The sequence below is a fragment of the Eubacteriaceae bacterium Marseille-Q4139 genome (assembly GCA_018223415.1).
Lineage (GTDB): Bacteria > Bacillota > Clostridia > Lachnospirales > Lachnospiraceae > CABSIM01.
This window is the reverse complement of record JAGTTQ010000001.1, coordinates 459,853-516,657: the sequence shown is the minus strand read 5'-3', so window position 1 is coordinate 516,657 and position 56,805 is coordinate 459,853. Positions and strand designations below refer to the sequence as shown.

The 56,805-nt window shown below is 52.7% G+C and carries 56 protein-coding genes, 4 tRNA genes, 2 pseudogenes and 1 riboswitch (2 of these 63 cut by a window edge); of the genes and pseudogenes, 51 read left to right on the top strand and 11 right to left on the bottom strand.

The window, feature by feature from the left end; translation table 11 throughout:
• From KE531_02525 to KE531_02475, 11 genes are all read left to right on the top strand, one after another.
• Window positions 1-312 carry the 3' portion of a hydroxyacid dehydrogenase gene (locus tag KE531_02525; GenBank protein MBR9952503.1) on the top strand. The gene continues 717 nt to the left of window position 1, outside the view, so 312 of the gene's 1,029 nt are visible here — the last part of the coding sequence; its start codon lies off the left edge, out of view; it ends in the stop codon at window positions 310-312.
• A 286-nt stretch (window positions 313-598) separates the two neighbouring features.
• Window positions 599-1,123 (top strand): hypothetical protein, encoded by a 525-nt coding sequence (locus KE531_02520; GenBank protein ID MBR9952502.1) that lies wholly within the window; start codon window positions 599-601, stop codon window positions 1,121-1,123.
• Window positions 1,124-1,137: 14 nt separating this feature from the next.
• Complete coding sequence (locus KE531_02515; protein MBR9952501.1) at window positions 1,138-1,518, top strand: hypothetical protein; 381 nt, start codon at window positions 1,138-1,140, stop codon at window positions 1,516-1,518.
• Between the two features lie 126 nt (window positions 1,519-1,644).
• Window positions 1,645-1,845, top strand: a riboswitch (cobalamin riboswitch).
• A gap of 267 nt (window positions 1,846-2,112) precedes the next feature.
• On the top strand, window positions 2,113-3,159 hold the full coding sequence (locus tag KE531_02510) for a sirohydrochlorin cobaltochelatase (GenBank protein ID MBR9952500.1): 1,047 nt from the start codon (window positions 2,113-2,115) through the stop codon (window positions 3,157-3,159).
• 892 nt (window positions 3,160-4,051) lie between these two features.
• Window positions 4,052-5,188: an ABC transporter substrate-binding protein gene (locus tag KE531_02505; protein MBR9952499.1), complete on the top strand. Its 1,137-nt coding sequence runs from the start codon at window positions 4,052-4,054 to the stop codon at window positions 5,186-5,188.
• An 11-nt stretch (window positions 5,189-5,199) separates the two neighbouring features.
• Window positions 5,200-6,219 (top strand): iron ABC transporter permease, encoded by a 1,020-nt coding sequence (locus KE531_02500; protein ID MBR9952498.1) that lies wholly within the window; start codon window positions 5,200-5,202, stop codon window positions 6,217-6,219.
• 12 nt (window positions 6,220-6,231) lie between these two features.
• On the top strand, window positions 6,232-7,380 hold the full coding sequence (locus KE531_02495; GenBank protein ID MBR9952497.1) for an ABC transporter ATP-binding protein: 1,149 nt from the start codon (window positions 6,232-6,234) through the stop codon (window positions 7,378-7,380).
• 9 nt (window positions 7,381-7,389) lie between these two features.
• Window positions 7,390-7,463 (top strand) — tRNA-Pro (locus KE531_02490).
• Between the two features lie 11 nt (window positions 7,464-7,474).
• Window positions 7,475-7,546: transfer RNA gene (locus KE531_02485), tRNA-Glu, on the top strand.
• Between the two features lie 123 nt (window positions 7,547-7,669).
• Window positions 7,670-7,742, top strand: a tRNA-Ala gene (locus tag KE531_02480).
• Window positions 7,743-7,835: 93 nt separating this feature from the next.
• On the top strand, window positions 7,836-8,009 hold the full coding sequence (locus tag KE531_02475) for a DUF1540 domain-containing protein (GenBank protein MBR9952496.1): 174 nt from the start codon (window positions 7,836-7,838) through the stop codon (window positions 8,007-8,009).
• A 113-nt stretch (window positions 8,010-8,122) separates the two neighbouring features.
• Here KE531_02475 and KE531_02470 read toward each other — a convergent pair whose 3' ends face one another.
• Window positions 8,123-9,019: a LysR family transcriptional regulator gene (locus KE531_02470; protein ID MBR9952495.1), complete on the bottom strand. Its 897-nt coding sequence runs from the start codon at window positions 9,017-9,019 to the stop codon at window positions 8,123-8,125.
• 108 nt (window positions 9,020-9,127) lie between these two features.
• Between KE531_02470 and KE531_02465 the strand changes: the two genes are divergently transcribed.
• Window positions 9,128-9,727, top strand: coding sequence for a chromate transporter (locus KE531_02465; protein ID MBR9952494.1), 600 nt, complete (start codon window positions 9,128-9,130; stop codon window positions 9,725-9,727).
• Window positions 9,727-10,290, top strand: coding sequence for a chromate transporter (locus KE531_02460; protein ID MBR9952493.1), 564 nt, complete (start codon window positions 9,727-9,729; stop codon window positions 10,288-10,290). The genes KE531_02465 and KE531_02460 overlap by 1 nt, the downstream gene beginning before the upstream one ends.
• Here KE531_02460 and KE531_02455 read toward each other — a convergent pair.
• Genes KE531_02455 through KE531_02445 form a run of 3 tightly spaced genes read right to left on the bottom strand, consistent with a single transcriptional unit; the run spans window position 10,287 to window position 13,111 of the window.
• Window positions 10,287-11,108: a DUF368 domain-containing protein gene (locus KE531_02455; protein MBR9952492.1), complete on the bottom strand. Its 822-nt coding sequence runs from the start codon at window positions 11,106-11,108 to the stop codon at window positions 10,287-10,289. The two genes, KE531_02460 and KE531_02455, sit on opposite strands and share 4 nt — an antisense overlap.
• Before the next feature lie 18 nt (window positions 11,109-11,126).
• Entirely contained in the window at window positions 11,127-11,792 is a 666-nt protein-coding gene (locus KE531_02450) for a TrkA family potassium uptake protein (GenBank protein ID MBR9952491.1), read from the bottom strand.
• A gap of 14 nt (window positions 11,793-11,806) precedes the next feature.
• A complete protein-coding gene (locus KE531_02445; protein MBR9952490.1) occupies window positions 11,807-13,111 on the bottom strand; it encodes a H(+)-transporting ATPase in 1,305 nt (434 codons plus the stop codon).
• A gap of 357 nt (window positions 13,112-13,468) precedes the next feature.
• Between KE531_02445 and KE531_02440 the strand changes: the two genes are divergently transcribed.
• The 7 genes and pseudogenes from KE531_02440 (at window position 13,469) to KE531_02410 (ending at window position 17,127) form a co-directional block, all read left to right on the top strand.
• Window positions 13,469-13,936 (top strand): hypothetical protein, encoded by a 468-nt coding sequence (locus KE531_02440; GenBank protein ID MBR9952489.1) that lies wholly within the window; start codon window positions 13,469-13,471, stop codon window positions 13,934-13,936.
• 66 nt (window positions 13,937-14,002) lie between these two features.
• Window positions 14,003-14,786, top strand: a pseudogene (locus KE531_02435) (helix-turn-helix transcriptional regulator).
• A gap of 54 nt (window positions 14,787-14,840) precedes the next feature.
• Complete coding sequence (locus KE531_02430) at window positions 14,841-15,275, top strand: hypothetical protein (GenBank protein MBR9952488.1); 435 nt, start codon at window positions 14,841-14,843, stop codon at window positions 15,273-15,275.
• 156 nt (window positions 15,276-15,431) lie between these two features.
• Complete coding sequence (locus tag KE531_02425) at window positions 15,432-16,175, top strand: hypothetical protein (protein MBR9952487.1); 744 nt, start codon at window positions 15,432-15,434, stop codon at window positions 16,173-16,175.
• A 201-nt stretch (window positions 16,176-16,376) separates the two neighbouring features.
• Window positions 16,377-16,586, top strand: coding sequence for an antitoxin (locus KE531_02420; protein MBR9952486.1), 210 nt, complete (start codon window positions 16,377-16,379; stop codon window positions 16,584-16,586).
• A pseudogene (locus KE531_02415) lies at window positions 16,583-16,903 on the top strand (DUF4258 domain-containing protein). Before KE531_02420 ends, KE531_02415 begins: the two are co-directional and overlap by 4 nt.
• The gene (locus tag KE531_02410) at window positions 16,900-17,127 is read left to right on the top strand and encodes a type II toxin-antitoxin system MqsA family antitoxin (protein ID MBR9952485.1); all 228 of its coding nucleotides are present in this window, start codon (window positions 16,900-16,902) and stop codon (window positions 17,125-17,127) included. Before KE531_02415 ends, KE531_02410 begins: the two are co-directional and overlap by 4 nt.
• Window positions 17,128-17,269: 142 nt before the next feature.
• Here KE531_02410 and KE531_02405 read toward each other — a convergent pair whose 3' ends face one another.
• Both KE531_02405 and KE531_02400 read right to left on the bottom strand, forming a co-directional pair.
• Window positions 17,270-18,460 carry an IS256 family transposase gene (locus tag KE531_02405; GenBank protein ID MBR9952484.1) on the bottom strand — a complete coding sequence of 397 codons (1,191 nt, stop codon included), beginning with the start codon at window positions 18,458-18,460 and terminating at the stop codon, window positions 17,270-17,272.
• Between the two features lie 362 nt (window positions 18,461-18,822).
• A tRNA-Pro gene (locus KE531_02400) sits at window positions 18,823-18,896 on the bottom strand.
• Window positions 18,897-19,008: 112 nt separating this feature from the next.
• Here KE531_02400 and KE531_02395 point away from each other — a divergent pair.
• From KE531_02395 to KE531_02290, 22 genes are all read left to right on the top strand, one after another.
• Window positions 19,009-19,458, top strand: coding sequence for a DUF3783 domain-containing protein (locus KE531_02395; protein ID MBR9952483.1), 450 nt, complete (start codon window positions 19,009-19,011; stop codon window positions 19,456-19,458).
• 24 nt (window positions 19,459-19,482) lie between these two features.
• Window positions 19,483-20,595, top strand: coding sequence for an aldo/keto reductase (locus KE531_02390; protein MBR9952482.1), 1,113 nt, complete (start codon window positions 19,483-19,485; stop codon window positions 20,593-20,595).
• 69 nt (window positions 20,596-20,664) lie between these two features.
• Window positions 20,665-22,176, top strand: a complete 1,512-nt coding sequence (gene pap / locus KE531_02385; protein ID MBR9952481.1) for a polyphosphate:AMP phosphotransferase — start codon at window positions 20,665-20,667, stop codon at window positions 22,174-22,176.
• A complete protein-coding gene (locus KE531_02380) occupies window positions 22,169-23,404 on the top strand; it encodes an NAD(P)/FAD-dependent oxidoreductase (GenBank protein MBR9952480.1) in 1,236 nt (411 codons plus the stop codon). The genes pap and KE531_02380 overlap by 8 nt, the downstream gene beginning before the upstream one ends.
• A gap of 101 nt (window positions 23,405-23,505) precedes the next feature.
• Window positions 23,506-25,791, top strand: a complete 2,286-nt coding sequence (locus KE531_02375; protein MBR9952479.1) for a GGDEF domain-containing protein — start codon at window positions 23,506-23,508, stop codon at window positions 25,789-25,791.
• A 281-nt stretch (window positions 25,792-26,072) separates the two neighbouring features.
• Complete coding sequence (locus KE531_02370) at window positions 26,073-28,106, top strand: GGDEF domain-containing protein (GenBank protein MBR9952478.1); 2,034 nt, start codon at window positions 26,073-26,075, stop codon at window positions 28,104-28,106.
• A 3-nt stretch (window positions 28,107-28,109) separates the two neighbouring features.
• Window positions 28,110-29,033: a LysR family transcriptional regulator gene (locus tag KE531_02365; GenBank protein MBR9952477.1), complete on the top strand. Its 924-nt coding sequence runs from the start codon at window positions 28,110-28,112 to the stop codon at window positions 29,031-29,033.
• 293 nt (window positions 29,034-29,326) lie between these two features.
• Complete coding sequence (locus tag KE531_02360) at window positions 29,327-31,018, top strand: peptide ABC transporter substrate-binding protein (GenBank protein ID MBR9952476.1); 1,692 nt, start codon at window positions 29,327-29,329, stop codon at window positions 31,016-31,018.
• 14 nt (window positions 31,019-31,032) lie between these two features.
• The gene (locus KE531_02355) at window positions 31,033-33,003 is read left to right on the top strand and encodes a S9 family peptidase (protein MBR9952475.1); all 1,971 of its coding nucleotides are present in this window, start codon (window positions 31,033-31,035) and stop codon (window positions 33,001-33,003) included.
• An 18-nt stretch (window positions 33,004-33,021) separates the two neighbouring features.
• Complete coding sequence (locus tag KE531_02350; protein MBR9952474.1) at window positions 33,022-33,945, top strand: ABC transporter permease; 924 nt, start codon at window positions 33,022-33,024, stop codon at window positions 33,943-33,945.
• Between the two features lie 13 nt (window positions 33,946-33,958).
• A complete protein-coding gene (locus tag KE531_02345) occupies window positions 33,959-34,885 on the top strand; it encodes an ABC transporter permease (protein ID MBR9952473.1) in 927 nt (308 codons plus the stop codon).
• Between the two features lie 10 nt (window positions 34,886-34,895).
• The gene (locus tag KE531_02340) at window positions 34,896-35,903 is read left to right on the top strand and encodes an ABC transporter ATP-binding protein (protein MBR9952472.1); all 1,008 of its coding nucleotides are present in this window, start codon (window positions 34,896-34,898) and stop codon (window positions 35,901-35,903) included.
• 1 nt (window position 35,904) lies between these two features.
• The gene (locus tag KE531_02335) at window positions 35,905-36,918 is read left to right on the top strand and encodes a dipeptide ABC transporter ATP-binding protein (GenBank protein MBR9952471.1); all 1,014 of its coding nucleotides are present in this window, start codon (window positions 35,905-35,907) and stop codon (window positions 36,916-36,918) included.
• A gap of 184 nt (window positions 36,919-37,102) precedes the next feature.
• Window positions 37,103-37,444: a helix-turn-helix transcriptional regulator gene (locus KE531_02330; protein MBR9952470.1), complete on the top strand. Its 342-nt coding sequence runs from the start codon at window positions 37,103-37,105 to the stop codon at window positions 37,442-37,444.
• A 113-nt stretch (window positions 37,445-37,557) separates the two neighbouring features.
• A complete protein-coding gene (locus KE531_02325; GenBank protein MBR9952469.1) occupies window positions 37,558-37,938 on the top strand; it encodes a GNAT family N-acetyltransferase in 381 nt (126 codons plus the stop codon).
• Between the two features lie 305 nt (window positions 37,939-38,243).
• The gene (locus KE531_02320; protein MBR9952468.1) at window positions 38,244-38,984 is read left to right on the top strand and encodes a carboxymuconolactone decarboxylase family protein; all 741 of its coding nucleotides are present in this window, start codon (window positions 38,244-38,246) and stop codon (window positions 38,982-38,984) included.
• Window positions 38,985-39,224: 240 nt separating this feature from the next.
• On the top strand, window positions 39,225-39,548 hold the full coding sequence (locus KE531_02315; GenBank protein MBR9952467.1) for a helix-turn-helix transcriptional regulator: 324 nt from the start codon (window positions 39,225-39,227) through the stop codon (window positions 39,546-39,548).
• On the top strand, window positions 39,545-40,903 hold the full coding sequence (locus tag KE531_02310) for a DUF2812 domain-containing protein (GenBank protein ID MBR9952466.1): 1,359 nt from the start codon (window positions 39,545-39,547) through the stop codon (window positions 40,901-40,903). Before KE531_02315 ends, KE531_02310 begins: the two co-directional genes overlap by 4 nt.
• A gap of 88 nt (window positions 40,904-40,991) precedes the next feature.
• Window positions 40,992-41,423 (top strand): hypothetical protein, encoded by a 432-nt coding sequence (locus tag KE531_02305; GenBank protein MBR9952465.1) that lies wholly within the window; start codon window positions 40,992-40,994, stop codon window positions 41,421-41,423.
• Window positions 41,424-41,481: 58 nt separating this feature from the next.
• On the top strand, window positions 41,482-42,189 hold the full coding sequence (gene tsaA / locus KE531_02300; protein MBR9952464.1) for a tRNA (N6-threonylcarbamoyladenosine(37)-N6)-methyltransferase TrmO: 708 nt from the start codon (window positions 41,482-41,484) through the stop codon (window positions 42,187-42,189).
• Window positions 42,190-42,323: 134 nt separating this feature from the next.
• A complete protein-coding gene (locus KE531_02295) occupies window positions 42,324-43,847 on the top strand; it encodes a 4Fe-4S dicluster domain-containing protein (protein ID MBR9952463.1) in 1,524 nt (507 codons plus the stop codon).
• A gap of 82 nt (window positions 43,848-43,929) precedes the next feature.
• Window positions 43,930-45,156 carry a DUF1266 domain-containing protein gene (locus KE531_02290; protein ID MBR9952462.1) on the top strand — a complete coding sequence of 409 codons (1,227 nt, stop codon included), beginning with the start codon at window positions 43,930-43,932 and terminating at the stop codon, window positions 45,154-45,156.
• A gap of 62 nt (window positions 45,157-45,218) precedes the next feature.
• Here the strand turns inward: KE531_02290 and pdaA are convergent, their stop codons facing one another.
• Window positions 45,219-46,034 carry a delta-lactam-biosynthetic de-N-acetylase gene (gene pdaA / locus KE531_02285; protein MBR9952461.1) on the bottom strand — a complete coding sequence of 272 codons (816 nt, stop codon included), beginning with the start codon at window positions 46,032-46,034 and terminating at the stop codon, window positions 45,219-45,221.
• A gap of 128 nt (window positions 46,035-46,162) precedes the next feature.
• Between pdaA and KE531_02280 the strand changes: the two genes are divergently transcribed.
• From KE531_02280 to KE531_02260, 5 genes are all read left to right on the top strand, one after another.
• Entirely contained in the window at window positions 46,163-46,951 is a 789-nt protein-coding gene (locus KE531_02280; protein MBR9952460.1) for an EcsC family protein, read from the top strand.
• A 46-nt stretch (window positions 46,952-46,997) separates the two neighbouring features.
• A complete protein-coding gene (locus KE531_02275; protein MBR9952459.1) occupies window positions 46,998-47,615 on the top strand; it encodes a CPBP family intramembrane metalloprotease in 618 nt (205 codons plus the stop codon).
• Between the two features lie 93 nt (window positions 47,616-47,708).
• The gene (locus KE531_02270) at window positions 47,709-49,373 is read left to right on the top strand and encodes a Tat pathway signal protein (protein MBR9952458.1); all 1,665 of its coding nucleotides are present in this window, start codon (window positions 47,709-47,711) and stop codon (window positions 49,371-49,373) included.
• A 227-nt stretch (window positions 49,374-49,600) separates the two neighbouring features.
• On the top strand, window positions 49,601-49,951 hold the full coding sequence (locus KE531_02265; protein ID MBR9952457.1) for a hypothetical protein: 351 nt from the start codon (window positions 49,601-49,603) through the stop codon (window positions 49,949-49,951).
• 88 nt (window positions 49,952-50,039) lie between these two features.
• Entirely contained in the window at window positions 50,040-50,327 is a 288-nt protein-coding gene (locus tag KE531_02260; GenBank protein MBR9952456.1) for a GIY-YIG nuclease family protein, read from the top strand.
• Here the strand turns inward: KE531_02260 and KE531_02255 are convergent.
• The gene (locus KE531_02255) at window positions 50,296-50,847 is read right to left on the bottom strand and encodes a hypothetical protein (GenBank protein ID MBR9952455.1); all 552 of its coding nucleotides are present in this window, start codon (window positions 50,845-50,847) and stop codon (window positions 50,296-50,298) included. The two genes, KE531_02260 and KE531_02255, sit on opposite strands and share 32 nt — an antisense overlap.
• A gap of 122 nt (window positions 50,848-50,969) precedes the next feature.
• On the opposite strand from KE531_02255, the gene KE531_02250 reads away from it, so the two are divergent.
• A complete protein-coding gene (locus tag KE531_02250; GenBank protein ID MBR9952454.1) occupies window positions 50,970-52,379 on the top strand; it encodes an RsmB/NOP family class I SAM-dependent RNA methyltransferase in 1,410 nt (469 codons plus the stop codon).
• On the opposite strand, the gene KE531_02245 is transcribed toward KE531_02250, so the two are convergent.
• Window positions 52,352-53,275 (bottom strand): RluA family pseudouridine synthase, encoded by a 924-nt coding sequence (locus tag KE531_02245; protein ID MBR9952453.1) that lies wholly within the window; start codon window positions 53,273-53,275, stop codon window positions 52,352-52,354. The genes KE531_02250 and KE531_02245 overlap by 28 nt on opposite strands.
• 93 nt (window positions 53,276-53,368) lie before the next feature.
• Here KE531_02245 and KE531_02240 point away from each other — a divergent pair, with 93 nt between their 5' ends.
• Both KE531_02240 and KE531_02235 read left to right on the top strand, forming a co-directional pair.
• Window positions 53,369-54,568, top strand: a complete 1,200-nt coding sequence (locus KE531_02240; GenBank protein ID MBR9952452.1) for a D-alanyl-D-alanine carboxypeptidase — start codon at window positions 53,369-53,371, stop codon at window positions 54,566-54,568.
• Between the two features lie 84 nt (window positions 54,569-54,652).
• Window positions 54,653-55,249: an HD domain-containing protein gene (locus KE531_02235; GenBank protein MBR9952451.1), complete on the top strand. Its 597-nt coding sequence runs from the start codon at window positions 54,653-54,655 to the stop codon at window positions 55,247-55,249.
• A 6-nt stretch (window positions 55,250-55,255) separates the two neighbouring features.
• On the opposite strand, the gene KE531_02230 is transcribed toward KE531_02235, so the two are convergent.
• Together KE531_02230 and KE531_02225 are read right to left on the bottom strand one after the other, a co-directional pair.
• Complete coding sequence (locus KE531_02230; GenBank protein ID MBR9952450.1) at window positions 55,256-55,618, bottom strand: NusG domain II-containing protein; 363 nt, start codon at window positions 55,616-55,618, stop codon at window positions 55,256-55,258.
• Between the two features lie 11 nt (window positions 55,619-55,629).
• Window positions 55,630-56,592 (bottom strand): FAD:protein FMN transferase, encoded by a 963-nt coding sequence (locus KE531_02225; GenBank protein ID MBR9952449.1) that lies wholly within the window; start codon window positions 56,590-56,592, stop codon window positions 55,630-55,632.
• A gap of 187 nt (window positions 56,593-56,779) precedes the next feature.
• Between KE531_02225 and KE531_02220 the strand changes: the two genes are divergently transcribed.
• Window positions 56,780-56,805 carry the 5' end (the start) of a Gx transporter family protein gene (locus tag KE531_02220; GenBank protein ID MBR9952448.1) on the top strand. 511 nt of this gene lie beyond the right edge of the window, so the window shows 26 of its 537 coding nt (coding positions 1-26); the start codon lies at window positions 56,780-56,782; the stop codon falls past the right edge of the window.

Genomic DNA, 56,805 nt, shown 5'->3' with positions numbered 1-56,805 from the left:
GAAGAGGATCTCTATGAGGCATGCAAAAACGGCGTGATCGCAGGCGCCGGATTGGATGCCATCCGCAAAGAGCCGGTGGATCCGAAGAACCCGCTTCTTACGCTCGACAATGTCATCATCTATCCGCACATCGGCGGAAACACCGTGGAGGCGGCCCACCGGGCATCGTATTTCGCGGCCATGGGCGTGGAAGAGGTCTATGAAGGAAAGACGCCCACCTGGCCAATTCATGACGTGGATTATGAGCATGCCGTCACGTATGATGATGTGAAAAAGCCGGACAGGAAGCCGGCGGGGATGTTTGATTTTTAATACTGCAAAGGAACAAAAAATGATCGGGCAGGAGGCCATACGGCCGCTTACCCGGTCATTTTGCGTTATTACGGCATCTCCGGTTTCAGGGACGCGCTGACGGAGACGCAGCACTCCTTCAAGGCGCCGGAAAAACAAGGAGAAAACCGGATTTTTCCGGAGAAAAAGATTGACAAATGAGTTAAGGGGGGGGGGTAAAATCAGAAAAGGAGGGGATGCTGCCCTTGCCCGTTCTGTATGGAATGGGAAAATAACTGCGATTAAGAAACATAAAAAGGAGGAGAAGATGATGAAAAAGAAGGTACTTGCATTTGCTGCTGCGGCTGTATTCACATTATCCGTGTCCGGATGTGCCGGAGGGGAAGCGGCAGGCAATGGCGGAGGCAGCACTGCGGGACAGGAAGAAAGCCAGACCGTTTCGGTGATGGATAAGGACACCTATCTTGCGGAGATAGACGGGTTAAATTCGGCGGCGTATGAGTTTATGCAGATCATGACGGCTCTTACGGAAGATCTTGATTGGGAAACCGCAATTACAGAGATTCGGGAGTGCAAGACGCCGTTTATCGAGTTCAGTGAGATTGATAATCCTCCGGAAGGATATGAAGAAGCCCATGCAGAGATGGCTGCGGCAAGCAAACGGGTCGGGGAGTTTTTAGATGACTACGCTGATTTTTTCCAGGACGTACAGGATGGAATTATTGATACGGATGAAGAATATACGGAAAAATCAGAAACCCTGCTGGCTGAAATGGAAGCAAGCTTTGCCGAGCTTGGCGAGAAAATGGGAGAAGTGCAGGAAATCCAATAGACGGAGGTGCGGAAATGAATGAAGCAAAACTTCAAGAGCAGAAGAACAAGCTTGTAAAAAACAAATATATGGAGGAAAGTGACCATTTGCTTGACTATGCACAGGGCAATACCTGGGAGCGGCTTCTCGGCCCATGGGGAAGGTGGAGGCCGGGCTGGATTTATTTTACGGAGAAAAAAATTATTTGCTTCTGGGGCTTTGCGGGATCGTTAGTCATCCCTTACGATACCGTTTCAGAGCTTGGAACGTGCAGCCAGATGTTTTTGCCGTTTGGAATCACAATCACGCATACGGACAAAGACGGAAAGGTTGTAAAAGACAAAATATCCGTACAAAAGCGGAATGAGAGACTAAAGCTCATTTCTGAAAAAAGCGGCATGGCGGTTTCCGGGTAATCACCTCCCTTTCGGGGCTGCCCGCAGACGGAGAATCCTGCGAAAGCGGGATTCTTTTCATGATTTCTCCCATTCCGTGTTTTTCACGGTTGCCTTTTTACTCCATAGATGCTAAGATATCCCCATATCGAGTTAAGAGCAGACGGTGCCGCGCCCCAAAGCGCGGTTAAAAGGGAAACAGGTGAGAGACCTGTGCGAGCTCGTCACTGTAAGCCGGGAGCGCATGTCCATTGCCGGAAGGCAGGTCACTGACCCGAAAGGGTTGGGAAGGCGGTCATGCGTTAGGATCGGCAAGCCAGGAAACCTGCCGTCTGTTGGTACAGGAATACACTTCCAAAATCACGAGAAATTGGTTGTGCCGGTTCATGGGCTTTCTGGCCTGTGAATTTCTGACTCAGACGGGGTGGAAAAATTCTGTCCATTTGCGGCTTCCAAAAAAAGGAGGCCGTCAGTCTGAGCACCGGCCATGGGCCGGTGTTTTTGTGTCCTGTGAGACGAACGCCAGGCGGGGAAACGATGGCCGCCCGCCGTGTCACGGGAAACTCTGTACCTTCTGAAGTCGAGAAATACTACGTATTACAGGAGGAAAACGAGATGAAACTGAAAAAATTGGTGGTTTTAGGCATGACGGCAGCCGTGGCAGCGGCAGTGACGGGCTGCTCTTCAAGCGGCGATACGGCCACGAATGCAGCGGCCGAGGTGACGACGGCAGGCGAGACCGGGGAGACAACAGCCGAAGAGACGGAAGTCGCGGAAACCGAAGCAGCCGGGGAAGAAGAGGCGGAGGACGAGGAAAACTACGATACGGGCGACGCCTCCTTAGACAATCCGAGAAATCAGGATGAAATCGGGGAGAGCGAACTTCTTGTGGCAAGCTTCGGAACCAGCTACAACGACAACCGCCGCCTGACAATCGGCGCCATCGAGGAAGCCATGGAAGCGGCGTTTCCGGATTATTCGGTGAGAAGAGGCTTTACGAGCCAGATTATCATCGACCATGTGAAAGACCGGGACGGCGAAGTCATTGACAACATGACGGAAGCCTTCAACCGCGCCATCGACAACGGCGTGAAAACCCTCGTGATCCAGCCGACGCACCTTATGGACGGTCTGGAGTACAACGACGTGGTAAACGAGGCTGCCGAATTTTCCGATTCCTTCGAGAAGATCGCCATCGGCCGGCCGCTTCTCGATACGGATGCCGATTTTGAGGCCGTGATTAAGGCAATCACCGAGGCCACGGCAGAGTACGATGACGGTGAAACGGCTATCTGCTTCATGGGCCATGGCACGGAAGCCGAGTCCAACCAGGTGTACGGAAAGATGCAGGACATGCTTACGGCAGCCGGTTATGAGAACTATTTTGTCGGCACCGTAGAGGCGGAGCCGGGTCTGGAAGACGTGCTTGCGGCTGTCGGAGAGGGAAGCTATAAAAAGGCAGTGCTTCTTCCGCTGATGATCGTGGCTGGTGACCATGCCAACAACGACATGGCAGGCGACGAAGAAGGAACCTGGAAGACAGAGTTTGAGGCAGCCGGTTATGAGGTGACATGTGTGCTGAACGGCCTTGGCGAGCTGGAAGCCATCCAGCAGCTTTTCGTGGAGCATGCACAGGCAGCCATGGACAGCCTTGCAGAATAACGGGAAAGGAAAACGGGCCGGCCGGCGGGAACTGGCCGGCTCGTTATGACAAAGAATCATGAAAAACAGGAAAAAATTTCTGGCAGTGCTTGCGGCGGCAGCCATGGTGATGTCCGGCTGCGGCTGCCAGGGAACGGAGACGACTGCCGCTTCCGCCGGGACGCAGGCCGAGACGGCGGCTGAGACGGCGGAGGCAGAAAAGCCGTCTGAAACCGCGGCGGAAAAGGAGACGGTTGCCCCCTCCGAGGTGGTGGAAGAGGGGATGGTTCCCGTCTATGCCGGTGAGTTAAAGGACGGAACCTACGAAATCAAGGTGGATTCCAGCTCCAGCATGTTTAATATTACGGACTGCCTTTTGACGGTGGAGGACGGTGCCATGAGCGCCGTCATGACCATGAGCGGCAAAGGCTACTTAAAGGTTTTCATGGGTACGGGCGAAGAAGCCGAGACAGCCTCCGAAGCCGATTTCATCCCTTACGCCGAGGCGGAGGACGGAAGCCATACCTTTGAGGTGCCGGTGGAGGCCCTGGACATGGGGATTGACTGTGCGGCCTTCAGCAAGAACAAAAAGCAGTGGTACGACAGGACGCTGGTGTTCCGCGCGGATTCCCTGCCGGCGGAGGCCTTTATGGAGGGCCGGATTGCCACGGCTGAAAGCCTGGGGCTTGCGGACGGAACCTACCGCATTGACGTGGCCCTTGGAGGCGGTTCCGGAAGGACTTCGGTGGAGTCCCCGGCGCTTTTAACCGTAAAAAACGGCCGGATGACGGCCAGAATCGTTTTTAGCAGTCCCAATTATGATTATATGAAAGTGGACGGCGTGCAGTATGACCGGGTGAATGAGGAAGGAAATTCTGCCTTTGAAATCCCGGTATCCGGCCTGGACTTTCCCATGGCGGTGATCGCAGATACCATTGCCATGAGCGTCCCCCATGAGATCGAGTACACGCTGACCTTTGATTCGTCTTCCCTGGAGCCCGAGGGCTCCTTGGAGGACGCGAAACCGTTTGCATCCATGGAGCTTCATTATGCCGATCAGTTTTCCGTGGATTACTACGACGGCGGCTATAAGCTGATTTCCATCAAAGACGGCGGCTCCTACCTCGTTGTGCCGGAGGGAAGTGAGCCGCCGTCCGGGCTTTCGGAGGAGATTGTAGTCTTAAGACAGCCGCTCGATCATGTCTATCTCGTGGCAACCTCGGCCATGGATTTCATCTGCGGCATCGAAAGCCTCGATAAAATCGCCCTTTCCGGGACGGAGGCCTCCGGCTGGTACATCAAGGAGGCGAGAGAGGCCATGGAAGCGGGAGATATCGCCTATGCCGGGAAATACAGCGCCCCGGATTACGAGCGGATCCTGGCGGCGGGCTGTGACCTGGCTGTGGAGTCGACGATGATTTATCATTCCCCCGAGGTAAAGGAACAGATGGAAACGCTGGGAATCCCGGTTCTCGTGGAACGCTCCAGCTACGAAAGCCACCCGCTCGGCCGCATGGAGTGGATCCGCCTTTACGGCGCCCTTTTTAATAAGGAGGAGCTGGCGGAGAAACAGTTTTTTAAGCAGGAGGCACTTCTTAAAGAGGCCATGGCAGGGGAGTCCACGGGAAAGACGGCGGCCTTCTTTTATGTCAGCTCCGGCGGCTATGTGAACGTGCGGAAATCCGGGGATTATGTTGCGAAAATGATCGGCCTGGCTGGCGGAACTTATGTCCCGGAGACGCCTGGCGGCGAGGAAAATGCCCTGTCCACCATGAACATGGAGATGGAGGCCTTTTATGCCGCGGCCAGGGAGGCCGACTATATCCTGTACAACAGCACCATCGACGGAGAGCTGGAGACGATGGAACAGCTTTTGGAGAAAAGCAGCCTGCTGTCGGATTTCAAGGCGGTGAAAAACGGGAATGTATGGTGTACGGGAAAAAACATGTTTCAGGAAACCATGGGACTCGGCGGCATGATTCTGGAAATGCATCAGATTTTTACAGGAGAAGCCGAAGATGAGATGGAATACTTCCACAAACTGAAATAGAGGGGAAAACAATGTCCGAAAAGAATTATGGCCGGTATGCCCTTTCGTTTGGCATCCTTGGGGCGGCGCTCCTTTTTCTGGTGTTTTTGAATATCAATTCCGGCAGCGTGAGCCTGTCGCCGGGCGAGGTGCTCGCAATTCTGCGGGCGGGAAACGGCGAAGAGACGGCGCAGCGGATTGTCTGGGAGATCCGGCTTCCCAGGATCTTAGCTGCCGTACTGCTTGGCGGGGCGCTTTCCGTTTCCGGGTTTCTGCTTCAGACCTTTTTTTCAAATCCCATCGCCGGCCCGTTTGTCCTGGGGATTTCCTCGGGGGCGAAGCTTTTGGTGGCGCTCGTGATGATCTGGTTTCTGGAGCATGGCCTCGCAGCCGGCTCCGGCGTCATGATTCTTTCGGCCTTTGCCGGTTCCATGGTTTCTATGGGCTTCGTGCTGGCCGTTTCCGGGCGGGTCAAGCAGATGTCGCTCCTTGTGATCTGCGGCATCATGATCGGCTATATCTGTTCGGCGGTCACGGATTTTGTTGTCACCTTTGCCGACGACTCCAACATCGTGAACCTGCACAACTGGTCGATGGGCAGCTTTTCCGGCATTTCCTGGGACAATGTGCGCGTGATGGCCGTGGTGACGGCTGTGACTATGGTTTTCGTGTTCTGCCTGGCAAAGCCCATGGGGGCGTATCAGCTCGGTGAAGTCTATGCAAAAAACATGGGCGTCAATATCCGGCGGTTCCGGGCAGAGTTAATTCTCCTTTCCAGCGTGCTGTCGGCTTGCGTGACGGCCTTTGCCGGCCCGATTTCATTCCTCGGCATTGCGGTTCCCCACGTGGCAAAGACGATGTTTAAAACAGCCAGGCCGCTTCTCATGATTCCGGCCTGTTTCCTTGGCGGCGCCGTTTTTGCGCTGTTTTGCGACCTGATTGCGAGAACCATGTTTGCGCCCACGGAGGTGAGCATCAGCTCGGTGACGGCCGTGTTTGGAGCGCCCATCGTCATTTATATGATGATCCGGGACAGAAAGCATATGAAATAGGGAGGAAGCATTTTGGAGCGAGGATATATTGATACGGAAAAACTTTCGGTGGGCTACGGGAAAAAGACGCTGATCCGTGACATTGCGCTGCATGTGAGGCGCGGCGAGATCGTGACGCTCATCGGGCCCAACGGCGCCGGGAAATCCACGATTTTAAAGACTATTTCCGGAGAGCTTAAAAAGCTAGGCGGCACAGTGTACTTGGGCGGGGACTCCATGGCGGAAATGAAGGAGGCGGAGCAGGCGAAGCGCATGGCTGTCGTGATGACCGAGCGGATCCGGCCGGAGCTCATGACCTGCTATGAGGTGGCTGCCGCCGGTCGTTATCCCTATACGGGGCGGTTCGGGCTTTTAGGGGAGAACGACCGAAAAAAGGTGAAAGAAGCCCTGGAGCTGGTGAACGGCCTCGACCTTTCCGACCGGTATTTTACCGAGATCAGCGACGGGCAGAAGCAGCGGATCCTTTTGGCGCGCGCCATCTGCCAGGAGCCGGAGGCCATCGTCTTAGACGAGCCCACCTCTTTTCTTGATATCCGCTATAAGTTAGAGATTCTTTCTATATTAAAGGAGCTTGTGAGAAGCAGGAAGACGGCTGTCCTCATGTCTCTTCATGAACTGGAGCTGGCCCAGAAGGTTTCTGATTTTGTGGTCTGCGTGGACGGGAACGCCATCGGCCGTGTGGGGACGCCGGAGGAGATTTTTTGTACGGATTATATAAGGGAGCTGTACCGGATCGGACGTGGGACGTACCAGGCAGAGTTCGGCAGCCTGGAGCTTGAGAAGACGGCAGGGGAGCCGCGTACGTTTGTCATCGGCGGGGGCGGCGCCGGTCTTCCAGTCTACCGGCTGCTCCATAGAAAGGGGATCCCGTTTGCCGCAGGCATTCTCCATGAAAACGATGTGGAATACCATACGGCTAAGGCGCTGGCAGCCCGGGTGGTTTCCGAGCGCCCGTTTGAGGCTATCGGGGAGAGGGCCTTTGAAGAGGCAAAGGAGATTCTTTCCGGCTGCGATACGGTGGTCTGCTGTCCGGAGGAATTCGGCACCATGAACCGGAAAAATGAGGAGCTGGCCGAGCTTGGAAAAAAATTTAAAAATTTTACAAAAAGCACTTGCTTTTTACAAAAACCTATGCTAATATATAGAAGTTCGCTGCGATAGTTCGGACAGCGAGGCGTGGCTCAGTTTGGTAGAGCGCTGCGTTCGGGACGCAGAGGTCGCAGGTTCGAATCCTGTCGCCTCGACTTAGTGACATGGCCTGTTGGTCAAGCGGTCAAGACGACGCCCTCTCACGGCGTAAACCCGGGTTCGATTCCCGGACAGGTCACTGGCTGCTGCATCTTTGATGCAGCAGCTTTTTTCTTTGCCGGAACTGCTGCGCCGGAATAAAAATCTTCTGCGAAATGGATTGCAATTTCCGGCAATCGTGCTATAATAGCCGTAGTGGAATGGGGACATAGCTCAGCTGGGAGAGCGCTGCGTTCGCAACGCAGAGGTCGCGGGTTCGAATCCCGTTGTCTCCACTCTTTTTTTGCCCTTTTTTTAAAAACCAGAATTTGTCATCATACTTTTTCGCCCTGCGTCCATACTAACAGGGAGAAAAGGTGGTGATATTGATGAAAACAGCAGGAAAGAATGATTCCATCCAGTGTACGATTCATAACTGTGCGTTCCATGCAGGCGCCGTGGATTACTGTACTCTTGACACGATCCGCATCGGTACCCATGAGTTAAACCCGACAAAAAAGGAATGTACAGACTGTGAGTCCTTTAAGAACAAGATGTCATGATAGCGGGAGCACACATGCGAAGGGATTCCGCATCATAAAGAAAGCCGGAGACGCAGCGATTGCGGTCTCCGGTTTTCTTTTGCTGCACAGGCCTGCCCTGCCTGCTTTGCCGGTCAGAGCGCCGGTTTTATGTACACGCCGTCGTCGGCCTGGAGGAAGGCGGAAAACTGCTTCATGGCCGGGGAGATGAATTTGTTTTTGTGGTAGGCCAGGCAGACGGTATTGCGGAAGGAAAAGTCAGAGATGCGGATTTCTGCCAGCGTATGCCTGGAAAGCTCCGGCTCCGCCAGCTTTTCCGGCAGGATCGTGACTCCGAGACCGGCCTTGGCGGCGGCCAGGATTGCCTCCTGGGACGAGCTGACCCACGCCGGTTCCGCCAGAGAGCCCGACTGGGCCTTTGCCGTCTGGAAGGCCTCGTGGGAGCTGCTGTTTGGCTCGCGGAGAAGAAGGGGCTGTTCCATGAACTCACGGAGAGTCACGGTTTTTCCGGCCAGGGGCCCGTCCGGCGAGCAGACGGCGATGTGGTTTTCCGAAAACAGGTGCACAAGGGTCAGAAAGGGCGAGCGGACAAAGCCGCCGACGACGGCCAGATCCAGCTCGTTGTCCAAAAGGAGCTTTTCGATGAGTTCAGTGGTGCTGACCCGCACATGGATTTTAAGCTTCGGGTTTTCCTTCTGGAAACGGCGCACCAGATCCGGGATCCAGTAGGCGCCGGGATTGGGGCTGGAGCCGATCCGCAGCGTCCCTTTGGGATCCGGATTCTGAAAGGACGTCTCGATTTCATCATAGAGGGCGATCAGATGGGAGGCATAGCTTAAAAGGGATTTTCCCTCTTCGGTGATTTTTAACCGCTGGTTGATCCGTTCAAAAAAGCGTGTCCCGTAGTGTTCCTCCAGCTCCCGGACGGCGACGCTTACGGTGGGCTGTGTCAGATAAAGGGCCTCGGCGGCTTTCGTGATGCTTTCATAAGAGGCCACTGCGATAAAAATGCGGAAATGGCGGATGGTCATGTGCCGGTTCCTCCTTTTTGAGATCATAGATAAAATACTAACAACTATATAAAATTATAATAATTTTCTAATGGAAAAACAAGACGTATAATGGAGCTGCAAAACGAAATGGAAAGGAAGACAGACGGTATGGAAAAGAAAAAGGGAGACAGGAGACAGCTTCTCGCCTTGTTTCTTGGAACCTTGTACATCAGCGCGTTCACCTTCGGCGGCGGCTTCGTGATCGTCACCTTTATGAAGAAAAAGTTTGTGGATGAGCTGCACTGGATTGACGAAAAAGAGATGCTGGATTTCACGGCCTTAGCACAGGCCTCGCCGGGCGCCATTGCCGTCAATGCGGCGATTTTGGTGGGCTGGAAGATCGGCGGTTTTTTCGGGATGCTTACGGCGGTAGCCGGCACGATCCTGCCGCCGATGGTGATCCTCTCGGTAATCTCTGTTTTTTACGCGGCCTTTGCGTCTAACCCGTGGATTGCCGTGACTCTGGAAGGGATGCAGGCAGGCGTTGCGGCCGTGATCCTTTCGGTGTCCTGCGATTTGTGGGCCAATGTCAGGAAGGAAAAAAGCCTGCTGTATTACGGGATTTTTGCGGCGGCCTTCATCGGGAATTTTGTGTTTGGCGTGAGCGTGATTTTCTTAATCCTGGCGGCTGCGGCCGTGGGACTTTTGCGGCTGTTTTTTGACAGAAGAAAGGAGGCCGGGAGATGATGGTTTATCTGATGCTTTTCTTAAGCTTTCTCCAGGTGGGGATGTTCAGCATCGGCGGCGGATACGCGGCCATCCCGCTGATCCAGAGCCAGGTGGTAGACGTCCACGGATGGCTTACCATGGAAGAATTCATGAACCTTGTAACCATAGCCGAGATGACGCCGGGGCCCATCGCCATCAACTCCGCCACCTTCGTGGGAATCCGGATCGCCGGGCTTTTGGGCGCCGTCATCGCCACCTTTGGCTGTATCCTGCCGTCCTGCATTCTTGTTTCGATCCTGGCCTGGGTTTACAGAAAGTATAAGAGCGCGCCGGCCGTGGACGGGATTTTAGGCTGCCTGCGGCCGGCCGTGGTAGCGCTCATCCTGGCAGCGGGGATTTCCATGTTCCAGGCGGCCGCCTTTGAAGGCGGCGTTATCAGCAGGGAGACGGTGCAGGCCGTGCGGTTATGCCTGTTCCTGGCCGCCTTTGTTATCCTGAGAAAATTCAAATGGAACCCCATTCTTGTCATGTGCCTCTGCGGCGCCGGAAACCTGATTGTCTCCGCGGCGGCAGGAATTTAGGCCTCGTCTCTTCCGTTTGCCGAGAGGAGGCGGATGATGAAAAAGCCGGCGGCCAGCATGGCGGCGCAGAGAAGAAGCCCGCTTCCGGCCGGGATGCCGGGGAAGACCTCGGCCATGGAGCCGAGAATAAAGCCCAGGATCATTAGATAAGTGGGCTGCGGATGCGCCGTCATGGCATGCTCTAAAAGCTTCGTGGTGAGAATAATCCCCAGAAGCAGGCCGATGCCAAGAGGCACGAGGAACGGCAGGTAAAACTCGCTGATTGCCCGCATGGTTTCGTCATAAAGACCGATCAGAAGAAGCAGGTAGGAGACGCTGATGCCGGGAAGGACGAGAGCGGCGGCCGCCAGGATGCCGGCTGCCGTCAGCATGAGAAAACCGGCAGGCCCGGCCGTGGCCTCCGGCTGGAAAATCCCTGTGGGGATGACGGAAAAGAGAAAAACCACGGAAAGGCCGGCAGCGGGAAAGAAAAGGGCTTTCCAGGAAAAACGCCGGACTTCGGCCTTTCGGACAATCAGGGGAACGCCGCCGGCCACGGCCCCGAGAAAGAAATAAAGCGCCGGCACCGGGTACCGTTCAATCAGCGCCAGAAGCGGCCTGGCAAAGAGGATCATGCCGAGGCCGCCGCCGAGGGAAAAGAGTGAGAGAAAAGCCAGGCTTTCCTTTTTGTGTTTCATGAAGGAGCTGACGGAAGAGACAAGCCGGTCATAGACGCCAAGGATCATGGCCATGGAGCCGCCGCTGACGCCGGGCACCAGCATGGTTCCGCCTACGATCATGCCTTTTGGGACTACTGTCAGGTATGTATGTTTGTTCATTTTGAAAGGTTCTCCTGATTATTGAATTTCTGTTTCAAAGCGTTTGATGTTTTCCACCCGGCCGATTACAACGATGATATCGCCGCGGGCAAAGCGGTAGGAGGGCAGCACTTCGATGTCTGTGGAGTGCTCCCGCTCGATGGCGATGATGTTGAGGCCGTACCGCTGGCGGATATTGGTTTCCTGCACACTCATCCCGATCATGGACGGAGGCACCGTGAGCTGCTGGATTTCCACCTCATTGTCCAGGGAAATGTAGTCGAGAAAATTGCGTGAAACGAGCTGTTTCCCGAGGCGGAGCGCCATGTCGCGCTCCGGATACACCACGTATGCGCCGATTTTTTCCAGCACGGCGCCCTGGTCGCGGCTGATGGCCTTTGCGATGACGTGGGGGACGCCAAGGCTCACCACATTGAGGGTGGTGAGGATGCTGGTGTCGATTTTTTCTCCGATGCAGACGATGACGGTATCGCAGTTCTGGATGCCGATTTCCTCCAGAGTTTCTTTTGTCAGTGTCTCGGCCACATAGGCGTATTCTGTGTATTGCCGCAGTTCGCGGACTTTTTCCTCTTTACAGTCCACCACGATGACCTCTTTGCCGGACTGGGCGAGGCTCTGGGCCAGTGCGGAGCCGAAGCGGCCGAGGCCGATGACTCCGAAGGATGTGGATGTGTTATGTTTCATAGATGAATTCTCCTTTAACCGATGGTGATGGATTCCTCCGTAAAACGTGCCGTGGGAGCCGGGCGGCATACCCACATGGAGGCGATGGTGAAGGCGCCGAGCCTTCCGATGAACATGATGAGCACCAGGATCAGCTTGCTGATATCACAGAGTCCCGGTGTGATTCCTGTGGAAAGCCCTACGGTGCCGAAGGCCGACGTTACCTCGAATATCAGCGGGAGGAAGGCGGTGTGCGGCTCCAAAATGCACAGAAGGAAGGTTCCGGCGCATACGACAAGCAGGGAGAGGAAGGCGATGAGGTATGCCTTTGAGATCCCCTCTGCCGGGATTGTCCGCCGGAAGGCGCCGAACGGCTTCTTTGTCATGAGGCTCCTTACGGACTGGATCAGGACGAAAAAGGTGCTTGTCTTGATACCGCCGCCGGTGGAACCCGGGGAGGCGCCGATGAACATGAGAAGGACCAGGGTAAACAGGCCTGCGTTTGAAAACTCCCCGATGGGATAAGTGGAAAACCCGGCTGTCCTGGCGGATACGCTGTGGAAAAAGGCGCCCATCCATGTGATGTCCTCCGTGGCTTTTAAAAGAAGCGTCCCGGCCCCAAGGAGGACGATGCTCGTCGTGATGACTACCTTGGAATGGAGGCAGAGCTTTTTAAAGGAACGGTTTTTCAGCACGTCAAGGATGACTAAAAAGCCAAGGCCGCCGAAGATAATAAGCCCGCAGGTCGTCATGTTTAAGAGGACGTCCGACTGGTAAGGAATCAGGTTCTGCATGCCGCCTAAAATGTCGAAGCCGGAGTTGTTGAAGGCGGCGATGGAGTGAAAGATGCTGATTTCAAGAGCCCTTGGAAGCGGATAGTCCCGGGAAAATACGAGAAAGCCGAGGATGGCGCCTGCAAGCTCAAAACACAGCGTCATGAACAGGACGGCTTTTACGAGCCGGATCATGCCTTTGGAGGTTTCCACATTCATGGCTTCCCTTACGAGCAGGCGGCCTTTGATGCCGACTCGTTTTCCGGCGGCCAGGATGAAGCCGACGCCCACCGAGGTGACGCCGAGACCGCCTACCTGGATTAAAAGGGCGACTACCGTCCGGCCGAACAGCGTGAAATGGTCGGCCGTGTCGATGGCGATGAGGCCGGTGACGCAGACGGCGCTTGTGGAGGTAAAAAGCGCATCGACAAAGCTTACTTCCATGCCGGGGTTAATGGATACCGGCAGCAGAAGAAGAACGGTTCCGAGCAGAATCACTGCGGCAAAGCCAAGCGTAATGATGCGGCCCGGGGGCTGTTTCGTGAGAAATGAAAAGAAACGGCTGATATGAAATTCCTCCTCTCTGATACAGGCGTTTGCGGGCTATTATACGGAAACGGACAGAGAGGGACAAGAGAACTTTTTGGAATTTAGCGAAAACTTTGCTGTTTTGACTGTTTCTGAGCCGGGGCTTCGCCGGTTCTTTCGCTGCGGCCGATTTCAGCGTGCCTTTTGCGATGGATTTCATCTCGCTTTCTGAGCTTCGCATCTGTCAGCGTGGGAGGAATGATCTGAGGGCATGCTTTCCATAACTTTGGGAAAACTCTCCATTTCCACGCTCTTGGAATGGTGGTAAAATGGAAGAAATGGAACGGTAAACTGGAATTTATAGGGCTGAAAAATTGAACTATGGAGATAGTGTAAATGTTTGAATCTGGTATGTATGAATATGGTTTGAAAACAGGCGATTTATCAGAACAAGAAATTATTAAAATTATAAAAAAAGCAAACAGTAAAATTGCCAAAGAAATCAATGATTCCCGCATTCCCAAGGGACTAAACATGATAAAATCTACTGGTCCATTTGGTTGCTCTACACCGGATGCGGAGCCACCGGAATATGACCATATATATTGTTTTAGACATAGAAACAGCACTCTCTGTTTAGAACTTTATCCTAATCGGGAGAAAAATGGCCGCGTAAAGTTTCCAGATGAGGAGATTATCTGGAATTTGTATATTTGGCTTTGGGACGGCGACTATCCCCCGAAGTTGTCAGAAGATGACCGCATTCAAGAATTTGGGAGTAGGCTAATGGAGGAATTATTTCGGACACTTCCTTGTGAGAAAGTGCTTATTAAGAGATACACTCCAGGTGAGGACAGGCTTTGATAGAACTATTTGGAATAAACTGGCAACTTCTCATTTATCGGGCAGACAAGGAGGGAGAGGGAAAGCATGGAACTATCCATACCAGAACGCCTAAAAGACTTGCGCGTTGAGCGTGGATTGACGCTGGAACAGCTTGCGGAACAGACACACCTTTCCAAGTCCGCTTTAGGCAGTTATGAGGGGGACAACTTCAAGGACATCAGCCACTATGCCCTTATCCAGTTGGCAAAGTTTTATGAAGTGTCCGTTGATTATCTGCTGTGCCGCTCTCACACAAAAAATCACCCAAACGCCGATCTTGCAGACCTGCGTTTGAGTGATGATATGATTGAACTATTGCAAAGTGGGCTGGTGGACAATTCCCTTTTGTGTAAGCTGGCAACACACCCGGATTTCCCCCGGCTCATGGCCGACCTTGAAATCTATGTGAACGGCATAGCGACAAAGCAGGTGCAGGGTGCAAACGCCATTGTGGACACTGTGAGCGCAACCATTATGAAACAGCACAATCCCGGCTTGACTGACCCGCAGTTAAGACGGCTAATCACAGCCCACATTGACGAGGAAAGTTTTTGCCGCCATGTGATACAGCAGGATATAAACAAGATAGCCCTTGACCTCCGGGAAGCCCACAAGGACGATTTTTTCAGCGTCCCGGAGGATAACTTTGAAAGATTTTTTGCAGACCGCCGAGGAAACCGCCAGCGAGGACAGCGACCCGGAACAGGCGGCTATGGCCTTTATCTGTAAGCGGCTCAAGCTGAATTACAAGAAGCTGTCCGATGAAGAAAAGAAGTGGCTGAAAAAGATTGCGGAAAAGTCCTACTTGCTGAAAAATCCAAACCCATAGCGGAGGAGAAAGTAAGAGAGCGACAAATCGGAATTTGAAAGGAGAGTTGTGACTATGATAGAACTGAGTACATTCAAAAAAATATTGGAAGAAAATGAAGAACGCCTCCCATTATTGACGCTCGATGAATTTTTCAATGGAAATACAGAGGAGGACTCCATCGCTCCAAATCAATGGGAATTTGGTCGTCCGACGATTTCTGAAATATGGGATATGCTACGGAAGATTGAGCTAATGCCCGACATAGCGTGGGTGCGTGTTGCGTTGCACGATGATACAGAAATCGTAGAAAATGATGGGATAGAAGAATTGGTTCTTGCGGGAGATACAATCGTGGTTTGCACGACTATCTCGCCTGAGAAATTAGAAAAATTAGTAAATTGTGAATGGTTATGCTCTGATGGAGTAATTGAAACGGAATTAAATATTTATTCGTGTGTACCACCAATCCCAGAAAACTTCGATTGTTTGGAGATCGTGTGGGACTAATCTGCAAATTCCCATTTATCGAGCAGACAAAGAGAGAAAGCATGGAACTATCCATACATCTGTAAGCGGCTCAAAGATTTTGGAGAAATCAGACTTGCTGAACAATCCAGCCTCACAACGGGGACGAAAATAGAATACATCATGGAGAAGATATAAATGAGATTTGGGGAGAAAGACGGAGAACAGGATAAAGGGAAAAATATTTGGATAGAACATCTCAATATTGATACAGAAAATTGGTTTCAGGTGTTTTCAGCTTGCCTGGGCAAAATGATAGCGATACAGACTGCTTGTAGTGAACAGGTGGTAAAAAAACAGGACTGGAATGTTGATTTTTCAGAGGGCATCATACTTTTTGGAAATCAAAAATATCCGCTTCAATTTATCGGAAGTGAGGCGATATCAAGCAATACATGGTTGTGGGGATGGGAAAATATCAACGGATTTTCCGAAAATATTATTCAGGTGGCCACGCACACAAGAGTAATGGGGGAACGCTGGAATTTAAAACCATTAACAACAGCAGAATTTACATTGGATGAAACATTCAATGGACATAATCTGTCCATCGTAACTTGCGGTTTAGCTGATAAATATTGTTATTATAGGGGGCCGCATTCCGACGGAGCAATTTTTGTTGCATTTTCAGGTGTTCCTGATCGTGTGTTTGCTCCCGTCGGTATTCAAAAGTTTGTATCCATAACAATGCAGTGTATTCAGCAGTTTCATATTGACCACAAAATTTTTGTTGAGAGGTTTCTCTCATGGAACAATACAAAATATGAATGGAATCATCAAACATTACTCGCTCATTTTCAGCAAGATTTGAAGATTGAGTTTGAACAGGTAAACGATTTTTTGCGTATTTGCTCTATGAACACTATTTTATCTGGAAAATAGCAAGCCAACCGTTTCGGTCAACGGCCAAGATAAATGGTGCAGATCACTTTGGAAACTCCGGACAGCAAAACAGGCTAAAGTATTCTCCATTTCTTAATAGGCAATAATATAAGTGCACACATATAAAAATATTGTACATATTTTATAGCTGTACAATTATATTAAATGTGATAAAATAATTAAAAAGAAGGCGGTGAGAAAATGCCACGCGCAAAAAGAGAGGATGGGAAAAATGCCCGGACTGTTGCTAGTAACAAATATCAGAAAAATAACTATGATAGAATAAATATACTTGCACCATTAAATTATAAAGAAAAGGTAAAAGAATATGCTGAAAAAGCTGATTTGAGCATATCAGCATATATTGTTAAAGCGATTGATGAAAAAATAGAAAGAGAGGCGGGAAAGTGATTGATATTGATGAACTAAGAAAAATAAACCAATCAGAAAATATAATATTGACAGAACACGCAAGAAATAGACTAATCGAATGAAATATTAAAATGCAGGATGTTATAAAATGTATTGAAACAGGGGAAATTATTAAACAATATGAAGATGATAAACCATTTCCAAGCTGTTTAATATTAGGTATGTCGATAAATAATAAATATTTACATGTGGTTGTAAGTATGAATGATAATTATATACACTTAATAACGGCTTATTTCCCAAATTTAGAACAATGGGAACCAGACTTTAAAACTAGAAGGGAGCGGAGAAAATGAAATGTTTTAAATGTGGCGCAATGATGGAAAAAGGTACTGCAACAAGCGTAACCGATTTAGGAAATTGCCTTGTAATCGTCAGGAATGTGCCTTGCTATAAATGCGCTGAATGCGATGAAATTTTTTATACCGGCGATGTGGTGGAGCATCTGGAAAAAATCATTGACGATGCAAAGAAGCTATTGCAGGAAATTTCAATTATTGATTATTCAAAAGCGGCATAAGAATGGTGGGTGTCCCAAAAGTCATGAAGTAACTTGAGGGGATACCCTCTTTTTCTGGAAAAAATAGAGAACAGTTATCACGCCGTTCGGTAGTGTCAAGTATTTTTCGCAAAATGGTTTGCAGGGTCTGGCATGAGTGAAGTCAGCCAGCAATGGAGGCATCTTCAAGGGCTGCCTCCAGGTGCTTCATGTTCATGTACTTCTTGTTGCCCCACTGGGTGCCGGCCACATGGCGCAGCCGGGCACAGACCAGCATAAGGGCGGAATTGCCGTCCGGGAAACTGCCCACCACACGGGTACGGCGGCGGATCTCCCGGTTGAGTCGTTCAATAACGTTATTGGTACGGATGCGAGTCCAGTGCTCGCTGGGAAAATCGCAGTAGGTCAGCGTCTCCTCAATGCCATCCTCTACCTTCTTGGCCGCCTCTTTCAGTTTCATGGAGCGCAGTTCTTCCACCACAGCTTTGGCCTTTTCCCGGGCTGCTTTCTTGCTTTCCTGGGCGTGGACCGCCTTGAGCATCTTTGCCACCAGCTTCACCTTGGAGCGAGGCGTGACCGAGAATACATTGCGGTAAAAGTGGACGGTACAGCGCTGGTACTTGGCTTCGGGGAATACTTCTCCCACGGCCTCCAGCATACCAAGGCACTTGTCTCCAACAATGAGTTTCACACCGTCCAGACCTCGGCCACGCAGCCACTGGAAGAAGCTGACCCAGCTGGACTTGTCCTCCTTCATGCCCTCGGCGGCACCCAGAACCTCACGGTATCCGTCCTCATTGACCGCAATTGCCACAAGAATGGCTACGTTTTCAAATTCGCCGCCCCAGTTACGGCGCAGATAGATCCCATCCACATAGACATACGGATATCGTCCGCCTTGCAGAGGACGGTTCCGCCAATCCTCGATGTGGACATACGCTTTCTTGTTTAACTCACTTATAGTGGAGGGAGAGACTTTGCTACCCCAGAGGGCCTCGGTAATATCCTCCACACGCCGAACGGATACGCCTGCCAGGTACATCTCAATGAGGGCTTCTTCCACGCTGCTCTCCCGGCGGCGATACCGCTCAATGATGGCGGTTTCAAAAGAGATTCCCTTGAGTTTGGGAACCTTGAGAGTGACGTCCCCGGAAGTGGTGGTGAGGTTACGGTTGTAGTGGCCGCTGCGATAGCCCTGACGCTGCTCATTGCGCTCGTACCGGGCCGCCTGGGTCAGCTTCTCCGCCTCGGCCTCCAGCAGTTCGTTGAGGGTTTCCTCTACGCTGCCTCGTACCAGTTCTTTGATTTGACCCTTGATTACTTCCTCGTTAAGCTGTACAATCTTTTCGGACATGGTTTGTTGTCTCCTTTCAGAATGGTGTGTCGTGACTTCATTCTACCAGAGGGCTGCAAACCATGTCTCTTTTTAACTACTTTTCAATTTGCGAAACTTATTGTACCTTATCCGCCGTTCTCTATTTGGGACTATTTATTTCCCGACAACCCCTTATTTGTTGTCAGCATCCCCCCGTTTCATGGTCTGCGTGTAGATCCTTGTAAACTGACCTAAATTGTGAACGAAACATATTATATCTTTGATATGTCTGATATAAACGAAAAAAAGATATCATTGAGCAGATGGAGAGAAAAGTCAGTCAAAAAAATCGGGTTCACAACATATTGAGATGTTGCAAACCCTTGTTTTTAAAGAAAAAATCGGGGCAACAGGATTTGAACCTGCGACCTCTCGGCCCCCAGCCGAGCGCGCTACCAAGCTACGCCATACCCCGGAACAAAGCTATTATAACAGAAATTTGAAAAAAATCAATGGAAAGTTGAAAAATTCCTAAAAATAAGGTATGATTAAGAAGAACAAATGTTTATGGAAGGGATGATACAGCCATGAAGGAGACAATTCTCCTGTACCATTTTTCTGATCCGGAGCGGCTTTCCAGGGTAAAGCGGGCGCTTCTGCCCCTGGGGATGCGGTTAAAGGCCGTAAAAAAGGAGGAATATCTCCAGCCCATCGGATATCTGGCCGGCGTGAAGGAGATCGAACCGGTAGAGGAGCAGTACGGCGGAGAGGAATTTGAGAAAGAGATGATGGTGATGGCCGGTCTTTCTTCTGCGCGGGTCGACGCGGTGATTCTGGGCCTTAGAAAGGCAGGAGCAGGCCGCGTGGACTATAAGGCGGTGCTGACGCCCACGAACCAGTACTGGGACTCGCTCCATCTGTACCGGGAAATCAGCAGGGAACATGCCGCCATGAGCCAGCCGGAAAGCGGACGCAGGACAGAACAGACTTCCGGGGAAGAAAACGGAGAGCCGGGGACGACTGCGAAAACTATATAAAAATAAGAGAGGGAGGAACCTTTTATGGAGTACAGAAAATTTGGCAGAACAGGAATTGAAGTGTCGGCCCTTGGCTTCGGATGCATGCGTCTTCCGATCCATGAGGATAAGACCATCAACGAGGAAAAGGCAATCGCCATGATCCGCCATGCCATTGATAACGGCGTCAACTATATTGATACGGCTTACCCCTATCATCAGGGAACAAGCGAGCTTGTTGTCGCAAAGGCATTAAAGGACGGATATCGGGAGAAAATATATCTGGCGGACAAGCTGCCGGTATGGCTTCTGGAATCGGAAGAGGATTTCGACAAGTACCTTGACGAACAGCTTTCCAAGTTGGAGACCGATCACATTGATTTCTATCTGCTTCATGCACTGAGCCGCGAGCGGTTCGAGGAAAAGGTAAAGAAATTTAATCTCACAAAGAAGTTAGACGAGGCAAAAGCCAGCGGAAAAATCCGCCATATCGGCTTCTCGTTCCATGACTCTCTGGAGCTTTTCAAGGAAATCATTGATTACTATGACGGATGGGAATTCTGCCAGATCCAGTATAACTATATAAACACCAACTACCAGGCCGGCACGGAGGGCTTAAAGTATGCAGCTTCCAAGGGACTCGGCGTCGTAGTCATGGAGCCGCTTCTCGGCGGAAAGCTTGCAAATCTTGCGCCCCATGTGGCAGAGATGTTCCCGGCAGACGGAAAGTCCCATGTGGAGTATGCCCTTGACTGGATCTGGGATCAGCCGGAGGTTAGCCTTCTCTTAAGCGGAATGACGGAGCCGGAGCAGGTGGAGGACAACCTGGTTTACGCGTCCCGCAGCCATATCGGAATGGTGACAGAGGAAGAGAGGGAAATTTATCAGAAAGCGAAGAAGATTTTCGATGAGATGGCCCTTGTAAACTGTACGAAGTGTGCATACTGCATGCCATGTCCGTTCGGCCTCAACATCCCGGAGATTTTTGCGGCCTACAACATGACGGCAAGTCACGGAATGGCTAAGGCCAAAGAGGCTTATAATGCCCTTGAGACGAAGGCAGATGCCTGCCGCGCATGCCACCACTGCGAGAAGGAATGTCCGCAGCACATTAAAATCAGCGAAATGATGCCGAAGGCAGCAAAGGCATTTGAGTAAACCGGCCATGCCCGTGCCCCCGCAGGGACACGGGCTTCTGTGCCTTCCGGTAAAAAAGGAGGAAAACCTATGCTGGAACGGATCGACCTGACATCTGAGATGGATAAGAAAGCCTACAAAAAGGCCAGGGAAGCCCTGGATATCCGCCTTGGCGCGCTCCAGAGGAAATGCAGGGAGGCGGGGATCCCCATCATGATCCTGTTCGACGGCTTTGACGCCGCAGGAAAGGGGCTCCAGATCAACCGCCTGATCCAGGCGTTAGACCCCAGGGGCTTTGACGTCTATACCGGGGACAAGGACGGGGAAGAGGAGTCCATGCGTCCGTTTTTATGGCGTTTCTGGACGAAAACGCCTGCCGCCGGGAGGATCGTAATCTTTGATACGAGCTGGTACCGGAAAGTACAGTCGGATCGGTTTGACGGAAAGACAAAGGAGAGTGAGCTGGAGGATGCCTTTTATGACATCCTGGCTTTTGAAAAACAGCTCACGGACGGCGGAACTGTTTTGATTAAGCTGTTTTTGGATATTTCAAAGAAGGAGCAGAAAAAACGGTTCCTGCGGCTGGAAGAGAGCGAAGAGACGTCCTGGCGGGTGACGAAACAGGACTGGAAGCGGAATGAGCATTACGGAAAATACCGGGAGTTCAGCGATGAAATGCTGGAAAAAACCCACGCGCCGTATGCGCCGTGGCATGTCATCGAAGCAGAGGATAAAAACTACGGCGCCATGCGGATTTTAGAGGCAGTGGCAGACTGCATGGAAGAAGCGTTAAGGGCGAAAAATGCAGGGCCGGCTCCTGTACTGTTTGACGGCCACCTGCCGCCGGACCGCTATAAAAAGGGCATCCTCTCAAAGGCGGATTTGAGCAAAAGCCTGGAACGGGAGGAGTATAAGAAGAAGCTAAGCAAGCTCCAGAAAAAGCTTTCCGTGCTCCATGGCGAGCTTTACAGGCTGAGAATCCCCGTGGTGCTTGGCTTTGAGGGCTGGGACGCGGCCGGAAAGGGCGGCGCGATCCGCAGGCTCACGAGCCATCTGGATCCAAGAGGCTATAAGGTCTGCCCGACGGCTTCGCCAAGCGGCATCGAAAAATCCCACCACTATCTCTGGCGGTTCTGGAACAATGTGCCGAAGGACGGCCACATTGCGATTTTCGACCGCACCTGGTATGGGCGCGTCATGGTGGAACGGATCGAGGGATTTTGTACGGAGGCCGAATGGCACAGGGCCTACCAGGAGATCAACGATATGGAGCTGCATCTTTCCCATGCCGGCGCGGTGATTTTAAAGTTCTGGATCCATATCGACAAAGACGAGCAGGAGCGGCGGTTCAACGACAGGATGACGAACCCGGAAAAGCAGTGGAAGATCACCGATGAGGACTGGCGGAACCGGGAAAAATGGGATCAGTATGAGGAAGCCGTCAATGAGATGCTGGAAAAGACGTCCATGGAATACGCGCCGTGGATCGTTGTGGAGGGAAATTCCAAATACTATGCCAGGGTGAAGGTGCTGGAGACGGTGGCGGAGGCCCTGGAGAAGAAAATAAAAGAAGTGGAAAAAGAAAAGAAAAAGCATGAGTAAGGTGATTATTATCGGGGGCGGCGCAGCCGGAATGGCGGCCGCCCTGGGAGTTTTGCAGTGCGGCCATGAGGCGGTGCTGTATGAAAAGAATGAAAAGCTTGGGAAAAAGCTTTATATCACAGGAAAAGGCCGATGCAACGTGACGAATGCCTGCGAGACGGAGGAACTGTTTTCCCACATGGTATCCAACGGGAAATTTCTATACAGCGCCATTTACGGCTTCACGAATTTTGATATGATGGAGCTTTTGGAAGTCGCAGGCTGTCCCTTAAAAACGGAGCGGGGCGGCCGTGTTTTCCCGGTTTCCGACAAGTCTTCGGATGTCATTGCGGCGTTAAAGCGGAAATTAGAAAAGGAAGGCGCCGAAATTCACTTAAACGAGCCGGTAGAGGAGCTGCTTTTTGAAAACGGGCGTGTCTGCGGCGTCATCTTAAAAAACGGGCACCGGAGCGTGCGTGCCGGTGCGGTGATTGCGGCCACCGGCGGGCTTTCCTATCCGGCCACCGGCTCCACCGGCGATGGCTACGGATTTGCAAAGGCGGCCGGCCACACGGTGACACCTCTTTCGCCGGCGCTCGTGCCTTTTGTCTGCGAAGAACAGGATGTGCGGGAGCTCCAGGGGCTCTCATTAAGAAATATCGAAGTGACGATGCATGACGGGAAAAAGGTGTACTGGAAGGAATTCGGCGAAATGCTGTTCACCCATTTCGGCGTCAGCGGCCCGGTTGTTTTAAGCGCCAGCAGCTATGCGGCGAAAATCATAAAGAAAAAGCCGCTTCTTCTCGACATCGACTTAAAGCCGGCCTTGTCGGAGGAACAGCTTGACGTCAGGCTTTTAAGGGATTTCGAGGAGGCAAAAAATAAGCAGTTCAAAAACGCGCTGTCCCATCTGTTCCCATCCAAGCTGATCCCTGTCATCATCGGGCGCAGCGGCATCGACCCAGAAAAGAAGGTCAACGAGATCACGGCAAAGGAGCGGCACGATCTCCTTTCGGTTACGAAAAAATTCCGCGTGACGCTGACGGGGCTTCGCGGCTACAACGAGGCGATCATCACCCAGGGCGGCGTAAACGTCCGGGAGGTGAACCCGTCCACCATGGAGTCGAAAAAGACGCCGGGGCTGTATTTCGCCGGGGAAGTGCTGGATTTGGACGGCGTGACGGGGGGATTCAATTTGCAGATCGCCTGGTCGACCGGGATGCTGGCGGGGAGATGTGCGGGGGAGTGATCCTTTCCTGCCCAATCCCAAACAGGAAGCCTTCACCATTATTTTCCCCCCAAAGCCACATCATCACACCAGGACACTCCAGAGAGGAGGACAAGATCGGAATGTTTTCCATAAAAGATTTCCGCATCAGGAAAGAAAAAAGCATCTACAAGCTCACAAATATTACATTTATTGTCTTCCTGACTATCATGCTGATTTTGGGATGTTTTTTCCTGACCGGCAAACTCAGCCGTGATATCAGTGCAGAGTCCTTTTATACCCTGCGGAGTGTGTCAACGGAAAGCTCGAAGGCGATCATGGAGATGCTCCAGAGCAGGGTGGATTATCTGAACAGTGTCTGGCTTCTTATGAATGAGGGGCCGGAGAACTTGCGGCGGGACAAGATCCGGAACCAGCAGAGCCGGAGGGACCTTTATAACTTTGAGTGGATTGGATACACGGATGTTTCCGGAATCGGGTGGAACAGCATTGGGCTGGACGTGGATCTGTCAGATAGCATTCTGTTTCGTGAAAATAAGGCAGAAAACATTTGCCTGGCCGAAATTCCGATCCAGTGGCCGGACAGCGATCAGCTCATGGGGGGGGGTATTTTGCTTGGAATCCCCGTCTATGAAGATGAAAATGTGCCTGCCGGATTCCTTTATCAGATATTCAGTTCAAAAAGCATTGCATCGCTTCTGGATGTTGGTTCATTTGACGGAGAGGCCAGGTTCTGCCTGATGGATCAGGACGGGGACATTGTGGCGGCATCGGAAAGCTGTATGTTCTCAATCGGTGATAATATTTTTGAGCGCTTACAGGAAGGCAGCGCAGACAACCGGGACTTTGCGGATCAGCTGGCGGAAGATCTGCACAATTCCAGGGCTGGCGGGGGCTATTACACGATTCTGGACGAGGGCCGGTTCAGCTACTATCTGCCCATTTCCCTGCAAAGCCATGGCTCTAAAATGTCAATCAGCATGCTCAGTGCGATCCCGGAAAACAGTGTGGAAGCGCGGGTCAACAACCTCTTTAATTCCGTGCTTCTCCTTCTGGCACTGGTGCTCTCCTATGTGACCGTTTTAATCTTCTTTTTGCTGCGTATGAAGCGCCGCCAGAAACAGGAGCTGGAGAGGCTGGCTTATCGGGATGTCCTCACGGGTGAGGCGAATTATGAGGCGTTTAAGCGGGATTTCAAACGGATGCGGAACAAAGACGGGATTCTGATTGCCTGCGATATTGTGGAATTTAAGCTGATTAACCGGTACTTTGGCGCCAGGAAAGGCGATGAAGTTATCAGGGAGCTGGGCAGGATGTTTGCCAAAAAGGATGGAACAAACAAAATTGCCGCGCGCGTGTCGGACGACCAGTTTATCTTTTTCTTTCCAGGCATAGCCGTGGAAGAAGCAGGAGCCGTGTGTCAGAAACTGAACGAACAGATCCTGGAAAAGCTCCGTATGATCTATGCGTACCAGAGCAAACCGGTATTTGGATACTGTGCATCGGACAGCAGCGTGACCATTGAACGGCTCCGCGGCCGGGTGATGTTTGCCAAAAGCCTTGCCAAAATGGAAAGAACCCTTTATCATGCCTATGATGAGCAGGCCGCCATCGAACTTACGGATACGGTTCTTCTTCTGGATGAATTTGACCGGACGCTGGAAAACAGCGGAATCGAGGCATGGTATCAGCCGAAATATGACGTCCGCAGAAAGTGCGTTGGAGGCGCCGAGGCCCTGGTGCGCTGGCGTGGAAAAGACGGCAGGGTTATTTCTCCGGGACGGTTCATTCCTCTTTTGGAAGAACGCGGAAAGATCGTGCAGCTGGATGAATATGTGTTTGAGAAGGTCTGCCTTCAGCAGAAAAAATGGCTGGAAGCAGGAATGCCCATGATCCCTGTCTCAGTCAATATATCCCGCGGCAGCCTTCTGGTGCCTGACATTGTGCACCGGTACCAGCAGATTCTGGAGCGTGCGGGCATAGGCCAGGACTGCGTCTATCTGGAGATTACCGAGGAATCGGTCGGGGCAGACGCGGTGAAGGTCATCCGGGAATTCCGGCAGGCAGGTTTCTATATGCTGATGGATGATTTCGGACGGGGAAATTCCAACCTTGCGAACCTGCGCCGGGATTTGTTCCAGGGAGTCAAGTTTGACAAGACCCTGATCGACCTGATTGACTCAGAAGAGGAAGAAACTGTCCTGCGCTCGACCATGGAGATGGTTCGGAACATGGGAATGCAGATTGTTGCAGAAGGCGTGGAAAAGCAGGAACAGGTGGATTTCTTGGAGAAGCTTGGCTGCGATGAGATTCAGGGATATTTTTATTATCGTCCCATGGAAGCGGAGGCGTTTGCACGGCTTCTGGAGACTGTGCCTTCCGCAAAGACGCATAACGGATATACATAGAATGTATTATAAAATCATGAAAAAATCGTATATAATTACCTGATACAGGCAAGGGCAAAACCGCTGAAAAGCGGTGCACAAAGCTGCTGCGGCTGGGAAAATGCAGAGTATGGCCGTCAGCCGCCAATATGCACGAAGTCCATGTATCGTTCCTGAGGAGTAAGTTTTTGGTATGTTTCAAAAAGACTGTGTCTGATGAGGAGCGATACTATGGACTTTTGTTATTTGTCTGCGTGCCTGTCGCCTGATGGGAATCTTATCAATTACAAGGAATGGACGGCATGAAATATTTTAAAGGCAGTATGACCTTAAGGGAATCGGTCAGTTTAAGCCTTCTTGCAGGAACCGGCCTGCTGATTCTGGTTATGGCCTGGATTTTAAATAAATTCACATACAGCAGCAATGTTTCAGCGGAAATAAAGTACCTGGAAAGCTCGATGGAACAGATTATTCACTCGGTGGAGCTTAACGAGATACGCGAAGAAGATATGTATGAGATGTTTGAGGCGGATTACTTAAACAGGGCGAATGTCGCTGCGAACTGGTACAGCCGGGCAAAAAACAGGGGCATTGACTGGAACGACATGCTGAATGTCTTGGAAGTAGAAGGGATAAATATTGTTGATGAATACGGCAAAATCGTGGAAAGCAGCAATCCTGAAAACATCGGGCTCAGCTTTCATGAAGACAGGCGCTTGGAAGAGTTTCTGCCGCTGATCGAGGGGCGTTCCGGTGAGGAAAGCCATATTCAGATGGAGCGGTGTCCTGAGGAGACAGGAGAGCGGAAAATTTATGTCGGCGTAAAGCCGGCAGATGAGCCAAAAGGAATGATCCAGCTGGAGATTTCGGCGGAAGCGCTGGAACAGTACGAAAGCCTGGTATCCCTGAAGAACCTCCTGAATTCCATTCCGACAGAGCGCTACCGTTTCCTTTTTGCCCTGGAAAAGGAAACGGAAAAGTTATTGGCCCTGTCAGAAAACAACGAGATGCAGGTGGATTATTCCCTGGAAATGATTCTGGATATGGAAGAAGGGGAGACAAGAACGGATATATATACTTCGGGCAGCACAGGGAAAAAGTGGGCGGCAGTCTGTGTATGCAGGAAGGGGATTATCTACGGATACGCCTCCGACATATCAGGGCTTCATGGGAGAATCCGCGAAAGCTTTATAAGGGGAATGGCTTCCGTGGCCGTTCTTTGTGTATTCGTTCTGCTTTTTGTGTACTGGCTGCTGGGCTATGCCGTCTTAACGGATCTGGAAACCATTACGCAGAAAATGGCCAGATTCATCAATGGGGCAAGTACCGTATATTTTAAGGAGGGGAAAAACAGAGAGATCAAGGAGCTTTCCCAGGATCTGAATAAGCTTGTTTCCGTCATTGAGACAAAGCAAAAACGGCTCTGTACCTTAGCCAATATGTTTGATAAGGGAGTGGCTGCCTATGAGTATTACGTGGATCTCAATCAAATCTTTTGTTCGGACAATCTGATATCCCTGACAGAGCTTTCGGAAGAGGAGGTACATCGAAAGATAAGGTCTGAATATGAGAAGGTGAAGAACGAGCAGGAAGTCTGGAAGGACGGCATTTACAGAGAGGACCGATACCAGACGAAAAGCGGCCGCACGCTGATGGTACACCGGACCTGCCTTCAGAACGCCTCCTATGGCTTTGTCCAGGATATCACAAAAGATATGAACGCAATCCACAGCCTTAATACGAGGCTGTCGGAAGAGATGTCGAAAAATGTAACGGATGCACTGACGGGCCTGTATAATCGAACGAAGCTGGAAGAAGAGGTGCGGCAGATATTCCGGCAGGAAAATCCAAAGGGGATGCTGGTGCTTATCGACCTGGATAACTTTAAAAGAGTGAACGATGAGGCGGGACATGCGGAAGGCGATAAGGTGCTGAAAGCCTTCGGCGGGATTTTAAGCAGGCAGTTCCGTTCCACGGATCTCAAAGTGCGGCTGGGGGGAGACGAGTTTGTGATTTTGCTGCGGGAAGAACTCAGCACGGAGATCATGCAGATGAAGCTGAACCAGTTCCTGAAGGAAGTAAGGACAGAGCTTCAGGAATATTACAGGAGCTATAAGCTGTCGGTCAGTATCGGCGTGGCAGTTATTACGCAGGAGATCCATTCCTATGAAGACCTGTACCGGAATGCTGATGCGGCGATGTATGCGGCAAAGAGGAGCGGAAAAGACGGATTTTATATGAATCTGGAGCAGAATACCTGTATGCGTGAAAACTGTATCCATTGCAGGGCCGTATGTGAGAGGCGAAAGCTGCTGTTTGATGAAAAGGAGGGGTAACGGATGATAAATATTTCCTGGCTGATGCAGTTTTTGGAGGTTACAGACAGAAAAAGCATCAACAAAGCTGCGGAAGAACTCTATATCAGCCAGTCCGTACTCAGCAGAAATATAAAAAAGCTGGAAGAATACATGGGATATCCATTGCTTGTCCGCTCCAATCAGGGAATCCGTCTGACAAAAGAAGGACGGCTGTTATATCAGTGCAGCATGCCCCTGAAAGAGGAGATAAAGACCATTGAGCTGCTGCGGAAAAAGAAAGAAGTGATGGGATGTTCCGAGCTTCACATCTATTTGTTTTCGCTTTTGCTGAAGTCTGAGCTGCTGCTCGATTATGTTTCCGGGGACAACGGCGATTCGATCATATTAAAGATTTATGAAACGAAGCTGATGGACTTGCTGCAAGGCGTTCAGGACGATGAGTTCGGAGTGGGAATTGCGGTATTAAGTGATCCGGAAGTCGCGGCCCTGGAGAACAAAGTATCACAAAGCTCTCTTACTATGGAGGTTTTGGATCAGGGCGGGCTGTATCTCCAGGTTCGGGAATCCTGCACAGACTTTGACCGGCAGGAGAGGCTGCCGGAAGATCGTTTAAAAGATATGCGGTACATCCATCTGGATCTGGACATATATTCCATTCTGCGTCTTGGAATTAAGATCAATGGGGTGCCGCTGACAAGCCTGAAACAGGTGATACAGGTCAACAGCTATTCTGCCATGATGGGGCTTCTGGCTGAGACAAACAGTTTCAGCTTTGGAAGCAAGTGGCAGGCAGACGAGATGAAGCGCCATGGGATCAAATGCATTGAGATCCCCGATGCGGAGACGAAAATGAACCTGGTTCTGTTTTTGAATAGCCAGGCCGTTTCTTTGGAGGCCAGGGCATTTGTAAACATACTGAAAAGAGCATACCATCTGCTTCCATGACGGCTGGGTCTGCCGTCTGGCCGCATCCAATAAGTCCGGGAGATTTCCCGGATTTATTGCATATGCAGGCATTCAAACCGCATATCAACTGATGAAATCGCCTCTTTTTCGGCATTCTGCCGGATTTTTCCTTGAATCCCACCAATATTTCTATGCAGAAACACTTGAATTATTATGCGAACTAATGTATAATATGCATAATTTGCCGGAGAAATATCCTATGGGCCAGAGAGACAGGAGCCGTTCCTGACAGGCCGGAGCCGGCAGACAAGAAATACGAGGAGGACAGGTTTATGAAAAAACAGTTTTTAGCCGTTCTGCTTTCTGCGTCCATGTGCGCGGGACTTCTGGCAGGCTGCGGGAGCAGCAGCGAGGGACAGACAGAGGCAGATACGAAGACAGAAGCAGGAACCAATGAAGGCGGCAGCGAGACTGCCGAAGACGGAGAACCAGTCGAGGTGACGGTCGGCGTTGCCCAGCAGTTTACGACTCTGGATCCGGGCCTTTCCACGGAGACCGTGAACCGCTATGCCATTGCCCACATGTATTCCGGCCTCTATAAGAAGCTGGAAGACGGAAGCGTCGTTCCGGAGCTGGCGGCCGAAGAGGCCGAAGTCAGTGAGGACGGCCTGACCTACACCGTTAAAATAAAAGAAGGGCTTACCTGGAGCGACGGCGAGCCGGTTACGGCCAATGATTTCGTCTACGCCGTCAACAGGAACCTGACATACGGCGCAGAAAACGGTTTCGTCACCGACAAGCTTGTGAGATACTTAGAGGGTGCCGAAGAATACCTTGCCGACACAGAAGTGGATCTTTCCACCTTCTCCTTTGCAGGCGTGGAAGCCCTTGACGACACGACGGTAGTCTACCATTTAAAGACGCCGTGTGCCTTCTTTACCGGCCTTCTCTGCGGCAGCGCGTTCCTTCCGCTGCGGGAAGACGTGGCAGAGCCTGGCTTCAGCGAGTGGTCCGTAGAGCCGGGATATCCGGTAACAGGCGCTTATGTGCTGGATTACTGCAATGAAAACGAAAAAGTTGTCCTTACGAAGAATGAAAATTACTACGATGCAGAAAATGTGACCGTAGATCAGATCACGTTCCAGGTTATGCCGGATATGGATGCCCAGGCGGCAGCCTTCAAAACAGGCGACATTGACGCGGCCCTTTCCATCAACGCCTCCATCGTCGCCACTTATGAAAATCCGGAAGAGCTCTGGAACCGTCCGCAGCAGTCGGTTTACTCCATCGACTTAAACTCCGGCGAAACCGGCCCTGAGGCATTAAAGGATGTCAATGTCCGCCGTGCTCTTGCCGTTGCCATCAACCGCGAGGAAATCGTAAAAGCTATCAACGCCGGCGACTTCTACACCCCGCTTTACGGCTATGTGCCCCACGGCATGATGGGTGCAGAGAAGGATTTCCGCGAAGAGTCCGACGAGAAGCAGAAATTCCAGGAGTACGATCCGGAGTTAGCAAAAGAGCTGCTTGCAGAAGCCGGCTATGACGAGTCCAACCCGCTGACGCTGCGCTACAAATACTCCAACAACTCCATCCACGCAGACGTTGCCCAGATGCTTGAGCAGATGTGGAAAGCCGTCGGCGTCAACATCGAACTGGATGTGGTGGAGTCCGGCGTGTTCTACGATCAGGTAGACCAGGGCGATTTCGATCTGGCGCGCTACGGCCTGTCCTGTACCAACGACCCGTCCGAGTTCTTAAACCAGTGGACAAAGGCCATGCAGCCGGTACCGGCCGTGGCTGACGACGCTTATGACCAGATGATGACGGATGTCACAAAGATCATCGACCGCACCGATTACATGAACGAGCTTCACGAGATTGAGAAATACCTGGTAGAAGATCAGGTATATGTCATCCCGCTCTTCGACTTCAACGAGCCGGCCTTAAAGAGCGAGCACTTAAAGGGCGTTTACATGGTACCGGGCGATGTACCGGTTTATTCCTACGCATATTTTGAATAAAGCAGGAGAATGGTATGGAAAGCATAAAAATCGACGATTTGCTCAAATTTAAGTTTTTATCCGGAGTTGCGGCGTCGCCGTCCGGGAAAAAGGCAGCCTTTCTTGTAAAGCAGGCATGCCGGAAAAAAAACGGCTATGATTCTTGGGTCTATATCGTGGATTTTGGCACAAAAGAAGTCAGGAAACTGACTTCTTTTGGCGCTGAAACCCTTCTTTCCTTTGACAGCGAGGACGCGCTTCTCTTCGCATCGTCAAGAAAGCATGAAGACCGGCCGGAAAAAAATCAGGAAAAAACCGTATTTTACAGGCTCCCGCTCCAGGGAGGCGAGGCCGTGCGCGCCTTTGAGCTTCCCTATTCGGTGGGCAGTATCAAAAAAATGGATGACGGCGTCTACGTCTTTTCGGCTGTCGTGGACTTAAATAAGCCGTCAGAGGAAGAGAAACTGAAGGAATATCAGGACTATCACATTTTAGAAGAGCTCCCCTACTGGGAAAACGGCGCTTATTTCGTGTCCCGCTTCCGCAATTCCCTGTTCCTGTTTGACGAAAACGCTGGCGGGGCGGAGAAAATCCGCAAGGTGACGGAGGATTTATTTGCCGTTGACGGCTTCCGGACAGAGGGGGATGCCATCGTCTATACCGGCGCCGCCTATGACAGGCTGCTTCCGAAGACAAAGGGACTTTATTCCTATAATAAAAAGACGGGCGAGACGAAGACGCTGGTGGAGCCGGATAAGCTGCGGATCGGCCTTTTCGACTGCGCCGGAGACCGCATCGTATTTGCAGGGAGCGCCATGGACCATCATGGATCCGGCCAGTACCCGGACATCTACGTGTGGGAAAACGGCCATACGGACTTTGCGGCCAGGTTCGGCCATTCGGTAGGCTCTGTCCCCACCAGCGACATTATGTTAGGCGGCGGCGAAAAGTTTTTGGCCTGCGGACAGAAGGCATACTTTACGGCATGCGTCGGAACACGCGGGGAACTGTACCGGTATGAAAACGGGGCGGTGGAAAAGGCCTTTGACTTTGACGGGGCCATCGACTGCTTTGCTGCCTGTGAAGGCGGTTTTGTCTTTGTGGGACGGACACCGGGAAAGCTTCAGGAGCTTTATCTGTACCATGAAGAGAGCGGTGTCTGCGAACAGCTTACCCATATCAATGAAGCTGCGTTTGACGGAAAATACGTGGGCGAGCTTCACGATGCCGGCTTTACGGATTCCGACGGCGTCCATATCGACGGATGGGTGATTCTCCCGAAGGACTACGACCCCAATAAGAAATACCCGGCCATTTTGGACATGCACGGCGGCCCGCGGGTGGCCTTTGGAACCACGCTGTTCCATGAGATGCAGACCTTTGCCGGAAACGGCTATTTCGTGTTCTTATGCAATCCGAGAGGCGCCGACGGACGTGACGATGATTTCGCCGACCTGCGCGGAAAATACGGCACTGTTGACTTTAAGGATTTCATGGAATTCACCGACCATGTGTTAAAGCTCTATCCGGCCATCGACGAAAAGCGCCTTGGCGTCACCGGCGGAAGCTACGGCGGCTGGATGACCAACTGGATCATCGGCCATACCGACCGGTTCGCGGCTGCCGTCAGCCAGAGAAGCTTTTCCAACTGGCTTTCGGATTTTGGGTGCAGTGAGATCGGCTTTTCCTTTGACGTGGACGAAAACGGCGGAAAGACGCCGTGGACGGCTCCGAAGGAGCTCTGGGAGCGTTCGCCGGTGGCCTACGCCGATAAGGCAAAAACTCCGACCTTATTTATCCACTCCTTAAAGGACTACAACTGTCCCCTTTCCGAGGGCATGCAGATGTTTGCGGCCTTAAAATACCACGGCGTGCCGTCGAAAGCCTTCCTCTTTGAGGGGGAGAACCATGAGCTTTCCAGAAGCGGGAAGCCGCTCCACAGGATGCGCCGGCTTTCTGAGATGACGGCCTGGTTTGACAAATATTTAAAGGGCCTTGACGACTAAAGAAGGAGACGTGACAGGATGTTAAGATACATTGCAAAGCGTCTGGCAGTCGGCGTCGTGACGCTGTTTCTGCTGGCGACCATCACCTTTTTCCTCATGCATATCATCCCGGGTTCGCCGTTTGCCGGCGACACGGTGAAGCTTCCGGCAAAGGTGATTGAAAAGCTGTATGAAAAATACGGCCTCGACAAGCCGGTCACGGAGCAGTATGTGGTGTACATGAAAAACCTGCTCCATGGGGATTTCGGCGTCTCCATCTACCGGAAAGGAAAAGACATTGAAAAAATCATCGCCTCTGGCCTTCCCTACACGGCGAAGCTGGGCGCCGTGAGCTTCTGCTTTGCCATGGTGACAGGCATTTTTATGGGCACGGTGGCGGCGTTTTCCAAGCGGAAATGGGTGTCGAACCTGGTGCTGTTTCTGGCGACGGTGGGCGTCAGCATGCCGGGATTTTTGCTCTCGGTGCTTTTAATGCTGTTATTCGGCGTAGTGCTCCAGTGGCTGCCCTTTGTGGGCCTTACCTCGCCGCTCCACTACATCCTGCCGGCAGCCGGAATCGCCTTTTACCCGATCTCCATGATCGCAAGGCTGGTGCGTTCAAGCCTCAGAGAGGTCATGCGCCAGGACTACATGGTGCTGGCAAAATCCAAGGGCACGCCGGAAAAGCTGGTGATCTGGCGCCATGGGCTGAAAAACGCCATGCTGCCGGTCATCACCTACGCCGGCCCCTTGATCGCCACGATGCTCACGGGAAGCTTTGTCATCGAAAGCTTATATTCGATTCCCGGCATCGGCGCGGAATTTGTCACCAGCATTACGAACCGTGACTACACGATGATTATGGCGCTTACGATCCTCTACGGCTCGTTTATCATTGTCGCCAACATCATCACGGACATTTTAAACGCGCTCATTGACCCGCGGATCAAGCTTGGCAGATAGGAGGCATGACGACATGACAGAGACGAAAGAAATGCTCGACGACTCTCTCTTTGAGAAGCTGTCGGACAGTGAAAAAAATACGGAATTCATCGCCATGGAAAGCAAGACCTATCTGCGTGACGCGTGGGACTGCTTTAAAAAGAACAGGCTGGCCCTGGCCGGCCTCATTTTCCTGGGAGTTATGATTGTTTTGGCGATTGTCGTACCGATGGTATCGCCCTACACCTACGACGCTCAGGATCTGGATCTGAGAAATGCCCTTCCGTCGGCCGCCCATCCGTTAGGGACCGACAAGCTGGGCCGCGACATCCTCGTGCGGCTGATGTTCGGCGCCAGAATCAGCCTGGCCGTCGGCTTTGTGGCAGCGTTTTTGAACCTGATTATCGGCGTAGTCTACGGCGGCATTGCCGGATACGCCGGCGGCAAGGTGGACATGGTGATGATGCGGATCGTGGACTGCATCTACTCGATCCCCTCCATGCTGTACGTGATTTTAATCATGATGGTGTTCGGCTCCAACATCGGCTCCGTGCTCCTTGGAATCTGCATTTCCTCCTGGATCGGCATGGCAAGGCAGGTGCGTACCCAGGTACAGACCTTAAAGCAGCAGGAGTTTGCCCTGGCGGCTTACGTCATCGGCGCCGGCCGTGCGCGGATCCTCTTTAAGCACCTGATCATCAACTGCATGGGCCCGATCATCGTTTCCACGACGCTCATGGTGCCGGACGCGATTTTTACGGAGTCCTTCCTGGCCTTCATCGGCATCGGCATTTCCCTGCCGCAGGCAAGCTGGGGAACCTTGGCCAGCGAGGCCCGCTCCGTGATCCAGAGCTATCCCCTTCAGATTGTATGGCCGGTGGCAGCCATCTGCCTCACCGTCCTTTCCTTAAACTTTATCGGTGACGGCGTCGGCGAGGCGTTAGACCCGAAGAACCGTTAGGAGGTGCGAGATGGCATTACTGGAAGTAAAAGATTTGCATGTAGATTTTGAAACCGACCAGGGAACCGTCCATGCGGTGCGCGGCATCTCCTTTTCGGTCGGGGAGTCGGAGGCCGTCGGCATCGTCGGCGAGTCGGGGAGCGGAAAGAGCGTTACCATGTATTCGGTCATGGGACTGCTTGCGAGAAACGGCTCCATCACCGAAGGAAGCGTGAAATTTGGGAGACAGGAAATCACCGAGGCCGCCTTCCCGAACCACAAGGCGTATGAGGCCTGCATGAACCAGATCCGCGGAAATGAGATGTCCATGATTTTCCAGGATCCGATGACATTTTTAAACCCGGTGGTAAAGATTGGAAAACAGATCACCGAGGTCATTAAAAACCACAATAAGGTGAGCGATGCCGAGGCGAGGACGCGGGCTATTGAGCTCATGCGCCAGGTGGGGATCCCGTCCCCGGAAAAACGATTAAACCAGTATCCCCACGAGTTCTCCGGCGGCATGCGCCAGAGGATTATCATCGCCATTGCATTGGCCTGCAACCCGAAGCTCATCATCGCCGATGAGCCGACGACGGCCCTTGACGTGACGATCCAGGCACAGGTTCTCGACCTCATTAAAGATATGAAAAACAAGCTGGATTCCTCGGTCATCATGATTACCCATGACCTTGGTGTCGTCGCCAGCTTATGCGACCGGATCCTTATCATGTACGGCGGGAAGATTGTGGAGACGGGGAGCGACAGGGAAATTTTCTATGAGCCGAAGCACCCGTACACCATGGGACTTCTCCGGTGCGTCCATAATCCGGAGAAGAAGGATAAATTAAAGCCCATCGCCGGATCGCCGCCGGATCTTTTAAAGCCGCCGGCCGGCTGCCCGTTTGTGGACCGGTGCCCGGAGGCCATGAAAATCTGCAAAATGCAGATGCCGCCGGTGACAACGTATTCTGAGACGCATCAGTGTGCCTGCTGGCTGGAAGAGGCGAGAAAGAGAAAGGGGGAGCAGAATGGCTGATATGGAAGGAAAGAAGCCGGGAGCGGCAGACGGAAGGCCGCTGCTCTCCGTGGAACATTTAAAGACGTATTTTGACGTGACAAAGGGGATTTTTTCCAAAAGGCAGATCGTAAAGGCCGTGGACGATGTGAGCTTTTCCGTCGGCGAGGGCGAAACCTTTGGCCTCGTGGGCGAGTCCGGCTGTGGAAAGTCCACACTGGGGCGGACGTTAGTAAAAATTTACCCGGCCACGTCGGGAAGGATCCTATATAAAGGAAAGGACATTGCGAACCTTCACGGCGAGGAAGAAAAAGCTTTCCGGAAGGAAGTCCAGATGATTTTCCAGGATCCCTACGCATCCTTAAATCCCAGGATGACCGTCGGAGAGATCATCAAGGAGCCCATGGAGATCCACGGGATCTTAAACTCCGCAAAGGAGCGCGAGGAGCGGGCGGCTGAGCTTTTAAAGACCGTAGGCTTAAAGCCGGATCATATCCGCCGCTATCCCCACGAGTTTTCCGGCGGACAGAGGCAGAGGATTTCCATCGCAAGGACGCTGGCGTTAAATCCGAAATTTATCATCTGCGACGAGCCGATTTCGGCTCTGGACGTGTCCATCCAGGCGCAGATCATCAACCTGCTCCAGGAAATCCAGCAGGAGATGGGGATTTCCTACCTGTTTGTTGCCCATGACTTAAGCATGGTAAACTATATTTCCCACCGGATCGGCGTCATGTACCTGGGACACCTGGTGGAAGTGGGAGAGGCCGATGAGCTTTACGGGAACCCGATCCATCCCTACACGAAGGCGCTTCTTTCTGCCATCCCGATCCCGGATCCCGATGTGGCAAAGGCGAGATCGAGGATCCGCCTGGAGGGCGAGCTTCCGACGCCCATCAATCCGCCGGCCGGCTGCCCGTTTGCAGGGCGCTGTCCATATGCCGATGAGCAGTGCAGGAAGGAGCTGCCGCCGATGGAGGACTTTGGCGGGCATATGGCGGCCTGCTGGCATGTGAAGGAAGCGGCAAAGGTATAAAGCGCAGAATTTCCGGATTTTAACCGAAACCCGATTTGACTTTTTTCACAAATTCTGGTATATTGAGTCCAATTCAGACACGGTTCAAACGGCAGGCGCAGGCACCTTGCGCCTGCCATCCAATCAGATACCAGGAAAGGAAGCAGTCAAAATCTCTAGGAAAGAAAACAACATCGGAAAGTACGTGCAGCAGGAGAGAAGAAAGAAAGGTATCACACAGGAAAAACTGGCGGAGTACACGGGAATCTCGTGGAGCGCCATCAGCCGCTTTGAAACAGGCCAGAGCATGCTGAGCGTGGAGCGGCTTTTAAAAATCGTTGAGGCGTTGGATATCGGAATCGAGGCCGTCTTCTGCGATTACGTGAAAATCGTGCCGGACATGGAAAATGAAACGACCCGGGAGATCCTGAAGCTCATAAACGGCTGTGATGACAGGGAAAAGCAGTACCTGTTAGAGAGCCTCCGGGTGCGCCTGGAGTGCATCCGCGGCACGATGTACAGGGGGCATGGCCTGAAAAGAGAGTAATTTTCCAGAACGCCGGCACTGTGCAGAGCTGGTTTAGCGCCGGGCCGCAGCAAAACACCGCGCGCCCTCAATGAAAGAGCATGCAGCAGACAGCAGGAAAGAAGGAGGCAGAAATGGAATACCGCATCGATGATCAGGCGCTTTCCGCCGAAAGGTTCCTCCCGTTTGTCAACCAGGTCTGGCCTGGGAACTACGACGTGGAAAAAACAGAGCAGGCATTAAAAAAGACGGTCAATATCACCGCATACGACGGCGGCACGCTGGTTGGCTGTCTCCGGCTCCTTACGGACGGCTGTTTTTTCGGCACCATTACAGAGCTTCTCGTCCTTCCCCAATATCAGAGGCAGGGGATCGGAAGCAGTCTTCTTGGGCTTGCAAAGGAGCATACCCCGACCATGCTGTATTTCGGGGCGCAGCCAGGGTTAGAGGGATTTTATGAAAAGAACGGATGCAGACGGAGCCTCCAGTCCTACATCATAGAAAAGGACGGATGAGACAGCCGGAAGCGCCATACAGGTTCCGCAGGAGAGCAGCTTGTTCCCTGCGGGCCTTTTTTCTTTATGCCATGCTTTTTGCGGCGCCAGTTTGCCAGACGATACTTTCCAGGCATGCCAAACGATAAAAACCAGGTATTAGACATTTGAGACGGCCGGGATTAAAATAAAGATGTACCGGGAAAGCTGCATATCTGATTCGAAAAGAGCGCTGCGGCCTTCCTATCCGGTACGCCCGCAGAAGATTGGTTTCGCCGGCAGGAAATTCAGATAAGAGAAATTTCGCAGAAACGGAGGAAATGGATATGGCAGTAAAACAGACGGCAGGACGCAGGGATCTTGGGGAGTTTGCCCCGAAGTTTGCAGAGCTCAACGATGATGTACTTTTCGGAGAGGTGTGGAGCCGGGAGGAGGCGCTCTCCCTCAGGGACCGCTCCCTGGTTACGGTTACAGCCCTGATGGCACAGGGGCTTGTGGACTCTTCGTTCCAGTTCCACCTGATGTCCGCAAAGGCAAACGGGATCACGGGAGAGGAGATTGCGGAAATTCTTACCCACGCGGCCTTTTATGCAGGCTGGCCGAAGGCATGGGCGGCTTTCCGCATGGCAAAAGAGGTGTGGAAGGACGAGGCGCCGGGAACGGGCCGCGGCGGCCTGTTTGGCCTTGGAGGGAAAAACGACGCATACGCACAGTATTTCGTGGGCCAGAGCTATTTAAAGCCCCTTGCAAGAGAAGGCGGAGTCGCAGCGGCAAATGTGACGTTTGAGCCGGGCTGCCGCAACAACTGGCACATCCATCGTGCAGACAAAGGCGGCGGCCAGATCCTTTTGTGCACCGAGGGCCGCGGCTGGTACCAGGAGTGGGGCAAGGAAGCGAGGGAGCTCCATGCCGGAGATGCCGTGGAAATCCCGGCAGGCGTAAAGCACTGGCACGGAGCAGCAAAGGATAGCTGGTTCTCCCATCTGGCTGTTGAAATCCCGGGAGAAAATGCCGCCAATGAGTGGCTGGAGCCGGTATCCGATGAAGATTATTCCCGTCTTCCGTAAATTGAAGATAGCAGAAAACTGCGCCGGATGCAGACGATGTGTCCGGCGCTTTTTTATATGGTAAAAAACAAACATATGTTCTAAAAACCTCTTGACATTGTCGATATTCGATATTATAATAGAATCAGAATAACGATATTCGATATTGCAGTCAGATGACTGTGGTACAAAAGACTGTCCGGCAGGCGGATAAAACCTGCCGCCTGGCTGGGACAGAACAGACAGAAAGGGGCGCTTCAGATGGCGAGAGAAAAATTCCGGACGCTCACGGAGCAGATGTTTTATATCCTTTTAAGCCTCGTGACGGAGTGCTGCGGCGTTGATGTTATGGAACGTGTGGAGAAAATGACAGGGGGCCGTGTGGCTGTCGGGCCTGGAACCTTATATAACCTGCTGGAAAACTTTCAGGAAGCAGAGATGATCCGTGAGACGAAGGTGGAAGGGCGAAGGCGCAGCTACGTGATTACGGAACAGGGGCGGAAGGTGCTCTCAGAAGAATATGGGAGACTTGGCCGCATGCGGGAGGATTACAGGAAAACCTTCGGAGAGGGGGACGGAGAATGAAAAAAGAAAAACTCAGGATAGAAAACTTCTTATTTTACGATGCGGCTGGAATTGAAGCGCATTTGGAAAAAATGGCAGAAAAGGGATGGCTGATTAAACAGATTACGCCGTTTTTCTGGGTCTACAAGCGGATAGAACCGGAACATCTCCGGTTTTCCGTGGCTTATTTTCCGGATGCCTCGGATTTTGACCCGGCTCCGCCCGAGGGTCAGAAGACGTTTTATGAATACTGCCTTGAGGCCGGATGGGAGCCTGCGGTTCAGTGGGCCCAGATGCAGGTTTTTTACACCCGGAAGGAGAATCCGGTGCCCATAGAGACAGAGGCCCAGGTAAAGCTAAAAGCCGTCCACCGCGCGATGAAAAAGAACTTTATCCCGTCCAATGTGGTGCTTTTGGCCGTCCTGCTTTTGGAGCTTTTGTTCCAGTGCTCCTTATTTTTGTCGGATCCCATCGGGACGTTATCGAGACCGGGAAGCGTTGCTGTAATTCCGCTTTTCTTCCTGCTGATTCTGTATATGGGCTCTGGGCTGGCAGGATATGCCGTCTGGTACGTCCGCTCAAAACGGGCGGCTGCGGAGGGCGGAGACTGCCTTCCCGGGGCGCCGGGGGCCCGGAGTGCAGGACGAGGGCTCTTAATCCTTGCTTTGCTGGCAGCCGCTTTTGCAGTTGTGTACAGCTTCCAGGGAGCGATGTATTTTGCCGTGTTTGCCATTACCGCCGTATTATATTTTATGCTGGGTGCCGCAATTTTTAAAATACGGGAGATGATGAAAGAACGGGGCGTTTCCCGCAGGCTGAACCAGCTTATAACCTTTTGTTCTGCCGCTGTCCTTGCCGTTGGGCTGGTCGCTTTCCTGAGCGTCATGATTTTTCGGATGGTGACAAGCGGACGGTATGGAAAGGGCACGGAGCCCATGCCGCTGACGGTCGAGGCACTGACGGATGAAAATTTTACAGAAGGCGCCTCCTACTCGAGAGAGTGGCAGCTTGACAGTACGATCTTTCTGGCGGTGGGAACGGGCAGGCAGTACAGCAGGAAAGAAGCGCCGGGACTTTCCTACCAGATAGCCGAAGTGCGTTTTTCCCCATTCCTTTCGATGGTATGGGCAGAAATGCTGGAGCCGTATCCGGTGCCGGGGGAAGAGGACGAACTCTGGCATTATCAGTGGGAAACATGGGAAGAGCCGGGACTGGGAGCCGACGCGGCCTGCCGTTTAAAGGCGCGGGAAGGAGAATGGACGGACCGCTATCTGGCAAGATGGGGGAACCGGATCATATCCCTGGATTTCGGGTGGAGCCCGGATGCGGAGACCTTAAAAGAGGCCTTTGAGTTTTTAAGGGAACTGGATTTATAGGAGAATGCGGAAGATTTTTGCATATGGATGCATATTCCCCCGGCTGCCGGCCCATACTTGAGAAAAAAAGTGAAGGGAGTGCAGTTTCGTGGAAAATCAGACGATTGCTTTATTAAAGGAATGCAGTGCTGGATGTCGGATGGCGGAAGAAAGCATGTGCCAGATCCGGAAAGCCACGGACGATCAGAAGCTTGGGGCTCTGATTGCAGAGTATAAAGGAAAGCATGAAAAGCTGAAAGCGCGCGTGGACTCCATGCTGGCGGCCGAAGGGTATGCACCGAAGGAACCGCCGATGATGGCGTCGGCTTTTGCAAAGGCCAGCACAGGCGTTAAGCTTTCCTGGAAGGAAGACAGCCATCAGGCTGCGAAGATCCTGATGGACGGATGCAGTATGGGAATCAAAACCATCAGCAGCCATATCAACCAGTCCCCGGAGGCCTCTGCGGAGAGCCTTGGAGCGGCAAAGGATCTGGTGAGGATGGAGGAAGAATTTAACAGGGAACTGAAGCGGTTTGTATAAGAAAAGGAGATGGCTGCCCGGGAAAGAAGACCGGGCGGCCATGGAAGCGGAGGAGCACATGGAAAAAGGGCTGGAGCTTAAAATTATCGGACATGTCCGCACGGACTTTACGTCAAAATTTGGGATTCCGAGACAGAGCGGTCTCATAGAAGAGCTCAAGGGAACCATTGTCATGGAGCCGGAATACCGGGAACCGGCAGCATTTAAAGGGCTTTCGGACTTTTCCCATATCTGGCTGATATGGGAATTTTCGGAAAATCTGCGGGACGGCTGGTCGCCGACGGTTCGGCCGCCGCGGCTCGGCGGAAACAAGCGTGTCGGAGTGTTTGCCACCCGTTCTCCTTTCCGTCCAAATGCGCTGGGACTTTCCTGCGTAAAGCTGGAACAGATTGAGATGGATGAAAAGCTGGGGCCGGTGCTCCATATTTCCGGTGCTGATCTGATGGACGGGACGCCTGTCTTTGATATCAAGCCGTATCTGCCTTTTGTGGACGGGCATCCGGAAGCGTGCGGCGGCTTTACCGACAGGACGAGGGAATACAGCCTGACTGTCGAGGCGCCGGAAGAACTGCTCTGCCGGATTCCGGAGGAAAAGCGGGAGGCCCTGAAAAAAGTCCTGTCCCAGGATCCGCGGCCTTCCTACCAGAAGGATCCCGGCCGGGTTTATGGAATGGAGTTTGCCGGCTTTGAGGTGAAATTTTCGGTGGAAAACGGCCGGATTTATCTGCGGGATGTGGAAAAAACAGGAGACGCGGATTGTACATAAATAAAAACTTGCTATGGCGCATCAGAATATGTTATCTTTTTAACAAAAGAAAATAAAAACGAGAGCGATACCTGTGGAGATGACAGGAGAACGCCGGACAGCATGGTATCGGCACGGAAAAGGAGGAAGTCTGCATGAGAGGTGTGGAAACCAGAATTCAGGAAATCCGACACAGAATTTTCCGCGAGGTGGCCCGCATGGCCTACCATACGGAGTGGCCGGTTGATAAGCGGATCGAGGAACTGCCGTATAAGATTATTCCGGGTGAGGTGGGAAACTTCCGGAATGATGTATTTTTGGAACGTGCCATTGTAGGAGAACGTCTGCGCCTTGCCATGGGGCTTCCGTACCGGAGCGCAGCGGAGCCGGCGCCGATTTCCGACAACATCGAGGCGGCCGACCAGGCGGAGACGTACTATACGCCGCCGCTCATCAACGTCATAAAATTTGCCTGCAACGCATGTCATGAAAAGCGTGTATTTGTGACGGACGGCTGTCAGGGCTGCCTGGCCCATCCATGTGTGGAGGTCTGCCCGAAGGATGCGATTCATCTGGAGCGGACAAATGGAAAATCTCATATTGATCCCGACAAATGCATCAAATGCGGACGCTGTGCTGATGTCTGTGGCTATCATGCGATTATTATCCAGGAACGCCCATGCGCTGCGGCCTGCGGCATGGACGCGATCCATTCAGATGCCAACGGCAAGGCGGATATTGATTACAGCAAATGTGTTTCCTGCGGAATGTGCCTGGTAAACTGCCCCTTCGGAGCCATTGCCGATAAATCACAGATTTTCCAGGTGATCCGGGCAATCCAGTCCGGCGAGCGCGTGTATGCAGCCGTGGCGCCGGCATTTGTGGGCCAGTTCGGGCCGAAGGTGACGCCGGGAAAACTGCGTGCCGCCATGAAGCAGCTCGGCTTTGCCGATGTCTTTGAGGTGGCCATCGGAGCTGACCTCTGTGCGACCCAGGAGGCCATGGACTTTGTGGAAGAAGTGCCGGAAAAGCTTCCGTTTATGGCGACCTCCTGCTGCCCGGCCTGGTCGATGATGGCAAAGAAGCTGTTTCCGGACTATGCGAAGTGCATTTCCATGGCCCTGACGCCGATGACTTTGACGGCAAGGCTGATTAAGAGCCAGCACGAAAAGGCAAAAGTGGTATTTATCGGGCCATGTGCCGCGAAAAAGCTGGAGGCCATGCGCGACGACATCCGGAGCGATGTGGATTTCGTCCTGACCTTTGAGGAGATGGCCGGAATCTTCGATGCAAAGCATGTGGATATTGAAAATATTGAGGAAGACCCGGAGGGCGTCAACGATGCGTCCACGGACGGCCGCAACTTTGCTGTCGCCGGCGGCGTCGCCAAATCCGTGGTGAACGTCATAAAGGAGCTGTATCCGGACAGGGAGATCAAGGTGGCGAACGCGGAAGGGCTCAAGGACTGCCGCCGTCTGCTTACGCTAGCAAAGGCCGGGAAGTACAACGGCTACCTTTTAGAGGGAATGGCCTGCCCGGGCGGCTGTGTAGCCGGTGCCGGTACGATGCAGCCGATTAAAAAGTCCCAGGCGGCCGTAAACCTTTACGCGGCCCAGGCAAACCACAAGATCTCCAATGAGACGGAGTATGTGAAAGAACTCAACAAGCTGGTGGAATAGAAAAGCCGGCGCTTGTTTTCCTTGTCCGGCCCTGTGCCTTGTGTTATACTGGGAAAAAATGGCTGACAAGGAGAGGAAATATATGAAACGAAGACGGACTGCGGCACTGCTGTGCGCCTGCCTGTTTCTCTCTGCCTGCGGGAAAGAGACAGCTCCGGTACCAAAGGAATACACGGCAGAAAACGGCTGGTTTTCGGTGACGATGCCGTCCGGGATGGAACAGTCTGACAGGCAGCTCCTTGAAGACGCATCCCTCACGATACTCACAAGCGGGGATTCCGGTTTGGAAGTTTCGGCGTTCGTATATGGAAGCGATAAAAATTCTGACTTTACGAATGGCGAGGCGGAGACTCTGGAAGAATACAGGGATTATATCTGCTCGGTACTGGAAAAGGACGATACCAGCTTCCGGTGGAACGAAGAGACGGAGCTGGAAATAGAAGGCATGGAGCGGTGTATTTTCGGAAACGGAGAACTGATTTATAAAAATGTCAGAGGCGCTGCATCCGTCTGGTACCTGGAAAGCCCCGGCAGGTATTATACGGTCATGGCAGGCGGAAGCCAAAAGGCCATGGAGAAGGTCAGGCCGCTCTTTGCCTTCCGGGAGCTGGAAGGCGCTGTGCTGGAGACTTCCATGGACTTTATCGCCGGGATGACGGCAGCGGTGGACCCGGAAGGCGGTGTGAGCCGGTTTCTTTCAGTAAAAGCCATGGAAGACGCGGGGGACGACCTTTCGGAAATCCAGGAGCAGGCGGTGAAGAACCTGGAAGAACAGTGGGCGGTTGGCGACAAAGAGAGCCTGTTTGCAACGGCCGCATGGCTGATGGAGGACGGGCATAACGGCGATGCCCTTGCGCTCCTTGAGGAAATGGAAATCGGAGAGGATATGGACAAGGAGACGTTTGATGGCCTGCTGGAGGAACGGGAGCTTTCCGGCGAGGAACAGACATATCTGTCCGCCGCCTGGGATGCGCGGGACGAATTTGGAGACCATGCCATATCAGCGTGGGATTTGAGCCGCGTGCCGTCCCTGATGTCCCTCGGATATGCCGCTGGTTTCTGTACGTATGAGGAAGGGCTCGACCAGTGTCTGAAAGCGGCAGAGCTGGCCCAGGCATCCTTTGATTCCTGGGAAGAGTTTAACAAAAGCTGCCTTTATGGATATTCCTACTGGAGCGAAACGTCTGCGGACGATGCAGAGAGCAGTGCCGGGGAGCTGGCCGCCTCTATGGAAGCGCTTTTAAGCCAGGAGGACGGGCCGTTTCGGACGGATTTCCATATGGAACTCGAGAACGTCTGGCAGCAATAAGAGAAAATGGCCGCAGTGCCGGTTTGAGGGATCCCCAAACCAGCGCCTGCGGCTGTTTTTCTTTAGACGCCGGCCAGTTCATCGAGAGATTTAAAGCAGTATCCCATCTCCTCCCATTTCGTCAAAAGCTCATCTAAAATGGCGGCATTGGTGGAGGAAGTGCTGTGGAGAAGGACGACGGCGCCGGGATGGATGCGGCCGAGAAGCTTTTTGAAGGCTTCCTCCTTCGTGGGCTGTTTGTCCTGGTACCAGTCCACGTAAGCCAGGCTCCAGAAAAAGGTGGTATAACCTAGATCCTTTGCCATCTGAAGGTTGGATTCGCTGTATTTTCCCTGGGGTGGCCGGTAGTATTTTTTCATAGTCTGGCCCGTGATTTCCGTAAACAGTGCCTCCAGGTCGGTAAGCTCTTTTTCAAAAGCCTCTCTGGAAGCAATTTTGGACATGTCCGGGTGGTGGTATGTATGGTTCCCGACAATGTGGCCGTCCGCTAACATCCGTTTCACAAGATCCGGGCTGGTTTCCAGATAATTGCCCACGAGAAAGAAAGCGGCCGGTGCATTGTGTTTTTTCAGCGCGTCGAGAATGGCCTCCGTATTGCCGTTTTCGTAGCCGGCATCAAAGGTCAGGTAAAGGACTTTTTCATCGGTGTTCTCGGAATAGTAGGCATTGTACTGCAAAAGTTCGTCCGCTGTGGCGTTGGCGACCGGCGGCTTCCCCTCCTGCTGGAAGCTTAAGCCCCAGTTCCCTTCCGCTGATACGGGGACGGCCTCCCTTCCGTGGACAATGGCGGCCCCGGCGTGGCCGGCGGCAAAGGATAAAAGAAAGAGCAAAAGGACGCCGGATATTTTTTTCCAGGCCTCAAGATATGGGATTTTCATAGCCAAATCCTGCTTTTTCTTCTATATATATTTGGGAAATCCTGCATCATTCATAAAAAGAAAGCGGTGGATTCTTTCACAGCCTTGTGTTAGAATATCTGGAAATACGGTGGAAAGGCGGGAACAGAATGAAACTTTCCTTTGGAGGCACGCCCTGGGAAAAGGAGTGGAAGCGGCTTCTGGCCGCGGAAAAGCGGTTTCTGGACGGAAAAAGAGACGACAGCCGCGGGCTTTTAGAAAAATTTGCGGAAAATCATATGCCTGACAACGTGCAGGAAACCCTGCATGCCGCCTTCAAAAAGGCATTCGGGCTGGTGCAGAAAAACGGCCGGTTCGTGATTGAACGGGCGTATCCCAGGAAAAAGCGGGAGGCGGATTATGAGATCCGCGCTTATGCGGAGGAACTTCGCGGCGACAAAAAGGCCCTGCGGGCCTTCCGAAAAGAGGCCGCCGGCATCCGGAGGGGCAACCTGGCCCTCTCTGCGGCAGAAGGCGTCGGCCTGGGGATACTGGGAATCGGCCTGCCGGACATCCCGCTGTTTGCCGGTGTGATTTTAAAGAGTGTCTATGAAATTGCTGTCAATTATGGCTTCTCTTACGAAGAAGAGGAGGAGCAGGTCTTTTTACTGAAGGTCATCGGGGCGGCAGTCTCAGACAGGGAGACTTGCATAAAAGTAAACGGAGAGCTGGACGAGTGGATCGCAGGGGAACGCCGCTTTTCAGAGACGGCCGAAGAACAGGCTGACATCTGCGCCGAGGCCCTGTCGCGGCGGCTCCTCTATATGAAATTCATCCAGGGGATTCCCCTGGCCGGCGCCCTTGGAGGCATGTCGGACGCCGTGTGTTTAAAAGAGATCCTTGCCTTTGCAGACCTGAAATACCAGAAGCGTTTCCTGCTGAAAAGGCGGAAGACCTGACAGGGGCGTCACGTCCTGACGCCGTGGAAAACGGGAGGAATTATACGTGAAGATACGAATCAGAAGAATTCTTTTGCCGGTGCTTTTCTGCCTGGCTGTGGCCTGCCTTATCGAGCTTCCAATGGCGGGGACGACCATATTCGGGGATGAGGCTGTCCTTTGGGATACCTTGTTCCGGGCCATCGCGGCTGTGCCGGTTCTCTATCATTTTTACCGGGAAGATACGGTTTTCCGGGGCGATGCGAAGTGGGGATTAAAAACAGCCGTCGCTGTCCTGGTTTCCGGAGCTGCCGCTTCTGTCATCCTCGGACGGATCATCACATACGCCGGTATTCCCGGCTACGATGCGGCGGCCACGTCGCTTCTTACGGGGCGCCTGTGGCTCCAGCTACTTGTGCTGTTATGCGCATCCCCGCTTCTTGAGGAGTTCTTTTTCCGCGGCGTTCTGTATATGCGGCTTAAGGAACTGATCCCTTCCGTGCCGGCAGGCCTTGTGTCGGCGGCGCTTTTTGGGCTGTACCATGGAAATCCGGGCCAAGGGCTTTATGCCTTTATTATGGGGCTTTTTCTGGCATTTTCCATGGAAAAGACGCGTACCGTCAAGGCGCCGGTGCTGTTTCATTTTGCTGCCAACGCGGCAGCCCTGCTCTTGCCGGCAAGCTGAATTTGTAAGCAAAATGTAAAAATAAGATAAGCATTTTTTAATGGACGTTTGATATAATGTCGGCAGACGGAAATTGGAAAGGCAGGAATGATTATGAAAAAAGGGAATTTTTTGAAAAGCGGCGCGGCTTTCCTTTTCGGAATGCTGGCTGCTCTTACGGCAGGCTGTATGACAAGCTTTGCAGCCTATGATACGGCGTCCCTTTCCGCCTGTACGGTGGAAGGCGGAAACAGCATTGTGGTGACAGGGACAGCCTCGGCCGGGACACTGGAGGAAGGCGAGACGGCCGATGACGGATATTATTATCTGTTTGAGCTCCATCCCTACGAGACAGGAATCGGGAGCCGGACGGATTATGCGGCGTGGAGTGAAAAAGGCGATAAGCTTTCGTTCACGGTTCCGTACAGCGGCGATCCTTCCGATTCGCGGCTGTATTCCCGCTTTGTGGCGGCTGTAAACGTCGGCGGAACGTATCAGGCCATCAGCGGCCCCATTTACGTGACGAATCCCGGCGATGTGGCGGCGTTCACGGAAGAGTTCCCGGAGGCTCAGAGCAAGAAGGGGCTTTTGATTGAGCTGGATATGCTCGGCGATGCCATGAACTTAGGCGTCAAGCATACGACAATCAATATCCCGTACCACCATATCTGGGGCGGGAATCTGGCATATGACTATAATGGGACGACATATTATTTCAATGAAGATCTGATTGCCAGCTACGATAAGATGATCAGCTCCTTTTCTGCGAAGGGGATTGTGGTGACGGCCATCCTTTTAAACGGCTGGAACCCGGATAAGCCGGAGCTTGTGATGCCGGGAGTAACCAGGCAGGACGACGCCTTCTACTACGGATTTAATGTATCGACAAAGGAAGGCTATGAGGCGACACGGGCCCTGTTTTCTTTCATGGCGGAGCGGTATTCCGGAAGCAATTATGACCACGGCCGCGTGTCCAACTGGATTGTCGGCAACGAGATCAACAACAACAAAAACTGGAATTATGTGGGGCCCATGGAGCTTTCGGAGTACACAAAGCTCTTTGAGCAGGATTTCCGCGTGGCCTACACAGCCATCAAGAGCCACAGCAAAAACGCCAGGGTTTATTTTTCCACGGATTATGAATGGAAGAAGACAAATACCAGTCTCCAGTACGCGGCAAAGGATTTTATCGACCTGTTTAACGCAGGGATCCGCGCCGAAGGCAACATCGACTGGGGGCTTGCATACCATCCCTATCCGTATCCGATGGTGGAGCCGGAGTTCTGGGATGACGACCAGACGGGAATGGTAAACGATACGGAAAATTCCCCTGTGGTGAACTTCAAGAACCTTCACGTGCTGACGGACTACTTCCAGAAGCCGGAGCTTCTGACGGCAGACGGCAGGGTGCGGCATATCATCCTCTCCGAGGAGGGCTTTACGTCCCAGAGTGCTTCCAGGGGGCCGGTGTATGACATCCAGGCGGCGGCTTTCGCCTATGCCTACTATCTGGTGGACAGCAATCCCTATATCGACGCGTTTATTCTGAACCGTCAGGTGGATTCCATCACGGAGGTCAATACCTCCTGCGCCTTTGGCCTTTGGACCGTCGATATGTCGAGGCCGGATAAGGTGATTGCCGTGATGCCGAAGAACATCTATGAGGTGTTCAAGTACATCGACACGAACAAGTCCCTGAAATATACGGAGTTTGCCAAGGAGATCATCGGCATCGAAAGCTGGAGCGAGGTGATCCCGAACTTTAAATTGGAACAATAAAAGTGAAAATCTTCCTTCTAAATTGGTGAAAGTGTGGAAAACCGTTGATTTTATTGACAAAAACCGGCGAAAGGCTTATAATCCATGCAGCCGGAACCAGAAAAAAAGCAGGTTCCGGGAGTGCAGTTTACTGGAGAAAGGCTGCATGTTGTGACAGCAAAGCTGCATAAGATCAGACAACAGGGACGGGCTTGAATAGCAATGAAGATTTAGGAGGAAAGTTAAAAATGGCAACAAAGAAGGGAACTGTTGAGGCGGCTGAGAACAAAAAGACTGTAAAGGCTGGTTCTCCAGTTGTTGATAAGAAGGAAACTGCTGAAAAGAAGGAGACTGCTGCTCCGAAGAAGAAAACGACCGCAAAAAAGACGGCGGCTGTCAAGACGGCTCTTTATGTTCAGTATGCCGGTAAGGAATATACGGAGAAAGATCTGGTTTCCGAGGTAAAGAAAGCATATACAGAGCTTGGAAACAAAGCTTCCGATATCAAGACGGTGGAGATCTACCTGAAGCCGGAGGAGAATGTGGCCTACTATGTGATCAATGGCGAAGGCTCCGACGATTTCAAAATCGAACTGTAAGGCAAAACCATAAACGGAAGGGACGCTGCCGGGAACCGGAAAGGTTCCGTGGACGGCGTCCTTTTTTCAATATACAGGAGAAACAAACATGGAATCGGGGCATAATTACACCTATATCCTTCGCTGTGCTGACGGAAGCCTTTACTGCGGCTGGACAAACCGGCTCGAGGAGCGGGTACGGGCGCATAACGAGGGAAAAGGCGCCAAATATACAAAGGGGCGGCGTCCTGTGACGCTGGCCTATTTTGAAGAATTTGCCACAAAGGAGGAAGCCATGAGGCGGGAGTGCGCCATCAAGCGGCTTTCCAGGAAAGAGAAAGAGGCCCTGATTGCGAGCGGAGGCCTTATCCGGGGAGCAGGCGGTAAAAGCGGTTGAGCCAGAGGCAGCAGAAGATCGTAAAAAAGGTCTCCAGGGAACTGGAAATGAGCCAGCCGGAGTCTGCAAACAGAAAGAGGCAGACGGGCAGGGCGGCCAGGAGGAAAACCACAGGGCGCCGGTAGGTTTCCGGCCGGTAGAAGTACATTTTAAAGGCCAGAAGGAATAAAAGCAGATAAAGGAGAGCTGATGCGAAGAACGCACAGCCCACATGGACGGCAGAGAGATACCTGCTGGTTTCCGGCCTGTACGGGAGGAAAACGGAGACGGCGAGAAGAAGCGCGGCCGCGGCGGCCGGAACGGTAAGCCGTTTTTCGGCTTTTATGCCGGGAATCCGCGAAGCTGTGCGTCTTAAAAGGGAGTAAAAATACCCGCCGGTGGCGGCTCCCCATAAAAGCAGGAGAAGCTGGCCCGGCGGCCGGCTTCCGGAGACGGAAAAGTTGGTTTCCGTCCAGTTTCCCGGCCCGGCCATGGAGACAGTTAAAAGCGGAATCAGAAACCAGGAAAAGAAGTTTAGCATGCGTGTTACCTCCCGTAATAGAGTGAACCGGGAAAGAAAAGAATATGCCGGCCAGGGACAGGGAAATCCCACCAGAGAGGAACTGGCCGGACTTTTGCAGGATACAGGAGAAAAGAGAAACGATGGAAATGCTTCCAAAAGAATTCAGGGAAAAAATGGAACGGCTTCTGGGCCGGGAGGCAGAGGAATTTTTTGCTTCCTACGAAAAAGAGCGAAAATTCGGCCTGCGCCTTAACAGAAGGAAGACAGACGGCAGGCTTCCGGAAACGCTTTCCGGACTTGAGCCGATCCCCTGGGCCGCAGACGGATACTTTTACCCGCCGGAAGAAAGGCCGGGAAAGCATCCGTTCCATGAAGCCGGCCTCTATTATATCCAGGAGCCGAGCGCCATGGCGCCGGCAGAGGTACTGGCGCCGGCGGCCGGAGAGCGGATCCTGGATCTCTGCGCGGCGCCGGGAGGAAAGACAACCCAGGCAGCCGGGAAAATGGGCGGAACAGGCCTCTTTGTCAGCAATGAAATCCATCCGGCCAGGGCAAAAATCCTCTCTCAGAACGTGGAACGGATGGGCCTTTCCAACACGGTGGTGTTAAACGAGCCGCCGGACAGGCTTGTGCCCGTGTTCCCGGAATTTTTTGACGGAATCCTGGTGGATGCGCCGTGTTCCGGCGAGGGGATGTTCCGGAAAAACGAGGAAGCGTCAAACGAATGGGGGATGGCGCAGGTAGAACTCTGTGCCAGACGCCAGGATGAGATTTTGGACTGTGCGGCCGCCATGTTGAAGCCTGGCGGAAGGATGGTTTATTCCACCTGTACCTTTTCCCCGGAGGAAAATGAGGGGAGCGTGAGCCGCTTCCTTTCGCGCCATCCGGAATTTTCCCTGCTCCGGCCGGCGCTTGCCGAAACATTCTCCGAAGGAAGGCCGGAATGGGCAGACGGGAATGCTGCCCTTTCCGATACTGTGCGGATCTGGCCCCACAAAACCGAGGGCGAAGGACATTTCCTCGCGCTTCTCATAAAGCATGGGGAGCCCAAAAGACAGGAGAGTGTGGAAAAAAACAGGGCCAAGGGGAGAAAAAGAGCGGAAAAAGAGATTCCGGGCAAAAAGGAATGGCAGGAATTCTGCGAGGCAGCCCTGTCGGAAGCAGGGCGGGAGACCATGAAAAAAGAAGAAGCCGGAAAACAATTCCTGGCGTTCGGAGACGGGCTGTACCTGATTCCGGAGGACATGGTGCCGTTAAAGGGCTTAAGGGTACTGCGCCCGGGACTCTGCCTGGGGACTGTAAAAAAAGGCCGCCTGGAGCCGTCTCACGGGCTGGCCCTGTTTCTTAAGTCCTGTGATGCCGCCAGCGTTTTCGACGTCGGGACAGGCGAAACGGCAGCAAGGTACCTGCGGGGCGAAGCCTTAAAATGTCCCGACAGCGAAAAGAAAGGCTGGACGCTCATCACGTCAGACGGCTATTCCCTGGGATGGGCGAAAGGATCCGGCGGCACATTAAAGAACCATTATCCAAAGGGGCTCAGGCAGCCATAGGTCATTTCAGGAAACAGCGCTTTCATGTCGTCCGGCAGCGGCGCCTCAAACTCCATGGGCGCCTTCGTGACGGGATGAACGAAGGAAAGGCGGGATGAATGAAGTGCCTGCCTTTTTATGACACTGTAATCCGGGCAGTAAAGAAAATCTCCGGGAATCGGATGGCCGATATATTTCATGTGGACGCGGATCTGGTGCGTCCTTCCTGTGGAAAGCTTAAGGCGCAGGAAGGAGAGATCTGCGTCCTTTTTATATGCCATGCGGACGTAATGGGTGACGGCCGCCTCGCCGTGCTCAAAGTCCACGGTGCGCTCTAAAATGGAGCCCTCTTTTCTGGCGATGGGAGCCGAAACCGTTCCCGACGGCTCCGTCTTCCCACAGACGATGGCCGAATACTCCCGGTGGAGGTTATGGGAGGCCGCCTGGGCCGAAAGGAGACAGGAGGCCAGCCGGTTTTTGGCAATCAGAAGAAGGCCGGACGTGTCACGGTCCAGCCGGTTTACGGCGCGAAATGTGAACGGGATCCCCCGCTCCTTCATGTACCAGGCGATTCCGTTTGCCAGGGTGTTTTCGTAATGCCCCAGGGAAGGGTGAACCGGCATGCCGGCCGGCTTGTTTACGGCCATAAAAAAGTCGTCCTCGTAAAGAATCGAAAGATCCATGGGCACGGGGACAATCCCCTCGGAACACGGCTCTTCCGGGAAGAGAACCGTGAGGACATCGCCCTCGGCTAAGGTTCGGTTGGAAAAGGCCGGAGCCCCGTTTATGAGAATGGCGCCGGAGGTTTTCCGAAGCTGCACCAGGATCCGGCCGGAGTAGCCCTGATCCCGGAGAAAATCGGCCGCAGTCCTTCCGGCCTCCTGTTTTTTAATCGTGTAGGTAAGTGTCAGATTCATGGAAGCCATTATAGCAGGAATCAAATCCGGTGGCAAGAAAGAAAAATCCATGCATATATTGAACCAAACAGGAGACGGAAGCATGGTTGGAACATGAAAAAATGGAAGAAGACGAGACGGCAGGCGGCCATTGTCCTGGCCGTCCTGATGGCGGCGGCCCTGGCGTTCCCGGTTCTTGGGGAGACAAAGGAGGCGCCGTCGGTCATCGCTCAGTCGGCTGTCCTCATGGACGGGGAGACGGGGCGGGTGCTTTACGGAAAGGCAGAGAACGAGATCCGGCCCATGGCCAGCACCACAAAGATCATGACATGCATCCTGGCGTTGGAAAACGCCGGCTTTGAGGAAACGGTGCAGGTGTCGGACTATGCGGCCTCCATGCCCGATGTGCAGCTAGGAATCCGCGCCGGAGAGACGTACCGGATGGAAGATCTTTTGTATTCCATGATGTTAGAGTCCCATAACGACTCTGCCGTTGCCATCGCCGAACACGTGGGCGGGAGCCGTGAGGGATTTGCAGACATGATGAACCAGAAGGCCAGGGACATCGGCTGTGCGGACACCCATTTTATCACGCCAAACGGCCTTGATGCATCCGTAGAGGCTACGGGGGAAGTCCATTCGACGACGGCAGAAGACCTGGCACGGATTCTCCGCTACTGCATTCTCCAGTCGCCGAAGAAGGAAGAATTCCTGACGATCACCAGAGCGCCGTCCCACGCATTTTCCGACCTTTCCGGCTCCCGGTCATTCTCCTGCATCAACCACAATGCACTTCTCACCTCCATGGAGGGAGCCGTTTCCGGGAAGACCGGGTTTACAAACGGGGCCGGCTACTGCTATGTGGGCGCTGTGGAAAAGGATGGGAAGTTGTTCATCGCGTCGCTTCTGGCCTGCGGCTGGCCGCCCCACAAAAACTATAAATGGCAGGACATGCAGAAGCTGATTTCCTACGGGAAAGATGCCTATGACTACTACGATATCCTGAAAAAAGATATGGAACTTCCGGCTGTACCGGTGAAAAACGGGATCCGGGATACGGCGGAACTGGAAATTGCCTATCCGGACACGGACTCCCTGCGGGTCCTTATGCGGGAGAACGAAGAAGTCAAAATCGTAAAAAAGACGGCGAAGGAGCTGACGGCGCCGGTCTATGCGGGCCAGGAAGCCGGGCAGGTGGAATATTATGTGGGCGGCACGCGAATCGCCGGCTACCAGGTGCGGGTGAAGAAGGCTGTCGGGGAATGGAATCTGAAATTTTGTGCGGAAACCCTTTTAAAGCTGTTTTTCATTTGATATAATAGCCAAAGAGACTGAAAAAATTTGGCCGTTCAGGCATCCTGTGGGAAACGGCCTTTGTAAAATGGAGGAAGACGAGAGATGAAGACAGCAATCACGAAAGAAAGAGCCATCGAACTTTTGAAAGAACATAATAAGGAGCCGTTCCATATCCTGCACGGGCTGACAGTGGGCGCCGTCCTGCGGTGGTATGCGAACGAGCTCGGCTACGGCGAGGACGCGGACTTCTGGGAGGTGTGCGGGATTCTCCACGACATCGATTTTGAGGAATATCCTGACGAGCACTGCATCGTGGCGCCGCGTCTCTTAGAGGAAGCCGGCGCAGAAGAGGAGCTGATCCATGCCGTCGTAAGCCACGGCTACGGGCACCGGGTGGAGGTAAAGCCGGAGCATGAGATGGAGAAAGTGCTTTACGCCGCAGACGAGCTGACCGGCCTTATCTGGGCCGCTGCGAAGATGCGCCCGTCAAAGAGCACGAAAGACATGGAGGTTTCCAGCCTCAAGAAGAAATTTAAGGACAAGCGGTTCGCCGCCGGCTGTTCCCGCGACGTGATCGAAAAAGGCGCCGAGGGGCTTGGATGGGAGCTTCCGAAGCTTATGGAGATGACGATTCTCGCCATGCGCGCCTGTGAAGACGAGGTAAACGCGGAGATGGAAAAAATGGGAGCGGAAGCTTAACAGCTTTCACTCCCCGAAAATCTGAATGATCATCCGGTTGGGGAGGCAGACGATGGTCTCCCCCTCCTGGCTTATTTTTCCCTGGTGGATACAGATTTTATCCGGGCAGGTGGCCTCCGTGACCCATACCTGCCCGTCCTGTATTTTTATATGGTTGCTTCCGCCGTAAGCGCCGTCTGCGGTCAGCTCCTGATCTTTGGAAAGATCGAGAACGGCGATTTCCCTGCCGTCCACGGTGACGACAGCGGTGCCGCCGGGGCCGCCGTTAAAAATACCCATGGCGGCAGATAAAAAAACGGCGGCGGCCAGGACGGCCGCGATCAGGATCACATCCCGCTTATGCTTTTTCCTGTCATGCGTGAAAGCCATGCTTCATCCTTTCATTCCCGGAGGAGAAATTCTTCTGCGCCTTCCGAATAATAGACCTCATAGCCGTCGGTGATGAAAATGGCGTAAACCCCGTCCAAGGAGTCTGCAAGCTCCATGCCCTTTTCCAGGCCGAGAGCGAAGCAGGCCGTGGAGAGGGCGTCGCCGTCCGCGGAGCTCTCGGAAATGATCGCCGTGGAGATGAGGCCGTTGTCATAGGGCCAGCCGGTTTTTGGGTCTAAAAGATGGTGGTAATTCTTCCCATCGACAATGAAATGCCGCTCGTAGACGCCGGAGACAACCACGGACAGGCCGTCGATGGCCAGGGTCTCAAAAGTCTCCCGTTTTTCGGCAAATGGCTTCTGGAGCGCCACATGAAACGGCGTCCCATCCGGCCGGTTCCCGACGCAGAGCACGTTGCCGCCCAGGTTGATGACGGCGCTTTTCACGCCGGCATCCAGCAGATAATCCTTAATCCGGTCGGCGATATAGCCCTTGGCGATGCCGCCCAGGTCGAGGGAAGTGTCAGGGGAGAGGAAGGTCAGCGTATCCCCCTCCAGCTTCACGTTTTCATAGCCCACCTTTTCGGCAGCCTCACGGATCTCCTCTTCCGGCGGGATCACATGCCTGCCGTCGGTGAAATTCCAGAGGGAGCTTAAAGGCTCGATGGTGATGTCGAAGGCGCCGCCGGAAAGCCTGCTGTAATAGAGTCCCTTTTCGATGAGCGCCGCTGTGTCGGCGGAGACCGTAAAGGTCTGTTCCTCCGGCTCCCGGTGGTTCAGCTTATAAATTTCGCTGGTCTCCAGGGTTTTGCTGAAAAGGTTCTCATAGTCTTTGCAGAGAGAGAAACAATCATCCAGAATCGAGGCATCATCCGTATCGTAGAGCGTGATGGTGATAAACGTATTTAATAAGAAATCGGAGCGGCTTAAGGGCTGGCTGATGCTTCTCATGGTCTGGGGCGGAATCCCATCCATGGCCTGACAGCCGGAAAGCACCTGGGACATGGCTGTGAGCCCCAGGAGGAAAGCTGCGCCCCGAAAACATGTCTTTTTCATAAAATATCCTGCTTTCTGTAAGAATCGGCGCAGCCTGCCGCCTGCGCCTGTCTCATTCTAGCAGAGGGGGAGAGGAAAGTCAAGGAAGGCAGAGGACGGAAAACCAATGACAAAAAGAAAAAACAACAGAAA

Excerpts from the sequence above, each read along its gene's own strand:
- KE531_02355 (MBR9952475.1), top strand. The coding sequence starts at position 31,033 with ATGGAAAGCATAAAAATCGACGATTTGCTCAAATTTAAGTTTTTATCC.
- KE531_02235 (MBR9952451.1), top strand. The coding sequence starts at position 54,653 with ATGAAGACAGCAATCACGAAAGAAAGAGCCATCGAACTTTTGAAAGAA.
- KE531_02345 (MBR9952473.1), top strand. The coding sequence starts at position 33,959 with ATGACAGAGACGAAAGAAATGCTCGACGACTCTCTCTTTGAGAAGCTG.
- KE531_02380 (MBR9952480.1), top strand. The coding sequence starts at position 22,169 with ATGAGTAAGGTGATTATTATCGGGGGCGGCGCAGCCGGAATGGCGGCC.
- KE531_02520 (MBR9952502.1), top strand. The coding sequence starts at position 599 with ATGATGAAAAAGAAGGTACTTGCATTTGCTGCTGCGGCTGTATTCACA.
- KE531_02500 (MBR9952498.1), top strand. The coding sequence starts at position 5,200 with ATGTCCGAAAAGAATTATGGCCGGTATGCCCTTTCGTTTGGCATCCTT.
- KE531_02370 (MBR9952478.1), top strand. The coding sequence starts at position 26,073 with ATGAAATATTTTAAAGGCAGTATGACCTTAAGGGAATCGGTCAGTTTA.
- KE531_02475 (MBR9952496.1), top strand. The coding sequence starts at position 7,836 with ATGAAAACAGCAGGAAAGAATGATTCCATCCAGTGTACGATTCATAAC.
- KE531_02315 (MBR9952467.1), top strand. The coding sequence starts at position 39,225 with ATGGCGAGAGAAAAATTCCGGACGCTCACGGAGCAGATGTTTTATATC.
- KE531_02425 (MBR9952487.1), top strand. The coding sequence starts at position 15,432 with ATGAGATTTGGGGAGAAAGACGGAGAACAGGATAAAGGGAAAAATATT.
- KE531_02360 (MBR9952476.1), top strand. The coding sequence starts at position 29,327 with ATGAAAAAACAGTTTTTAGCCGTTCTGCTTTCTGCGTCCATGTGCGCG.
- KE531_02280 (MBR9952460.1), top strand. The coding sequence starts at position 46,163 with ATGAAACTTTCCTTTGGAGGCACGCCCTGGGAAAAGGAGTGGAAGCGG.
- KE531_02430 (MBR9952488.1), top strand. The coding sequence starts at position 14,841 with ATGATAGAACTGAGTACATTCAAAAAAATATTGGAAGAAAATGAAGAA.
- KE531_02240 (MBR9952452.1), top strand. The coding sequence starts at position 53,369 with ATGAAAAAATGGAAGAAGACGAGACGGCAGGCGGCCATTGTCCTGGCC.
- KE531_02250 (MBR9952454.1), top strand. The coding sequence starts at position 50,970 with ATGGAAATGCTTCCAAAAGAATTCAGGGAAAAAATGGAACGGCTTCTG.
- KE531_02340 (MBR9952472.1), top strand. The coding sequence starts at position 34,896 with ATGGCATTACTGGAAGTAAAAGATTTGCATGTAGATTTTGAAACCGAC.
- KE531_02265 (MBR9952457.1), top strand. The coding sequence starts at position 49,601 with ATGGCAACAAAGAAGGGAACTGTTGAGGCGGCTGAGAACAAAAAGACT.
- KE531_02230 (MBR9952450.1), bottom strand. The coding sequence starts at position 55,618 with ATGGCTTTCACGCATGACAGGAAAAAGCATAAGCGGGATGTGATCCTG.
- KE531_02470 (MBR9952495.1), bottom strand. The coding sequence starts at position 9,019 with ATGACCATCCGCCATTTCCGCATTTTTATCGCAGTGGCCTCTTATGAA.
- KE531_02450 (MBR9952491.1), bottom strand. The coding sequence starts at position 11,792 with ATGAAACATAACACATCCACATCCTTCGGAGTCATCGGCCTCGGCCGC.
- KE531_02350 (MBR9952474.1), top strand. The coding sequence starts at position 33,022 with ATGTTAAGATACATTGCAAAGCGTCTGGCAGTCGGCGTCGTGACGCTG.
- KE531_02405 (MBR9952484.1), bottom strand. The coding sequence starts at position 18,460 with ATGTCCGAAAAGATTGTACAGCTTAACGAGGAAGTAATCAAGGGTCAA.
- KE531_02465 (MBR9952494.1), top strand. The coding sequence starts at position 9,128 with ATGGAAAGGAAGACAGACGGTATGGAAAAGAAAAAGGGAGACAGGAGA.
- pdaA (MBR9952461.1), bottom strand. The coding sequence starts at position 46,034 with ATGAAAATCCCATATCTTGAGGCCTGGAAAAAAATATCCGGCGTCCTT.
- KE531_02325 (MBR9952469.1), top strand. The coding sequence starts at position 37,558 with ATGGAATACCGCATCGATGATCAGGCGCTTTCCGCCGAAAGGTTCCTC.
- KE531_02505 (MBR9952499.1), top strand. The coding sequence starts at position 4,052 with ATGGCGGTGATCGCAGATACCATTGCCATGAGCGTCCCCCATGAGATC.
- pap (MBR9952481.1), top strand. The coding sequence starts at position 20,665 with ATGCTGGAACGGATCGACCTGACATCTGAGATGGATAAGAAAGCCTAC.
- KE531_02335 (MBR9952471.1), top strand. The coding sequence starts at position 35,905 with ATGGAAGGAAAGAAGCCGGGAGCGGCAGACGGAAGGCCGCTGCTCTCC.
- KE531_02460 (MBR9952493.1), top strand. The coding sequence starts at position 9,727 with ATGGTTTATCTGATGCTTTTCTTAAGCTTTCTCCAGGTGGGGATGTTC.
- KE531_02440 (MBR9952489.1), top strand. The coding sequence starts at position 13,469 with ATGTTTGAATCTGGTATGTATGAATATGGTTTGAAAACAGGCGATTTA.
- KE531_02515 (MBR9952501.1), top strand. The coding sequence starts at position 1,138 with ATGAATGAAGCAAAACTTCAAGAGCAGAAGAACAAGCTTGTAAAAAAC.
- KE531_02225 (MBR9952449.1), bottom strand. The coding sequence starts at position 56,592 with ATGGATGGGATTCCGCCCCAGACCATGAGAAGCATCAGCCAGCCCTTA.
- KE531_02510 (MBR9952500.1), top strand. The coding sequence starts at position 2,113 with ATGAAACTGAAAAAATTGGTGGTTTTAGGCATGACGGCAGCCGTGGCA.
- KE531_02290 (MBR9952462.1), top strand. The coding sequence starts at position 43,930 with ATGAAACGAAGACGGACTGCGGCACTGCTGTGCGCCTGCCTGTTTCTC.
- KE531_02365 (MBR9952477.1), top strand. The coding sequence starts at position 28,110 with ATGATAAATATTTCCTGGCTGATGCAGTTTTTGGAGGTTACAGACAGA.
- KE531_02320 (MBR9952468.1), top strand. The coding sequence starts at position 38,244 with ATGGCAGTAAAACAGACGGCAGGACGCAGGGATCTTGGGGAGTTTGCC.
- KE531_02310 (MBR9952466.1), top strand. The coding sequence starts at position 39,545 with ATGAAAAAAGAAAAACTCAGGATAGAAAACTTCTTATTTTACGATGCG.
- KE531_02390 (MBR9952482.1), top strand. The coding sequence starts at position 19,483 with ATGGAGTACAGAAAATTTGGCAGAACAGGAATTGAAGTGTCGGCCCTT.
- KE531_02420 (MBR9952486.1), top strand. The coding sequence starts at position 16,377 with ATGCCACGCGCAAAAAGAGAGGATGGGAAAAATGCCCGGACTGTTGCT.
- KE531_02455 (MBR9952492.1), bottom strand. The coding sequence starts at position 11,108 with ATGAACAAACATACATACCTGACAGTAGTCCCAAAAGGCATGATCGTA.
- KE531_02260 (MBR9952456.1), top strand. The coding sequence starts at position 50,040 with ATGGAATCGGGGCATAATTACACCTATATCCTTCGCTGTGCTGACGGA.
- KE531_02295 (MBR9952463.1), top strand. The coding sequence starts at position 42,324 with ATGAGAGGTGTGGAAACCAGAATTCAGGAAATCCGACACAGAATTTTC.
- KE531_02395 (MBR9952483.1), top strand. The coding sequence starts at position 19,009 with ATGAAGGAGACAATTCTCCTGTACCATTTTTCTGATCCGGAGCGGCTT.
- KE531_02270 (MBR9952458.1), top strand. The coding sequence starts at position 47,709 with ATGAAAAAAGGGAATTTTTTGAAAAGCGGCGCGGCTTTCCTTTTCGGA.
- KE531_02410 (MBR9952485.1), top strand. The coding sequence starts at position 16,900 with ATGAAATGTTTTAAATGTGGCGCAATGATGGAAAAAGGTACTGCAACA.
- KE531_02255 (MBR9952455.1), bottom strand. The coding sequence starts at position 50,847 with ATGCTAAACTTCTTTTCCTGGTTTCTGATTCCGCTTTTAACTGTCTCC.
- KE531_02375 (MBR9952479.1), top strand. The coding sequence starts at position 23,506 with ATGTTTTCCATAAAAGATTTCCGCATCAGGAAAGAAAAAAGCATCTAC.
- KE531_02245 (MBR9952453.1), bottom strand. The coding sequence starts at position 53,275 with ATGAATCTGACACTTACCTACACGATTAAAAAACAGGAGGCCGGAAGG.
- tsaA (MBR9952464.1), top strand. The coding sequence starts at position 41,482 with ATGGAAAAAGGGCTGGAGCTTAAAATTATCGGACATGTCCGCACGGAC.